The sequence below is a fragment of the Microbacterium sp. CFBP9034 genome, from assembly GCF_034045255.1.
GTDB lineage: Bacteria > Actinomycetota > Actinomycetes > Actinomycetales > Microbacteriaceae > Microbacterium.
The window spans coordinates 715237-772907 of record NZ_JAXCWC010000001.1 but is presented as its reverse complement, the minus strand read 5'-3'; the positions used below and the strand labels follow the sequence as shown (position 1 = coordinate 772907).

Sequence of the window (57671 nt, the reverse complement as noted above, 5' to 3'; positions counted from 1 at the left end):
ATATGTGCCGCCCGCCGCCGGCAGCGACCACGCACCCGAGAACTGCGTCGCGCCGTACGCGCAGCTCCAGGTACCTCCGACGGTGGTGCCCGCCGCGAAGGCGCCGTCGACCCCTGTGTAGGTCTTGACGATCTGCAGTCCGCTGAACACTCGCGAGACGGTGTTCGTCACGGTGACCTCTGCGGGGCCTCCCGCGACGACCGTGGCCGGTCCGCTGATGGTGGGGGTGCCCCACGCCCACGAGGAGTCGACCAGGCCGGCCGATGGCGAAATCGTCGACGTGTCCTCCTGCACCGTGCAAGTCGAGGTGACAGGGAAAGACGTGTCGCCCGTGAGGTCGGCGGCCACGCCGAGCGCGTCGGTCTCCCACGTGCCCGTGTACGTCGTGGCGCCGTACTGGCACGAGTACGTGCCGGTGAAGGTCGGCAGGTCGGCGATCGCGTCGGCCGGTACGCCCTGCAGCTGCTTCACGATGCGCAGGCCGCCGAGGACGCGGTCGATGCGGTTGTCGACGACGATCGGCGTGGCCACACCTGCGGCGATCGGCACGTCGACCCCGAAGGGCACGGCGCCGACCGTGTAGGTCGCAGCGCCCCACGCGTACGAGGCATCGACGAGGTCGAGGCCGGGCACGATCGGCGCCTCGTTGACGGTGCAGGTCCATCCCGCCGGAACGTTGTCGATGAGCACGACGGGGGCTGCTCCGGCGGCCACCGCCACCGTCGACTGCATGACGCCGTCGACACCGGGGAACGAGCACGTCGCGCCGACCTGGAACGGCGGATCGGCGGGTGCGACGAAGCCGCCCGTCTCGCCGCTCAGAGTCTTGGCGATGGTCAGCGAGCCGGTGTCGCGGGCGAGGGTGTTGGTGACTCCGATCGTGTTCACGTCGTCGTGCGACACCGACGCGATGGGGACGATGGTCGGCGGAGCCTGCCAGCGGTAGGACGGGTCGGCGCTCGGCGCCGGAGGTGCGTCCTCGGTTGCGGTGCAGGAGCTCGTTACCAGCACCTGGTCGAACGGGCCCGTGAGCTGCGCCTGCTGCCCCGCCTCTGCCGTCCACTCCCCGCCGACGGCGTCTGTGCCGTACGTGCATGACCAGTCGCCGCTGTACTGCTGGCCGGCCACGAGCACGCTCTGGTTGAAGCCGGCCAGATCGACGGTCTTGATGAGCCCGATCGTCGAGTACAGCCGGACGACGGTGTTGGTGAGGACGATCTCGTAGTCGCCGTCGGCGTCGGATACGACGACGGATGCCGGCAGCGCGACGGGCGCGTCCCATTCGAAGGAGCCGTCCCTCAGCCCGTTATCGGGGGCGGCGGGGAGCTGCTCGGTCGAACGGCACGTCGATCCGAGGTCGACCTGCCACACCGCCGAGGCGCCCGCGGCGACGGACTTCGCGCCGAGGTTCGCCTCATCCGGTCCGCCCGCCGGAGCGCACAGGAGCGTGATCGAGAAGATGTCGCCCGTCCCCACGAAGCCGCTCCCAGGGTCGTCCACGACCTTCGAGACGGTGACGGGCACCACTTTGGGCGAGATCGCATTGGTCGCCACGACCGACATCGCGGAACCGTCGAGCGGCATCGTGAACTGGATGGATCCGTCCGCGCGGGGAGCCACGGGCACCCGCGTCACGACGTAGCTCACGCCGTCCCAGGTGAACGGATCGATGACGGCGGGCAGAGCATCGATGTCCTCCGACACGATGCACGTCGAGCCCACGGGGATCGTCACATCGGGCCCGTCGACTCCGCCCGCCAGCATCGTCAAGGTACCTGCGATCACAGGCCCTGCGAGCGGTGTGCAGCTGTAGTCGAAGGTGAACTCGGCGTTCTCGAACGCCACCCCGGCCTCGCCGCCGGTGACCTGCTTGGCCACCGAGAAGCTCGCCGTCGAGCGGTTGAGGATGTTGCCGACCTGGGCCGTGCCGCCCGTCCCTCCCACGACGACAGGTGCTGGTATCGACGTCGTCCACACGTACGACGGGTCGTCCGGCTGCACGGGCGACGCCGGCATCTCCTCGGTGACGGTGCAGATCGAGCCGACGAACACCTCGACCGACGAGGACCCGCCCGGCTGGAGGGTCGCGGATCCTCCGGATGCACCGACGCTCCAGGCGCCCGTGACCGCGGCATCCGTCCCGTACGTGCACGACCACGTGCCGGTGAAGTCGCTCGTCGGCGTCGCGGTCGTGTTGTTGGTCACGGTCTTGGTGATGGCGAAGGGCGCCGTGACGCGCACGATGTCGTTGGTGACCGTCACGGGGAGCGGGTCGATGCTGTTGGGCACCGTGACCTGCTGCGGTGGCGGCGGGGCCGCCCATGCGTACGAGCCGTCGAGCAGCGATGTCGACCCGGTCGGGGGATCGACCTCGCTCACGGTGCAGCTCGCGAGGACAGGCAGGAAGGCCGTGAGCTGCGAGCCGAAGTTGGGCGAGGTGAACGTGAAGTCCTGCGTGTAGTCGGTCGCGTCGCCCTGAGCGGGAGCATTGCACGAGACGCGGATCGTGAAGGGCGTCTGGGTCTGAACCGCCTCGAGGAGGTTCGCGATCGCCTTGGTGAGGGCGAGTCGTCCGAAGCCGATGCTGTTGGGGTTGGTCACCGTGACGGTCGCCGAGCCTCCGACCGGGACGGCGACGGTTCCGCCCGTCAGCCCCGCATATGTCGCGGGACCCCAGACGTAGCCGGGATCGAGCAATGCGTCGGAGGGCGCGGGGCTCTCGACGACGGTGCACTGCACTCCGGCGGGCACCTGCACCGTCTGGCTCGCCCCGGCGGCCAGCGAGACGGTGCCGGAGATCGACCCGCAGTTGTAGGCGACCGTGAAATCGTCGGCAGTGCCCGTGTATCCCGCACCGACGACCGTCTTGGCGATCGTCAGGCCCACGAGGTTGCGTATGAAGGTGTTCGTCACGCCGAGGGTCGCGGTGGCGTTCGCTGCGATCGTCGCGGTCGCGGGGGCGACGGTGTAGCCCTGCCAGGCGTAAGACGGGTCGGCGAAGTCGCCGGCCTCAGTCGCGAGCGTCTCATCGACGACCCGGCACACGGCCGTCGCGGGGATGCCGGCGACCGAGGCCAGCGTGCCGGTGGACACGTTGACGGTTCCGCTGCGGACGCTCTGCCCGCCGATCGTGCAGTCGTACGACACGGGGAAGGTGCGCGTCGCCCCGCCCGTGTAGCCGGGCAGCGGCGTGTCTTCGTTGGCCGCTGCGATCGCCTTCGTGATCTGCAGCGTGCCGGTCTGCTGCGTCGCGGAGTTGCCGATGTTCACGAGCACCGACCCGTTGGCCGGGATGACGACAGGGACCGGATTGACCGGCGCGTTCCACACCCACGAGCCGTTGGCGAGGTCGGTCGATCCGGACGGAGGGCTCTGCTCGGTCACGGTGCACGTCGCGCCGGCGGGGAGGTTCGGGATCGACACGACGGCGCCGGGCACGCCGTTGGCGGCGTTCGGGTTGACGGTCACGGTTCCGCTCACGTTGCCCGGCATGCACACGTAGCCGGCCGTGAAGGCCTTCGACGCTCCGGCGGTGTAGCCGCCGGCGGGCGAGGTCGTGACGGTCTTGGTGATCTGCAGCGTGCCGGTCTGGAAGCGGTTGGTGACCTGACACGTGACGTTCTGGCCGTTCGTCAGGGCGACCTGCCCGCCGACCACGGGCACACTCGTGGCCGGAGTCGCCGTCAGGAAGCACGACCAGGGGCCGTCCTGGACGTACCCAGCCGTGCGCGCGCCGACGGCGGTCTCGCTCAGAGCGTACGTGCCCGCGATGATGGACTGATTCGTGATCGCGGGATTGGGTATCGTGTTGCTCTGACCCGTCTGGCCCGCTCCGGATACGTTCGACTGACCGGCGATCGACACGGGAGCGGCTGTCAGGGTCCAGTTGAAGGGACTCGCGAGGTCTCCCGGCTGGCCTGTCGTGACGATGGTCTTGCGGAGCGTGAGCGTCGCCCGCGGCGTGTAGGTGTTGACGTAGGTGCACGTGATCGGGATCGCCGCCGCGACATTCGTCGACAGGTCGCCCGACAGGGTGACCGACTGGCCGCTGACCTGTCCGATCGGATTGCCCACGCCGTCGCGGCAGGTGAGGGACTTGAAGGTCCACGGCGCGGTCTGGGAGCCCTCGGTGAGGGTGACGTTCTCGCCGACCGTGTAGGTGCGTCCCGTCAGCGTCGCCTGTCCCGCCGCGCCCGCGCCGGTCGGCTGCAGCGCGAAGTCGTTGCCCCAGACCGATCCCGCCGCGTTGCTGGCGGAGTCGAACGCAAAGCTCGGGAACGAGGTGGGCGCCCCGTACGGCGTCTCGACCTGCTTGATGATCGTGACGGGCCGGACCTGCTGCACGGACGCGTAGAGGCATCCGTAGGTGACGGCATCCTCCACCGTGCTGAACGTGTTCACCGCCGTTCCGGCGCTGGCGACCGTCGCTGGACAGGCGTTTCCGGCGCCGGGAGCCGAGAAGCCGACGACGACGAGCGTGTAGGTGATCCCGCCGCTCACGAAGGTCTGCGTGCTGATCTGATTGGTGAAGTCGAGGATGTCGTTGTCGCGCGCGTCGCCGAAGGTGTTGGACGTCTCATTCATGCGCCACTGGTAGTTGAGCGTCACACCTGCGAACTGCACCTGCATCTGACCGCGGAACCACGAACTGGTGAGCAGCTGGAGCGGGCGGTTGGCGTGCACCATTCGTCCGAGGTTGAAGATCGTGCCGGTCGTCACCTGGGTGACGCCCGACGGCGCGAACCCGAGCGCGCTCTGGTTCGACAGGTCGAGCTGTGCATTGACCTGACCCTGGTTGCGGAAGCCGTGCGCCGTCCAGGCCGTCGATCCCGAGCCGACCAGGCCCGAAGTGCCGTTGGTGTTGAACTGAGGGCTGCCCGAGGTGCCGGCCGAGCCCCCCGGGTTCGCGATGACGCCCGTCGTGCCGCCCGTATTCGAGCCGTACCGGAAGTAGTCGCCGGCCTGGGGATTCGCGGTGCCGTTGGAACTCGTCCATCCCGATTGCGTGAACATCCGAGCCTGCACCGTGACGTCGATCGTCGCCGCGGCCGCGGGCTGGGCTCCGATGGTCAGCTGCGCCACCGAGAAGCTGAGGGTCAGCGCCACCACCAACGCGACGACGAGGCTCAACGAGAGTGGGCGGGCCCCATGAGACGACGCCAGGGACGTGCGCGACATTAGGCCCCCTGCTCGATCGCGCGCGATGCGATCAGGGAGAGAGTAGCGCGCGGCGCCCCGCCTAGAAAGGGCTTCATGACGCCGGTCATGTTCGACGTGTCCCCGCGGGGGCTCTGGATGAGCCGCGGCGATGGATCCCACGGCGGTGAGGGACACCACGGTCCCCGAAGCTCTCTCTGGACTTTCCTGTGTCACAGAGCTGGGACCTGTCTTGTCTGTGATGACAGGGATTCCATAACAGCCGGCCTGAGCGGCCGCTTCGAAGGATCGACATGAAAGTCACAGTGGTCGGGGGAACCGGCTTGGGACAGTTCCACCGGGCCGGCAGCTTCGGTCCACCTCGCTCTCTCGCAGGCACCTCTGGCCGCTGTGACGTGATTTGCGATAGAACGGGTTCATGGGATCCCCGCTGCTGTTGGGGCCGATGCTGCGTTACGTCGATGAGACGTCGGCCAGTATCTGGGTGGAGACGCGAGCCGACGCTCTGGTGAGCGTCCATGCCGATGGACGATCGTGGCAGGCCCGCACCTTCTCCGTACACGGCCATCATTTCGCCCTGGTTGAAGTGGACCGGCTCGAGCCCGGTAGCGTCTCGCCGTACGGGATTGAGGTCGACGGGGTTTCTGTCTGGCCGGACCCTGACTCCGCGTTCCCCGCATCGGTGATCGCCACGCGCACGCCTGGACGACGGCCGCGGATCGCCTACGGGTCGTGCCGCACCAGTGTCCCCCACGACCGGGCGGGCAATCGCACCCATGGCGTCGACTCGTTGCGCGCCTTTGCACTCGCGGTGGCTGACGGTCGCGAGACCCGACCGGACCTGCTGCTCTTCCTCGGCGACCAGGTGTACGCAGACTCGACCACGAAGGAGATGCAGGCATTCATCCGCAGCCGGCGTGACATTCGCAAGGAGCCGGGCGCCGAGCTCAAAGACTTCGAGGAATACGCCCACCTCTACCAGTTGGCATGGTCGGACGCAGCCAATCGGTGGCTGCTCTCGTGCGTGCCGACCGCCATGATCTTCGACGACCACGACATCCGCGACGACTGGAACGCCTCACTCGACTGGAGACGGAAGATGGAAGCCACCTCCTGGTGGCAGGAGCGCATCGTCGCCGGCCTGGCGTCGTACTGGGTGTACCAGCACCTCGGCAACCTGTCTCCCCGCGAACGCGCCGCCGACCCGTTGTGGCAGCGGGTGAGTGGACGCCACAACGCCGCTTCCGTCGACCTCAGTAACGCGCTGGACGAGTTCGCCGACCGCTGCAACAAGGACCCGAACAGCTACCGCTGGAGCTACTGCCGAGACTTCGATGGAACGCGCCTGATAGTCCTGGACTCCCGCGTGGCAAGAGATCTCACTCCGTCGGCTCGCGGATTGCTGAACGCTCAAGAGCTCACGTGGTTCGACGACCATATGCAGGGCGGATTCCGCCACGTCCTCGTCGCCACCTCGCTCCCGTTCCTCCTCCCGTTGGGTCTGCATCACGTCGAGGCCTGGGATGAGGCGATCGCACAGGGCGCTTGGGGGCGACCGGTCGCGTGGGTCGGGGAACGGCTGCGGCAGGCCGTCGACCTGGAACACTGGGCGGCGTTCCAGAACAGCTTCCAGGCCGTTGCCAGGATTGCGACAGAGCTGGCAGACGGCGACCGCGGGCCGTCGCCGCAGACGGTGACCTTCCTGTCCGGCGACGTGCACTTCTCCTACCTGGCCGAGGTCGAGCGTCACAACGGCAGCCGCATCGTGCAGGCAGTGTGCTCACCCATACGCAACCCCTTGCCCCGCTTCATGCGCTGGTTCTCCGTGGTGATGTCGTATGGCGCAGCGACGCCACTGGGTGCCGCAGCCGCGCACTCTGCAAAGGTTCCCGACCCGCCCTTCCGCTGGAGGACAGCGAAGGGTCCCTGGTTCGACAACAACCTCGCGCTGCTGCAGGACGGACCAGATGGGCTCACCCTGACATGGCACACCGGTGTGGTCGACGACGGAGACGAGCTGCACCCTCGACTCGAAGAGGTGGCCCACGTCACGGTGCCCGCGACGAGAGACGCCAACCTCTGAGCGGCGGACGGTATCGCAATGCCACCACACTTCGCGACCTCAGATGGAACGACTCCCGCAGCCTTCGGTGCCCCCGTTGCACCACCGCAAGCCCGTTCGTCCGGTGGGACGCACACTCGCTGAGATCATGGGGCATCTCTCCGGTGGCATTCATGGTGGGATGCACGGCCATGGTGGGATGCACGGCGCTGGAGGTCCCGATCCTGAGCGCGTTGCTGGTCCGGCGCTGGCACAGCGTCATCCCTCTCGTGCGCGCGGAGTGGCTCCGCATGCTGGCATTCGGAGTGCTGTCCCCGTTGTCGTACATCCTGGTGCTCACGGCGATCACGATCGCTCCCGTCGCGCTGGTCGCGCCGATGCGTGAGGTGAGCGTCGTGCTGGTGAGCCTGTTCGGCGCGCTCGTGCTCCGGGAGGGTCGACCGGTGCAACGGATGCTCGCATCGACGGTGGTTGTCGCAGGGATAGCACTGCTCACGGTCTAGCAACCCGCCTACTCAGGCGGCGGCCTCCTCCCGGCGAAGCAGCGCATGCGACACCTCGGTGTACGCGGCCAGCATCCGCTCACGACCCAATCGTGGCCGGGAGTCGAGCGTCCGCCGCCGGTGCCAGCGTCGACGCTCGAGGATCCCCTGCCATGCTGCGGCGATGGCACCTTCGTCTGCCGGCGTGATCACACCGAAGCCATCGACCTGAGCGGCGGCATCTCCGACGTCGGTCGTCACCGGCGTAGCGCCGCAGGCCGCACCCTCGATCAGGCACAGCGGCGATGCCTCGCCGAAAGCGCTCGTCAGCGCGATGATGTCGGCGACCTGGTAGATCGAGGGCATGTCCCGTCGGATCCCCAGCGCATGCACGTCGTCGGCGGGTCGCACGCCGGAGTCTTCGGCGAGTGCGCGAAAGGCCTCGTTCTCCCAGGTCATCCCGGCTCCGCACAGGAGATAGTGAGCACCCGGCTGCCGGCTCCTGTGGCGGGCAAGAGCCCTGAGAAACAGTCCCGGATCCTTCATGGCGTCGAACCGGGCGGCGAACAGGATGGCCGGCGCGTGGACGGGGATCGCCAGACGGTTCCGGGTGGCGTGCCGCTCCACCGGCGTTCCGGGTCGGTAGACGTCGGTGTCGATGCCGTTGGCGATCACGAAGCGCCGCGCGGCCGATACGCCGGCGCGCGCATATGCCTCATCCGTCGTCTTCGCGCACGAGATCGTGGCCGTGACGAGCCCGGTCGCGGTCGCCTCCGCCAGTCGTCCCAGCGCAGGGCCGGAATGCGGCGGGTCCGAGCGGTGCAGGCACGCGGCGACCGGAATGTCGGGCATCAGTCCCCGCGCTCGCAGGGCGAGCAGGATGCCGAGCGGCTGCTCTTTGAGAGACAGGATCAGGTCGGCGTCCCGCACCGCCCGCGCCGCGATCTCGATGTCGGAGGCGGTGAAGGATTCGTCGGGAATAGGGCCGCCCTGAATCTGCCTCCCGAGCGTGGACACGCGCACCCCGGCAGCTACCAGCTGCCGGTAGCGAGGGTCGTCGGCCATGTCCTGCACCGTCGACTCACGATGCACTTGCGACGCGAGCGCAAGCACGCTGTGCGCTTGGCCACCGCGCTGATGGAGCCCCGCGACGACGTCGGTGTGAAGGATGCGGGCGCCGCCCGCGAAGAAGCCCTCGTAAAGCGAGAGCACCCGAGCGGGTCGAACCATCGCAGCTCCTCGAAGTGATGAAGCCGGTGCCGCCGTCGATCGCCTGTCCCGCCAAGTGCCCCGCGACTCATCCGTGATCGATGTGCGGCGCCGACGCCGAATGTCACAATGCTCCGGCGTCGACGGCGCCAAGTCGATGAATCGCGCGTGTGCAGTGGGTGAACGCCCGTCCGCTGTCCTCATCGTTCGGAATCGTGTCGGGCGGATCTAGCGCTGTCCCGGACGCGATGGTCGACTGGAACTCCGGATCGCTACTGAGATACGGTGCGTGGTCCCGCGTGTCCGGCCAGACACTGCCACCCGCCGCCGGAGCGCACCCACGTCTGAGTCATAGGCATCCGGAATGATTCGCGTCCGGCGCTCGTAGTGACGTCGTCGGTGACGGCGCATCGCAGAACGGCGGTGTCACCCACGACGACGATCCTGGGATCCGTCAGCACCTGAGAATGCCACCGTGTCGGTCCGCTGAGGTTGGCGGCGACATAGCTGTCGCGGTCGAAGGTCTCCCCGGTGTGCGACGTCCACCCGAAGTCGGGATGCAGCAGCGTCCGCAGCGCGCGCTCGTCGCCGGCTGCCAGCGCTACGGCACGGCGCTCCGCCGCCGCGAGAACCTCATCCTGGATCGTCACCATCGCATTGTCCCCAATCCGTCGGGCCGCCTGATCAGGAGATCACGCACTCCACACACTTCAGACTCACCGAGAACCGGCTCCTCAGGATGCTCGGGGCCACCTGGCGGTCACCTGTATCGGATGCACGCGCGGCGTGATCTCATTCCGCTTCGATCGAGTCCGCTGCCTCGGTGAGGCCTGCGAGGAACCTCTCGACCGCGCTGCGCTCATCGTCGGACAGCTCAGCGGACAGTCGTGCGAGGCGGCGATCGTACTCTTCGACGGTCGCTGAGAGCCGAGCTTCGGCCTCGGGAGTGGTCGCGATCAGGATGCTGCGCCGATCCGTCGGGTGGCTGAGGCGCTGGAGCGAGCCGCCCCGCTCCAGGCGATCGAGGAGCGCAGTGGTCGAGGCTGACGAGATTCCGAGGTGGCGGGCGATCTCGGTCGGCTTGACGTCTCGACCTTCACGACGGGCGTAGAGCACATACTGGACGACCCGCAGCTCGTTGTCGCCCATTCCTGTGGCCAAGCGCACCCGTTCGTGCCAGGCCTCGTCGGCGCTCCGGAATCGGCGGTACGCAGCGACCACCGAGTCGTTGTCTATGACAATCGCAGTCTCGTTCATGTGGCCTCCGACCTTCTCAGACACCAACATTACACGGATCAATAAATGTAGTTTGACTAGCTATCAGGCACATGTGTAATCTCCCTACTAAGTTTCCCCCCTGAGCGAAAGGCAAGGACATGGGTCGTCTCTACTACGGCAGCGGCACTGACGCGATCGAGATGCCGGACCGCACTCTCACTCACCTTCGCGCACTGGCCACGACGAAGCTTCGACGCTCTGAGAGCTTCTCCGTCAGCTGGCGGCACCCTGACGACGTGCCCGGCGGCCGTTCCACGATCTGGCTGCACTGCTCGATACCGCTGCGATTCGAGTTGGACTCGGCCGAGGCGGAGCAACTCGACCGCGACTACCTGGAGCGGATGGCCAAGTCGGCGGCCTCATCCGGCGGCTTGACTATCGATCTGTCCGAACCTGATCAGCTTCCGCTGCCCATCGGCCACTCGGTACTGGAGCGTGCCGCGTGAGCGCCCCTGCATGGTCGGCGCACCCGCTCACCTCGCCTGCGGTGCGATGGGACGAGGTGGAGCCGGGATTCCGCGTCGGTACCGCCCGTGACGGCGAGTACCTCGGGTACATCGAGTCAACGGCGCACGGCACGTTCGTCGCCGTCGATGGCCGCTCGACGCCTGTCGGCCGATACTTCTCGCTTCGCGAGGCGCAGAGGGCTGTGGTCCAGGTCAAGCGAATGGGCGCGCGCAGTTTGAGCGCATCCGCAGAGCTGACGGCCCGCCGGCTTGCGACATCGTCGGGTGTTCTGGCGGCGTCACTCCTGCTGAGCGCGGGCGCGCTGTTCCTGAAGCCCTGAGCGGATCGAGCGGCCTCGGCTGCCAGATCAGCGTGCCGAAGCTTCCTTCATCTGGACGGCAGCGAGGGTCTTCAGCTGCAGGTGCTCGCCCAGGCGCGAAATGAAGGCCAGGTCAGCAGAAAGCTGGGCGACGCCGGCGAAATCGAGATCGAAGCTCTCACTGCGGGCCTCGAAGGTGACGAGCCAGTGCGGCGCACCATCGCGGATCACGGGGTGGATATACGTGACGGTCGACGCATTGCGCAGCGATACCACCACCAACCCGGAGTCGGGTCCAGCCGTGAAATCCTTATCGAGCACGGACACTTCGGTGTGCGTGTTGGCGTTGAACTCGAGGAACTCGCGCACCCAGCCGTCCACTGTCGCCTGATCGCGGTAGGGCATGTGATCACCGTGGTGCTTCCTGTGCCGGGCGTAGGAGGCACTGCCCTACTTTACGCGACGACGGCAACACCTTGAGCACTCCTGTGAGAAGGGCGCGCGTAACGGCGGGCGGGAATGGCCCTGCCCGATGACGCGCGGCGGCGCTGCGTCGGCCGAAGACGGATCGGCACCGTCTGGCTCATCACCATGGCGATGGTCGCAATGGCACCTCTATGCCGCGAGAGGGGCTCCCGTCGCTGCATCCGACTTCGCGCGGCGTCGTTCGCTGACGATGAGCACGATGAGGAGGATGACTCCGGTCGCGGTGATGAGGTAGGTGCTCAACGCGGGGATGATGCCGAAGAAGTTGGAGGCCGGGTCCTCTCCATGCAGCAGCAGGGTCGGGTCGGTGGTGGCGTGGAGCAGGATCGGCCAGATGAGGTTGCCGGTCACGCGGAGGGCGAGGTACATGCAGAGCCCGAACCAGAAGGTATAGACGACCTGCTGGAGTGTCACCGCGAGACCCTGGTCGCTGGTGAAGACGTTTCCGATGTGCAGCGCCGCGAAGATACCCGACGAGGCCAAGGCGACCGCGATCTCGCCGTGTCCTGCTTTTCGCATGAGGTTGACGACAAAACCGCGGGTCAGCAATTCCTCGGCGAACCCGACGAAAAGCCCTGTGAACAGCCATGCCGCCACCAGTGCGCCGCCGGCCTCTGCGTAGTCGATGCTGAGGAAGGCGGACACGTTGATGAGGAGCACGACTCCAACGGCGACCCACATCCAGCCGCGCCCGGGCACCGGCTGGCGACCGAACAGCTCCTTCAACCAGCCGAGCGAGAGCGCGAATGCCAGCAGCAGCATGCTGGCGAGGACGATTGGCAGCGCCGTCCCAATGAGGACGTCTACCGCGCTGCCCGGTTCGCCGCGAACGCCTCCTGAGGTGCCGAACACCGCCCCCACGAGCAGCCCCATCAGCTGATACAGGCCGTAGTAGACGGCGGCGAGGAGAAGAGCCCGCCACACGCCCCCTCGTTCCCAGAAACGCTTCCACGCGGACTCGGACTTATCCGTCACTGCTGCCTCCAGACGTGGATGAGTGGGCGTAGGGCCTTCTCGAAGACGCTAGCAAGCACCGCCGAAATTTCGCTAGGCAAACTAGCATCTGACCTTTTGCGGCGTCCGGTTCTCAATTAGCGTGAAACGCATGAAGTCGACCATCGCGGGAACGACCATGCCGATTCTCGAGCTGACGCTCGACAGCGGTGAACGGATCGTCGCGGAGGGTGGTGATGTGGCGTGGATGTCGCCGGGTTTCGGGCTCGACACCTCGACGGTGCATGGCACCGGCGGGCAAGGCGGCTTCATGAGCGGGCTGAAACGCGTCCTGGGCGGGGCACAGCTGTTCCTCACCGAGTACACCGCCCCGGATCGAGGCGGCCTGCTCGCCTTCGCCGCGCAACTGCCCGGTACGATCCGTCAGCTGGACATCGATGCCGCGGACACCTTCATGGTTCAACAGGGGTCGTTCACCGCGAGTACCGCTGACGTGGAGGTGTCGCTCGGGCTCCAGAAGCGACTCGGCGCGGGGATCTTCGGCGGGGCCGGCGTGGTCTTCCAGAAGCTTGCCGGGAGCGGCACTGCGTGGGTGCAGCTGGCTGGTGAGATCACCGAATACGACCTGCCGGCGGGCCAGTCGATGCTCATCCACCCCGGACACCTCGCCCTCTTCGAAGGCACGATGGAGTTGGAGTTCACCTCGATCAAGGGCATCAAGAACAAGTTCTTCGGAGACTCATTGTTCCTCGCTGAGATCCACGGTCCCGGCCGCATCTGGCTGCAATCCATGTCGCCCGCCAAGCTCGCCGCGGCTATCGAGCCGTACCTGCCCGACCGGTCCTCCACCTCCAGCAACACCTGACCGTACCCCGCAGGAACTCCCGTCGCCCGTCGCCAGCGACGATAGTCCGCGGACAGGTTGCCGAGGTCGGCACGACGCGGTGCGCGCGCAAGCCGGTCCGCCAGCGCACTGCCGTGAGTGTCATCGCGACGCGCGTCAGAGCATCATCTCGGCGAGCTCGAATGTCCCGGCCGTAGAGCGCCTGATGACGGTTCGTCAAACGAACTCGAGTAGGGAACCGTTCACGTCGATGCCCGCGTCGACAGGGGAGTGCGCGGCAACAGGGCCTGAACGGCCGGGTCCGTGAGGATTGCGTTGCGCCGACGATCCCGATCGCTCCCCGATCGGGTTGTGCATCACGAGCGGGGCGAGGGGTGCGGTTCCGTCCCGCCGGCCGAGGCAAACCGACGGGACGGAATATCGTGGGCGAGGTTTGCCGTGCGCCGAGCAGCCGATTCGTCGAGGAGCACTGTGACATCGTCGTGCTCGTGCAGGACCGATGCCGGGAACGAAGGGTCGGCGCCACCGGACAGGAGTCGCTCGACGGCGTCGGCTTTGGACTCTCCGCGTGCGATGAGCAGTATTCGTCGCGCGGACATGATCGTTGCGATCCCCTGAGTCACGGCGAGCGTGGGGACAGCATCCACCGACGAGAAGAACCTCGCGTTGTCGTGCCGAGTCTGGTCGGCCAGTTCCACCACGCGGGTCCGGGAGTCGACGCTCGACCCGGGTTCGTTGAATCCGATGTGTCCATTCCTGCCAATTCCCAGCACCTGTAGGTCGACTCCCCCGGCGCAACCGATGGCCGTCTCGAACTCCGCGGCTGCGAGCTCTAGGTCCGGTGCATTCCCGTCCGGGACGTGCACGCGTGCAGGATCGAGACGCAGAGGGATGGTCACGGTCGCATCGACGACCGCGCGATAGCCCGCTGGGTGCCCTGCCGGAAGTCCGACGTACTCATCCAGGGCGAACACGGCGCGGGGGGTGAGTCCTCCGGTATCCGCGGCGAGCGAAGCCCAGAGCGGCGCCGGTGAGGACCCGGTCGCCACGCCGAGCACACGCAAGCCCGAGATTCTCCGGACGAGTTCGGCCGAGAGGGCGCCAAGGTCCTGCGCCGTTGTGGTGAGATGAACCCTCATCCCGCTACTTCACGCTCCCTGACTGATGCCGCTGACGAAGCAGGCTTGACTGTGCGAGTGCCGGGCCGCGGCTGTCGCCTGGTACCGATGCGTTTACCGGGGTGTTCTCGGGCATGATGCTTTCTGCGGAGCTGTTCTGAGACGAGGGGAGCGGAAGGCTCTAGCCTGTGGATGCCGGCTATGCGGGTGGGTGGTTGTTGATCGAGGAGATTGGTGCTCTTCTTATGTGACTGAGAAGACCACCACACGACGTTGTCACACGCCGGTGTGGTGGTCTTCTCATGCGGCTCGCGTCGCGCTACTCCTTGATGATGCCGTGGTAACGGCCCATCCAGTAGGGCAACGTGAACGTAAATCCGACGACAAACTCCCCGCTCTTGTAGTCGTAGTTGGGATATACCCCGGTGGCCGAGTGCTCGTCCTCGAATGGATTCCCGTTGTTCTTCATTGCAGGTCGCTCGTCAGGCGGCAGAACGTAGTTCGTCTGCTTGTAATCGTCGCGATCGCCCGGTTCGATATAGAAGACATCCTGGCGGTCCATCTGCATCGGGAATTCGATCTGATATTCGTACTGCCGAGACAAGTATCGAACGGCCGACTGCAGATCGATGTCCTTTCGTTCCGGGTGTGCCAGCTGGTACAGGAACGTATAGTACGGATTCTGCTCGCGCACCTCATTCACGTACCATTGATCGAATGCCGTGACGATCTGCGGGCGCTTGGTCGGATCGTTCTCCTGCAAGATGAGCGGATACAGCGCGAACCAAGCCAACTCCTCGTCGGAGTAGTTGATGTACTGCGTCCAATCATGATGCAAGGTGGCGTTGATGTTGGAACGAGCCTGGATGTCGTCACCGGCTTCGGCATACGCAGCTTCATAATTGTCCCGGGTCACCAATTCATTATTGTTGATCCCGTACGCATTCGTCGCTTGCCTCACGAGACGCCGGTCAATATATTCGTTCGCCATGCCGATATAGCCCTTGCCGTTGATGTACGGCTCTTCTTTGCTGTATCCCGAAGCGTCGAACAGCAGATCATAGGCGTCCTTGTATTCCTGCTTGCCGATGATGTTGCTGGCTGTCTTGAGGATGGACATCACTTCCAGCGCATTCAGCGGCGCATCCTCGAAGCCGTATGAAAGCGAATCTTCGCCGTCCGCGTCGACGCCGACGTTGGAGGCCCATTCCGGACGCTGCTCCATCGCACCGGTCGTGTCGTTGAAATACTTGGCGAACCACTTGGACCACAGCGTGGATTTGCCCGTCGCGTCTTCGATGTAGAAGTGGTCGTCTTTCAATACCAGGTCAGTCATACGTTCGGTCGACTGCTCGATGACGCCCTTGAGCGCGAGCATTTCCGGATCGTGACTATCGCCCACCAGGTACTCGTTCGCTGCGAAGAACAGAGCATAATGCCCGATGACTTCGTCAGACGACGTGTCTGCCTTGTAGACGATCCGGCTCATATCAATGTTGCCGTTCTTGATCGCCGACTCTGGGAACAAGTCGTTGAAGAACGTCGGGATCTGCTCGTAAACGGGCACTGTGAGCTGGAACAGGGGCGGATTCGTGGCGCTCGTCGAAGTGTCAGCACTCGGCTTCAGCTTGGTATTGGTAGCCGAGGTGATGACAGGAAGCACCTGCTGCACCGAATCGTTCACTTCCACATAGATGTCAGTGCCCAGTTGTGCATCGGCAGGTCGTGAAGCGTTCAGCTTCGCTACCGCATCCGCCGTCAGCGTCAGGCCGTTGTAGTTCATCTCGCCGTCTCCGCCTGAAGGGAACAGCTTGCCGCCGATCTTGGTCATCGCATCCTTGGTCACACGGGCGATCGAGTAGCCGATCGGCTCGATGGGGTTGTTGTCCTCATCGAAACGCTCCATGCTCGGAATGACGCCATTCGGATTCGGCGAGCCGTCCATCACAGGATGGAACCAGAATCCGTTCTGGCTCTGGTAGCCGAAGTCCGTGCCGTCAGATGTCTGCGCTCCCGATTCACTCGTCAGCATGTACGAGCGTGCCGGGAAGCCATTGCCACGGCCGGACACGTAGTCGAGCAGCAGCACTGCTTTCGTGGCGCGAAGCGCGGCACTCTTCGCCGCAGCGATTTCCGCTCGCGAACCGTCTTGCTCGAGCAACGTCCTGTAACGGTAGATCTCACCGATGGCGTACATCGCCGTCCACAGTCCGTCGTTGTCGGACGTTTCTGCAAGCGATTCGAACGCGCCGTCGTTGTAGTTGATCCCGCGAGTCGCGTCGGTGGGGGTGAAGGTGAACCGCGCATCCGAGGTCATCCCCCGGCGATCATGAACCGCCTGAATGATATCTTCATAGGCGGCGGCTTTCTCCTGCAACGTCTTGAACGGCATCGCAATATGCGTAATACCTCGCGCATTCTGAACCCACACACCGCCTTGCCCATCGCTGGCCAGCGCAGTCACATGATCGTCACCGTCGAACATGTAGCGTGGTCCGGCAAAATACTGCACGATGTCACGCTCATCCTCTTCCTCGAAGTTGACGCGCTGCAGTCCGTTCTCAGTTCCGATCCAGTAGACGCCCTCCGCGTCCTTCACCACACTCGTGACGTCATCAGTCACTGCGATCGGCAAAAACTTCGGCGCCGTCCCGTCGGTCACCCACCGTATCTGTGGCGTTGTCGTCCCGGGCCCGTAGTAGGTAACCTCTTTCGTGCGAGCGGGTTCGAGCTTGACCGCCGAGAACGAGGATGTCTGCGGCTTGGCCGCCAGCGCCGGCATTGCAGGCAACGAGAGCAGCAAAGCGGCGGCTGTAGCACTGCCGATCAGCGTTTTGAGCTTCTTGTTCATGATTGACATGGAGTCGCTCTCCTTTCTCACTGGGAAATCCGGGCAACGCCGGATTCCGTAATCGCGAACACGCCCTTGCCGCCATCGGAGATGAGCAGCAGCACTTTGTCGTCGACGAGTTGGTTGTCGTCTGCCTGGTACTCCGTCATCTTGTTGCTTTTCAAGTTGATCTTCGTAACGCCGTCATCGGTGCCGATCCACAGGTGCTTGCGGTTGTGGTCGAGAACCGAGGTGTTCACACCGCGAAGCGCTGGGAAAAGCGACGGCTTGACATCAAATTCGTGGTTGACGAAGGTGCTGGCGTTGGAAAGGTGTGTCGGCATGTCGACATCCGGGTTCGCGGTCGCGGGATGATACGTCGCGTCCTGAACAAAGCCGATGTACATCTTCACAGAGGCTTCCGCCTCGGATGAACCGAGCTTGCTCAGCGCCTCATCGTAGGTGTAGAGCACTGTCCCCTTCTGCGCATGGACAGGCGGGGCAGCGAATACTGGCGTCGCTCCTATAAGGCAGGCGATTAGGGCAAAGATGAGAACCGCTGGTTTCCATTTGAGGCGCATGGTCTTCCTTCGTAGTTGTGGTGTTGCAATAAGTAGCTGAATCGATTGATGTTTGCTTCGAGCTCTCGTCAGTCTGCTGAGCCGCGACCCCCTCAAGTTAGGAAACTTTACTATCTTGGACGCTAGCGGCCGCGGATCGCGGTGTCAACGGTCCCGGCTCCGCGCTCATGGGGCCTCTGCTATCGGGTGTTCGCAACCAACGGCAAGCGGGACGGTCGCGTTCGGGTCGGCCAGCTCTGCGGATCTCGACGAGATGGTCGGGACGCCGACGCTCATCGGCTCGGCATCTCGGTTCCGCCCGCAGGGGCTCGCTACCCTTTCCTAGATCGCCTTGTCCGGGCCGGGTCGCTACGGGCACGTGGTGCTGGGGTGAGCGACGGCAACGCCCGCGCGTTGACATCAGATGCGACTCCCGGCTAACGTGAGATAGTAAAGTTTCCTAACCACGCGGAGGCGTCGTGACTATCAGCTCGCAGGGGGACGGCCGAGCACCAGCTCCGGCTCAACCCGGGCTGCTTCGCAGCATGAACAACCGGGTCGTCCTCGACCTTCTCATCGAACGCGGCACCCTGAGCCGCGGGGACGTACGCGACCTCACAGGACTGTCGAAGCCGACGGCGTCACAGCTGCTCACCCGTCTGGAGGAGAGCGGGCTGGTCCTGCCGAGCGGCTACGGCGACACCGGCCCCGGCGGCCGGGCGCCGCAGCTCTACGCGATCAATCCGCGTGCCGGGCACGCCGCCGCCGTGGATGTTCGCCCTGAATCGATCTCGGCGCGCATCTCCGATATCAGCGGCACCGCGGTCGCAGAATTCGAGCTCACGAAGCTCCCCAGCCCGCGCGGACCTGAGAATGTGGCACAGGTCGTCGCCGGCGCCTGCGGCATCGCGGGGATCGCCGTCGATGAGCTCGACGCCATCGTGGTGGCGGTCCCGGGCTCGTACGATGTCGCCGAGGACCTCCTCCGCTACGCGGAGCATCTCCCCGGCTGGCAGGAGCCCGGCATCGGCGAGGACCTGCGTCGCCATCTCGGGGGGGCGGCGATGTCTCTCGAGAACGACGTGAACCTGGTCGCGCTCGCCGAGCACCGCGCCTCCGACGTCGATGGGGAGAGCTTCTTCCTCTTGTGGCTCGATGAAGGCATCGGCGGCGCCCTCATGATGGACGGATCCCTGTTCCGCGGCAGCCGAGGCGCCGCGGGCGAAGCGGCCTTTCTCCTCCCACCCGGATCGCGCCTCGATGGCGAGCATCGGTCCAAGGGCGCGTTCGAGGGTCTCGTCGGCTCCGACGCCTTGCGCAAGTTCGCCGCGGACGCCGGCCACCCTGTCGGCTCGACTGCTGATGCCATCGCCGCCCTGCTCGCGGATGCCGGTGCGGCCGAGACGGTCCAGGAGATCGCCCAGCGCTACGCGTTCGGCCTCGCATCGGTCATCGCGCTCGTCGACCCCTCACGCCTCATCCTTGCGGGCGAAGTGGCTCGTATCGGCGGCAGCCGACTGCGTGACGCCGTGGCGGCGCACCTGGACCGGCTGGTCATCAGCGCCCCTCCGCTGGGCCTGGCCGCCGTCGCAGACGCGCCGATCCTCGAAGGCGCGATGCTGTTGAGTCTCGACCTCGCGAGGGAATCGGTGTTCACCACATGAGCAACGCGACACCGCGCGCCCTGCGGATCGTGGTCGTGGGCGGCGGATCCACGTACACGCCCGAACTCGCGGATGGGATCGCTCGGCTCCGAGAGTCCCTCCCGGTCAAGGAGCTGATCCTCGTGGACCCCGACCTCGCGCGGGCACGCGTGGTCGCCGGCCTGTCTGCGCGGATCCTCGCCGCTGCGGGCAGTGACTGCACCGTCGAAGCCACCACGGGCCTCGAAGATGCCGCGGTGGGCGCCGACGCGGTGCTCCTGCAGCTGCGCGTCGGCGGTCAGGCGGCGCGCGCCCGAGACGAGGCGTGGCCCTTGGAGTGCGGCTGCATCGGCCAGGAGACGACAGGGGCAGGTGGCCTCGCGAAAGCGCTGCGCACCATCCCCGTCGTGCTCGACATCGCCGCGCGGGTTCGCGATGTCAACCCCGACGCCTGGATCGTGAACTTCACCAACCCGGTCGGCATGGTGACCCGTGCACTGCTCGATGCCGGGCACCGCGCGGTCGGACTGTGCAACGTCGCGATCGGCTTCGAGCGACTGTTCGCGGCCGAGCTCGGGGTTGCGCCCGAGGCCGTTGAACTCGACCACGTCGGACTCAACCACCTCAGCTGGGAGTTGGGCGCGCGAGTGCGCCATGGGGACGGCACTGCGACCGAGGTCCTCGATCGTCTCCTCGACGAGCATGGCGAGGCTCTCGTCCGCGAGACCGAACTCCCGCTCGAACTCCTCAGGACCGAGCGCTTCATCCCCTCCTATTACCTGCGGTACTACCTTGCGCACGACGCGCTCGTCGAGCACGCGCGCACCGCGCCGTCGCGCGCCCTGGAGGTGGCCGCGATCGAGAGCGAGCTGCTGGCCCGCTATGCGGATCCCGAACTCGCCGAGAAGCCGGCGCAGCTGGCTCAGCGGGGTGGTGCGTATTACTCCGAAGCCGCGATCGGGCTCCTCTCGAGCCTTCTGGGCACGGGAGCGGTCCGCGACCACATCGTGAATGTGCGCAATCGGGGAACGCTTCCGTTCCTGGACGCCGAGGCGATCATCGAGACGAGGGTGGAGGTGGGGCCCGGCACGCTGCGCGTGCGCGCCGTACCCCCGGTCCCGGCGCTCGCCTCCGGACTGATCGCGCACGTCGCCCGCTACGAGGAGCTCGGCGTCGACGCAGCGATCCACGGCGGCCGTGACCGCGTCGTGCGCGCCCTGCTGGCACACCCGCTCATCGGGCAGTACGAGACCGCTCAGGCGCTCGCGGACACGCTCATCACCGAGAACCTGGAGTGGCTGCCGTGGGCCCGTTGAACGAACCTTGCCTGCTCGCCCTGGACGGCGGCAACAGCAAGACCGACGTCCTCCTCGTCGCCGAGGACGGCACCGTCATCACCCGCGCGCGAGCGGGCGCCTTCGTGCCGCACATCGTCGGAGCCCCGGCCGCCGTCGCCTCGCTGGCCGGTGCCGTGACCGAGGTGCTCGCGTCGGTGCCGGGCGGGCGCGCGTCGGTCGTCGCGGGCTACCTCGCCAACGCGGATCTCCCCGAAGAGGAGGAGGCGATCGCCGAAGCGATCGCTGCGCACGGCTGGGCTGATCACGTCGTCGTCGGCAACGACACCCTCGCCATGCTGCGAGCCGGTACGGATGCCGCAACCGCCGTCGCTGTCGTGTGCGGCGCCGGGATCAACTGCGTCGGCAGAGCGCCGGGCCGCGCCGACGTGCGCTACCCGGCGCTGGGCAGGATCACCGGCGACTGGGGCGGCGGATTCGGCATCGGCAAAGAGGTTCTCTGGCACGCGACGCGCGCCGAGGACGGGCGCGGTCCCGCGACGGAACTGGCTGCTCTGGTCGCCCGCCACTTCGAGCGGGACACCGCGGTCGGCGTTGCGACCGGCATGCATCTCGGAACGGTGGATCGTGACCGTCTGCACGAGGTGGTCCCCCTTCTCTTCCAGGCCGTCGACGCGGGCGATGCGATCGCCGAGGCGATCGCTCGCCAGCAGGCCGACGAGATCAGCCTCCTCGTGACCACCACGCTCACCCGCCTCGATCTGGGCGACGAGCCGGTGGACGTCGTCCTGGGCGGCGGCATGCTGACCAGCCGGCATCCCGCTCTCCTCGGCCCGGTGATCGCGACCATCGCCACCGCGGCTCCCCGCGCCTCCGTCCAGATCGTGGACGCCGAGCCCGTGCTCGGCTCCGCGCTTCTCGGGCTCGACCACCTGGATGCCCTCACCGGACGCGCGGGCGATGTCGCCGAGCGGCGCCGGAACCTGCGCGTCAGCCTCGCCACGCGACAGGAAGCGCGGGTGTGACCGCATCGCTCCGGCTGGGTCTTGTCGGCACCGGGTACTGGGCCGACGTGACGCACGCCACAGCCGCCGCCGCCGCCCCCTCCTGGGACCTGGCGGCGGTGTGGGGTCGCGACGCCGGACGGGCGGCCGCTCTCGCTGAGCGCCACGGCGCCCCGCATGCGGGCACCGACTTCGACGCCTTCCTCGCGCAGGTGGATGCCGTCACCTTCGCCGTTCCGCCGCAGCTGCAGTCCGAGCTGGCCGTGCGCGCCATCCGGGCCGGCAAGCATGTCGCGCTCGAGAAGCCGATCGCGACGAGCCTGGGGGACGCCGATCGCCTGGTGGCGTCGGCGGACGCTCACGGCGTCGCGACGATCGTGATGTTCACGATGCTCTACGACCCGCGAGTGCGGCGGCTCATCGATGAGGTGCGCGTCGGACGGCGATGGACGGGCGGCGCCGGGCTGTGGCTCGGGTCGGCCCTCAATGACGAGAACCCCTTCAACACGCCGTGGCGCCACGACAAGGGCGGCCTCTGGGACCTCGGACCGCACGCCATCTCGGTGCTGTGGAAGACGATCGGTCCCATCAGCGCGGTCCGCGCCGAGGCCGGCGAGGGCGATCTGGTGCACCTGGTCCTCTCCCACGACGACGGGCGCACGTCGACGGTGACGATGACGCTCCGGGCGCCCGACGCCGCCGACGGGTTCTCGACGCTCCTGTGGGGCGCCGACGGCCGGCAGGAGGTCACGGTCGACGATGTGGATGCCGTCACCGCTTTCGTGACCGCGTACGAAGATCTCGCCCGCCTCGTCGAATCCGGCGATCGATCCCATGAATGCGACGTCCGCTTCGGACGCGACGTCGTCCGCGTCCTCGCCGACGCCGAGGCGCAGCTGACAGACGTGTTCTGATGCACGCACGCAGCCTGAGCTTCCCTGCGCCGGGCGAGATCGAGATCCTCGCCGCGGAGGTCGACCCGCCCGGTTTCGGCCAGCTCCGCTGCGCCGCGGAGGTCTCGCTCGTGAGCGTCGGCACGGAGCTGACCTGCTTGCGCGGGCAGTTCGATCCTCGGACCTTCTGGGAGGAATGGGTGCAGTATCCGTTCGCTCCCGGCTACTCGATGGTCTCGCGTGTCGAGTCGGTCGGGCCGGACGTGACGGCCTTCCGCCCCGGAGACCGTGTGTTCTCCTTCACACCGCACGCGGAGGCATTCCTCATTGCCGCGCGTGACGTGGTTCCGATACCCGACGGCGTCCCGGACGACCATGCGGCGTGGGCATCGCTCGCCGTCACGACGCAGTGGGCCCTGCGGCGCGCGGGCTTCGCCTTCGGCGAGACGGCGGCTGTCATCGGCCTCGGCCTGCTCGGGCAGCTGCTCGTGCGCTATCTGCGCATCGCCGGCGCCCGCCGGATCGTCGCGATCGACACCGACGACGACCGGCTAGCTCTCGCGGTCGCCGGGGGCGCCGATGAAGTCCTGTCGATGACCGTAGCCGACGCCGTCGAAACCCTCCGAGGCTCCTTCGACGTCGTGCTCGATGTGACGGGGCACCCCGCTGCCTTGGCCGGCGCATCCGAGCTGGTGCGACCGCTGGGAAGGCTGGTGCTCGTGGGCGACGCACCGCGACCGAGCCTGCAGCACCTCGGCCCACGCATCGTCGCCGACGGCATCTCGATCATCGGCGTGCACGCCGGGACCGCGGCGGAGATCCCGACACCCGCCGATCCCTGGAGCACGGCCGCGATGCTCGCGGTCTTCTTCCAGTACGTCGTGGACGGGCGGATGGATCTGTCCGCGCTCATGACCCACCGCGTGACGCTGGAGGGCGCACCCGAGCTGTATCGGGCGCTGGAGCACGACCGCACCGCCCACCTCGGGGTGCTCATCGATTGGGGAGACCGGAGATGACCGACGTCATTCGATGGGGTGTGCTGGGCGTGGCGGGCATCAACGCAGCCATGGTTCCGGCGATCCGCGCCTGCCCTGGCGCAGAGCTTCTGGGCGTCGCCAGTCGCGACGAGGGGCGGGCTCGAGACGTCGCCGCGACCGAGCGCCTCGACCCGTACGTCGGGTACGACGCTCTGCTGACGGACCCCAAGGTCGACGCCGTCTACCTGCCCACTCCGAACGCGCAGCACGCTCTGTGGACGCTGCGGGCCGTCGCCGCGGGCAAGCACGTCCTGTGCGAGAAGCCCCTCGCCGTCACCGCGAGCGAGGCCAGGGAGATGGCGGATGCCGCGGTCGCGGCCGGTGTGCATCTCGCCGAGGCGTTCATGTACGCGCATCATCCGCGCTACCACCTCGTCCGGCGCTTGATCGCGGACGGCGCCATCGGCGACATCCGCTCGATCCACGTGACGTTCACCTTCGATGCGTCCGGCGAGCTCGGCCACTCCGGATTCCAGGGAGCTCCCGGCAGCGGGGCGATCTACGACGTCGGCTGCTACGCGGTGCACGTGGCCCGCACCCTGATCGGAGCGGAACCCGAGGCCGTGACCGCGCACGCGATGAGCTCGCTCACGCACGGCGACATCGACATGAGCACGTCGCTGCTCGTGGAGTTTCCCGGCGGCGTCGGCGCAACCGCGCAGCTGGGAATGTGGAACGGGGACCGTGACACGGTCACTGTCATCGGGTCCCGGGGCTGGATCGAGATCCCCCGCGCGTTCCTCTGCTCTGCCACGGATGACGCCGGGATCGTCCTGGGCGAAGGGGACGACTCACGGGTGATCGCGGTGCCGCCGGCCGATCACTACGCCCTCCAGGTCGCGTGCTTCGACGCCGCGGTGCGTGGCGACGGCGAGCTGCTCTTCCCCATCGACGATGCGATCCACCAGGCGGTCGTCCTCGAGGCGGCCACCCGCTCGTGGCGAGAGCGCGTGAGGGTGCCGATCAGCGGGAGCTGAACTCGCCGACGATGTCGGAGAGGAACATGTCGACCCGATCGCCGAAGGCGCGAAGACCCGTCGACCGCAGTCCCTGCAGCCGTGCGAAGACGGCGTCCCGCTCGGCGCCGATCACCTCGGGCGGCGCGCCCGAGCCGGAGGCATCGAGACTGTCGACGGCGACGATGAGGGCGTCGATCCCCCGCGTGTACTGCTCGATCCAGGGTGCGATCTCCGCGCCGAGGGCCGCGTTGTCGAGCCGCCTCATCCGGTCCGCCACACCGGCCAGCCGCTGCAGCTCCGCTCGCAGTTCGGAGACGGCGGCTGCCCGGTCGTCGAATTCGTAACGGAACGCGAAGCGGTCGAGCGCGTCGCCCAGCCGTGGTGCGTCGTCCGCGCACAGCGCCGACCCGCGGAAGGCATCCGCGAACTCGCGGAAGTCCGCCGCATCCCGGGCGCCGCTGACTCGACCGAGCGCGGCATCCCAGCTCTTCTCGGGATCGAAGCCCTCCGGGTCTCGGCAGAAGTCGGCGACGCCGGCGAGCGCGATCTTGGACGCCTCGGCGAGCGGCATGGGGTTGGCAATGATTCCGGCCGCAGCCTCGCTGAGGCGAGGATCCCGCCCGAGATAGGGCCCGATGTGGAGTTCGCCGGTCATCGCCACATCGTTCACCGGGAAGTTGTCCCAATAGAGGGGCCGGCGACCGGTCATGCGGGCGAAGACGTCGGCGTCGGCGGCATCCAGCTCCGGCGAGCAGATCGCACGGCCCGTCCAGAACAGGCGCGTGTGCGGGTCCAGGCCGGAACCCAGCGCCGCGATGTACGGCTCGTCCCCGCGGCCGCAGTACAGCGTCGGGCAGACCGTCAGCCTGCTTCCGCCGGCACTGTCGAGCGCGCGCTCGAGCGAGCGGACCAGCGAGAGCTGAGCCGCCACGAGGTCGGGGAAAGCCGCCACGTCGCCGGGGTGCTGGAGGCGCCAGGGGATGTCGTCGAGGAACAGCGCGACATCGGTGATGCCGAGTTCGCGGACGGAGTCGAGCTTCGCGTGGACCGCCGCGGTATCGTCCGGCTCTGCGTACCGCATCGACAGGCCCGGGGACAGCCCGTAGGAGAGGGAGATCTCTGCCGCCCGCGCGCGATCGGTGAGGATCTGCAGTTCGTCGGCCGCCGCGCGGTCATAGGGCTCGCGCCAGCGACGACGTGTGAAGGGATCGTCCTTCGGCGAGTACACATAGGTGTTCATGCCGATCTCGGCGATGAAATCGACCATGTCCAACCGCTGGTCGGTGGTCCACGGACGGCCGTAGAAGCCTTCGACGATGCCCCTGGTCTCGATCCCGCTCACAGCGATCGCACCCGGGAGCGATAGCGTGCGACGGCCTCGACGTTGAGCGCGTCACCGCCGGGGAGGTTGCTCGAGGTGAACACGGCGGGGACGCTGCCCGAGGCCACCGCGATTGCAGACGCTTCGATGGTGATCGCGTGGAGGATCGCGGCCCCCGTGACGGTCGAGGTCGGCCCCATCGGCGCCGGGATGCCGGGCACCGCCGTGGCGGCGTCGCCCGCCATCCCGAGGTTGTCGATGACGATGTCGGCGAGCTCGAGCAGACCCGACGAGTGTGCCGCGGCGGCCGTGGACTCCCCGTGAGCGCGACTGAGGATGCCGATGACGGTCAGCCCCCGAGCCTGCGCGGCGCGCGCCAGTTCGATCGCGACCTGATTGCGGCTCGAGTTGGAGACGAGGATGAACGTGTCATCAGGCCCGGGATCGATGTCGGCGAAGACGGCGTCGCCGATCCCGGCAGTCCGCTCCAGCGCGGTGGACAGGACGGCGTTCCCGTGCAGCATAAGCGATTCGACGAGCACCGGGTCGACAGCGGCCAGGCCGCCGGCACGGTAGAAGGCCTCCAGCGCCAGCATGTGCGAATGCCCCGACCCGAAGATGTGCACGAGCCCGTCACGCATCAGGGTGTGCGCGACCGCACGACCGGCCACAGTCAGAGACTCGTGCTGCTCGTTCGCCAGTCGCGCGAGGAGCGATGCGGCGTGCGCGAGATAGCTCGCAGCCGGCGCCGAGAGCGCCTCGGCGTTCTGATCGATCATGGGGCTCTCCATCCGGTCATGTGGTGATCGTAGGCGTCCCCCAGCGTCTCGGTCACGAGCGCCCACGCCCCGTCGAGGGGATCGCCCGCGGCGGGGGTGATCTCACGCTCACCATCGTGAGCGAACCGCGCGTCCAGCCGCGCGCGCAGCGGCGTGCCCGGCGCCACCAGCCTGCCGCTCATCGCGATTCGCACCGGCCGGGTCGACACCACGGCAGAAGCGGCGCGCGCCGTGCCAGCAAGCTCGTCCGCGGCCTCGTCCACGATGGCCAGGGCAACGGCGTCGCCGCCGCGCGCGGCATCCAGAACGTCGACGGCGAACACTGCAATCGAGGCCACGGGGCGCGGAAGCGAATGCAGGCGCGCAGCCAGTCCGGTCTCGTCGCCGAACCGCGCCCTGCAGGCCTCGGAGAGCGAGGTCGGTCCCGACCTGCCGTCCGCTGCCCGCAGGACCGCCTCCACTCCGCGGCTCCCGATCCAGAAGCCGCTGCCGGCATCCCCGAGGAGGAATCCGTCGCCATCCACGAGGCGGAACCCGTCGACGCCGGGATCAAAGCCGATGCAGGCGATGCCCGTTCCGACGGTGAGAACCACACCGGCGGCGCCGGAGAAGGCGCCCGCGTGCGCCGTCAATGCGTCCCCGGCAACCGACACCCGCTCGGCGCCGAGCGCAAGGCCGACGCGAGCGGCCAGCTCTTCGCGCTCGCTCGAAGAAGCCGGCAGGGTCGTCAGGCCGAGCACCATGTGGCGGATCGCCGGGATACCGCTGGGGAGGTGGGTGAGGCAGCGGCGGATGCGGTCGATCAGGCCCTCTCCGAGGTCGCCCTCGAGTCGCCCCAGGCCCTCTACGACGACGGGGTCCGCAGCTCCGGTGACGCGCACCCGGATCCCCGTCTGACCGCCGTCGACGGCGACATCCACCGCGGCCGTCATGCCGCTCTCGCTACTGTGGAGAGCGCATCGACGAGATGGGATGAGGGCCGATGGGAATCCGCCGGGCGCGCAAGGCCGACACCGACGACCTCTACGACGTGTGCCTGGGCACCGGCGCCGATGGGACTGACGCGAGCGATCTCTACGACGATCCCCGCCTGCTCGGAGAGGTGTTCGTCGGCCCCTACCTGCGCCACTCCCCCGACTTCGCCTGGGCGTATGCCGACGCGCACGACCGCGCACGAGGGTACGTGCTCGGCGTCGTCGACACGACTTCGTTCGAGAGCGTGCTGGCCACCGCGTGGTGGCCGGTGCTGCAGGCGCGGCATCCTCTCGTGCCTGAGACGGCGAATCCGCACGATCGGGAGATGGTCCAGTACCTCCACCACCCGCAGCGACGGCCCGCCTCGCTTCTGGAGACCTACCCCTCGCACCTGCACATCGACATGCTCCCCGACGTGCAGGGGGGCGGCCGAGGCGGCAGGATGCTGGGCATCCTGCTGGACGCCCTCGCCGAGGCCGGGTCGCCCGGCGTCCACCTCGGGGTCTCGCCCGCGAACCTCCGCGCCATCGGCTTCTACGAGCATTTCCGGTTCGAGGCGGAGCCCTCCGCCTCGAGCGCCGATGAGCTCATCATGATCCGCGCGTTGTGAGCCGCACGAGCCACGAGCCACGAGGATCACTGCACCGAGCCCTCGGTGACGCCGGCGATGACCTGCTTGTGGAAGATCGTGTAGACGACGATCACCGGCAGCGTGATCATCGAGAGCGCGGCGAACAGCATCGGATAGTCGGTGGCGTGACGTCCCGTGAAGGCGAGCAGCCCGGCAGGGATGGTGCGCAGGTCATCGTCCTGCACGTAGAGCATCGCGAGGAGGAACTCGTTCCACGCTGAGAGTATCGAGAACACCGCGACCGTCGAGATGCCCGGCGCCATGAGCGGCAGCACGATCTGGACGAGCGTGCGGAAGTCGCCGGCCCCGTCCACGCGCGCCGCCTCGAAGATCTCCTTCGGCATCGAATCGAGGTATGCCTTCAGCAGGAACACCGCGAGCGAGAGCCCGAGGCCCGCGTACGCGACCATCAGCACCCACCGCGTGTTGAGAAGGTACACCGAGTCGAAGATCCGCGACTGCGCGGTGATGTAGGACTGCACGGGGAGCAGCAGACCCAGGATGAACGGAGCGAGCAGAAGCGTCTTGCCGCGGAACTCGAACCGGCTGAATGCGTAGGCCGCGGCGAGCGCGCACAACAGGATGATCGTCACGGCGGAGGCTGTGACGATGACGCTGTTGAGGACGTAGCCGCCGAGGTTGCCGCGCTCCCATGCCTCCGCCCACGTGCTGAAGTCCGGGACAGCCGGCGGTGAGAACGGCGCATCGAAGATCTCGCGCTTGCTCTTGAACGACGACATCACCATCCAGCCGAGCGGCACGATGTAGATCAGCGAGAGCACGATCATCACCGTGTGATAGAGCGTCCTGCTGCCTGCGACGGCGACCATCCGTCGCGCGCGGCGGCGCGGCAAGGGGCGCTGCTGCGCGTGGGGAAGCGCGGGGAGAGCCGCGGGACGTTCAGTACTCAATGTCATTGCTTCCACCTTTCGTGCGCATCCTGACGAGAATGAGCGCGATGCCCACCACGACGACCGTCATGATCGTCGACAGCGCGGCACCGTAGCCGAGGTCGCGATACCGGAACACGACCTCCACGAGATACGTGGTGATGATCTCCGTCGCGTGGTCCGGCCCGCCGTTGGTCATCACGTAGAACAGATCGAAGCTCTGGAACGCGCCGGTGATGCACAGCAGCACGGCGACCTCGATCATCGGCCGGATCAGCGGCACCTTGACGCTCCAGAACACCCGCCACTGACTGGCTCCGTCCAGCGTCGCGGCCTCGAGGAGATGCTTCGGGATGCGCTGCAGCGCGGCGTAGAAGATCGCCATGTAGAAGCCGGCGTAGATCCAGCCCGAGACGACGGAGATGGCGAGCAGGGCGGTGTCGGGATCTCCCAGCCACACCCGGGTCAGTTCGTCGAGCCCGGATGCGCGCAATCCGGAGTTGATGAGCCCGATGTCATCGCTGTAGACGAAGCTCCACAGGATCGCGATGACGATCATCGGCAGGGTGACCGGCACGAAGAACGCGACGCGGTAGAACGTGGTCCGCCGCCCTTGCATCGTCACGAGGCCCGCCAGCAGCAGCCCGACGACGACCTCGAGCGCGAGTGTCAGCAGGATGTAGACGAACGTGTTGCGGTAGGCAATCAGGTAGATCTCGTCACGGAAGGCGCGGAAGTAGTTGTCGAGACCGACGAACTGGATGGCATCCGTGCCGGTCCAGCTGGCGAAGCTCAGAGCCGTGTTCGCGAGGGCGGGGATGAGCACCACGAACCCGAACACGAGTATCGCGGGCGCCACGAACAAGTACGGCGACCAGGCGCGGGTGGGTTTCACAGCAGGGCTCCTCGAAGCGGTACGGGACGGGACGGGACGTCACCCGTCCCGTCCCGCACCCGTGATCAGTTGGCGGAATCGATTCGCGACTGCGCGGTGTCGGCGGCCTCCTGCGGTGTCGCCGTGCCTCCGATCACCGACGCTGCGGCGTCGTAGAACGCGGCGGCGATCTCGATGTCGTGGCCGCTGTCCGCCGGTGCCACGAGTGCGCTCGCGGTGCCCATCATCTCGGCGAGGGCGACTGTGCGCGGGTCGGCGTCGACGCCCTTGAACGGGTCGATCGTCATGGGGGCGAGACCTGCCTCGGCCCACATCTTGGTGCCGTCCTCATCGGCCAGCATCGCCAGGAACTCCAGCGTCTCCTCCTGGTGCGCCGACTTCTCGTTCACCATGAACCCGGTCGAGATGCCCAGCACACTGCCCTGGTCGCCGGCGCCATCGGAGAAGGCAGGGAGGTTGAAGTAGTCGAAGTTGAGGTCTCCGGCATTCTCGGCAGCATCCGCCATCAGCCAGCTGCCGATCTGGTGGGTCACAGCCTTCTGCAGGAAGAACTGCGTCATGGCCTCGTCGTCCGCGAGCGCGTTGATGCTCGGGTTCACGAACGGGGCGAGCTCGGCGAGCTTCTCCAAGGCCCCGACCATCTCGGACGAGTTCATCGGCGCCTCACCGTCCATGACGGCGGAGTACTGCTCCTCGCCTACCATGCGCGAGACGATGTGCGAGGCGACGCTGCCCACCGGCCACTGGTCCTTGTTCCCCTCGACCAAGGGCAGAAGGCCCTCGTCGAGCATGGCCTGGTTGGCGTCGAGGTACTCATCCCACGTCGTCGGCACGCTGAGGCCGAGATCATCGAAGACATCGGCGTCGTACCAGATGACGTTGGTGACGTCACCGGTCCACGGCACCATGTAGATGCCCGATCCGTCGACATCCATGTTGTTGAACGCGTTGGCATCGAAGCGTCCTGCGAACAGGTCGCCCTCGAGCGCTTCGCTGAGGTCGGCACCGTCGCCATCGCTGACGTGCCCGCGCATGCGGGGTCCGGACCACTCGAAGTAGGCGTCCGGAGCCTCCCTGCTCGAGAGCAGAGTCGCGAGGCCGGTGGTCTGGTAGACGTCATCCTCCTGGATGATGATCTCCACCGTTCGTCCGGGGTACTTCGCTTCGTACTCTTCCTTGAGCACCTCGAAGCCCTGGTCGACAGCATCCCCCGAGGAACCCATGGCGACCCTGATCGTCACGGCATCCGGGTCGCTGCTGGCTGAGCAGCCGGCGAGAGTCGTCGCGCCGACGATGGCCACAGCCACGAGCATTGCACCGGACGCGCGATGAGAGTTGAAGCGCATGGTCTCCTCCAAGTTAGTAAAGTTTCCTATCCCGAATTAGATCAACTCCCGGCCCGCCTGTCAATGTTTTCCACTCACTGAGGCCGAAGCGGAATGAACGCGGGGAACGGAAGGACCCACGTTGAGATCTGAACCCGTGCTCGCTCGGCGGCAGCTCCGGCAGTCGGCGACGGCGACGGCGGGCAAGCGCGGACTCCGGACAGTGGACCGCTGCGAATCGCCGTCATCGATGAGCAGATCGATAGGCGCGGTCCACCAGCAGGTCTCAGTTCGCAGACGCATCATGGCGCCCATCATTAGGCGGCTTCTGATCTGGTGAAGATTTGAGAAAGAACCCCACCGCCGCGAACTGACGCGACTGCGCCCGAACCGCCCGGAACTGCGTCTCAAGCGGCTCTGAACGACCGCGAAACTCCCTGAAAACCGCGGAGACGGAGGGATTTGAACTCCGCTGAGCCGTCACCACCTCTAGGTGATGAGGGCCATTCATGCGGTTTCCCGCGCTTCGCGTGGGGATTGAAGTGAGCTCGGAGGCACCAGTGGCCACCGAGGTTTTCTCAACTCTTTCTCACGCTCGCCGGCGCTCATTTGAGCTGCCTTGGCCGTTCTCTGACCCTACTTCCTCGGAGGTCGCGGTGAGCAGTTACGGTGGGATTTGAACCCCTATCCGATCACCTTTCAAGGGTGCTCGAGGGCGCACTTTCCGCGTCATCCCTCAGTTCTGAGCCTTTCATGGCTGCCCAGCGATGCACTGCTTCTTTCGACGACTTTTCCCACGTCCCTTGCGGATGCGCGGTCATGGGAACTGCGGCGCGGACCGCTGCGTCGTCCGCCTCCGTCATCGGTCGTTGTACTCGGCGTCGGTGACGTGGTCTCCCCAGACGGCGCTGGGCTGGCCCGGGAGGGTGTCCCAGATTGCGAGGTGCGTCATGAACCTCTCGGGCGCAGCGCCGTGCCAGTGCTCTTCATTGGGCGGGCAGATCACAGTCTGTCCGGCCGGAACTTCGACGATCGCGCCGCCGCGAGACTGGATCCGCGCGATCCCTTCCAAGACATGGAGCGTCTGCCCTCCGGGATGCGAGTGCCACGCTGTTCGCGCACCGGGAGAGAAACGGACGAGGCCAGCGTTGGCCTGCTGACCCGGTGCGGTGGGCGCGGCGATGGGGTCGAGCCATACGTCGCCGGTGAACCACTCGGGCGGATTCTTGACGGTGTTCGGCCGCTGCACTTCCATCGGGTTTCCCTTCGCTCGTCTTCTGAGGCGTTCTCCAGTGTGCGCCGGACACCACTGATGAGGGAGGCCCTGTCAGTACGTGCTTCCAAGCCGTTCTCGCACGATTCCCGTCCCGTCCAATGCACGCGGCGTGATCGCACGACGACTCCTTCTTGTTGCCCTCTTGTCAAAACACAACCACCTGTTTATATTTGGCGAAACCGAAGCGATCGGTTTTGTTTCGGATGAGTAGCGCCCATCCAGCGATGCCGGTGTTCAGATCAATGAGGAGATGTACATGTCCGCAACCCTTTTCAGAGGCCACGGTCCAGGCAGGCGACTAGTCGCCGTTGCCGTCGTAGCCGGCCTGGCCATCACATCGGCGCCAGCCGTCGCGTCGGCGTCGCCGCCTCCGCCGCGCGCGGACGCCGCGCACCCGCCGGGCGACTCGGCCCTGGGTGACGCCGCGTATCAGCGGGCTCTGGGAGTCATCGGAAGCACCCCGTGCAGCCCTCACGACTGGCAACTCTGTGCAGGTGATACCTCCGCTCCCGACACCGTGCCGTATGCGCTCGGCAATCCCATGGCTCAGCCCGGCCTCGGGATTCCGCTCGGTGGGCTCGGAGCGGGCTCGTTCATGATCAACCAGGCGGGGACGTTCGGTCCGTGGAACATGGGCGGTTCTACAAACTCGAACTACGAGAAGCGGATCCTGCCTCAGGCCGCCATCCACGTCCGTGAACAGCAGCCGGGCAGAACCGCCTCGACCAAGACGCTCGCGGTCAATACTTCCGAGTTCGGGTCCGTGCTCCCTGCGTGGTCGACCCTGGAGGCGGGGAGCGGGACGTACAGCGCGCTCTACCCCTTCGGCCGCATCGACTACGCCGACCCGGTGCCCTCCACAGCAGTGTCCACAACGTTCTGGACACCCATTGTTGCCGGCGACGACGAGTCCTCCTCCCAACCGGTGGCCTATTTCGACGTCGAACTCACGAACGAAACGAGCAAGACGACGAAGGTGTCGACCATGTTCACCTTCCCCAATGCTCCCGCTCACGTGGCCAGTGCAGTGCAGAACACCCCCAGTCCGGTGCGCAGCGTCCGAACCGGCTTCACCAGCCACAAGACCGTGGATCACCGCAATAAGATCACCGGAATCACGCTGGGTGCGTCCAGCCCCGACAACACCGCCGACTCGCAGAACAGCGAGTGGACCACCGCGGTCCAAGGTGAACCGGGACAGCGAGTTTCGTACGCAACCTCTTGGAACGCAGACGGCGACGGCTCAGACATCTACGCCGCCTTCAACGCCACCGGCCGTCTCCCCAACGCTGCCCTAGATGGCAGCAACTCCGCCAGCGCACTCGCCGTCGACATGAACCTGAAAGCTCATCAAACCGAGACCATCCGATTCGTCCTGGCGTGGGACTTCCCACAGATCACGTTCGGTACGGAGGGGGACACCTCCTGGATGCGGCGCTACACCTCCTTCTACGGAGGCCGTCAGGACGAGCAGAACAACTACATCACGGGCAGCTACCCCGGCAACCAGGGCTTCGAAATCGCAGCGCGGAACCTGACACGCGTGGACGAGGCAGCAGAAGCGGTGGACAGCTGGTGGAAGCCGGTGGCCTTCGATGACACGGTGTCACCCGCGATCCGGATGGCGGCGCTGAACGAACTCGGTCAGCTCTCGTTCAACGGCTCCTTCTGGGAGTCGGGCCTGGTCTCCTCCCCCTACAACACGGATGTGCCCCGACCGGGCTCGGCAGTCCCGGGAACTCACCTCTTCCACACCGTCACGGGTGGCGGCTGGGCCGACGCCGGCGAGACTGACGTTCAGGGGCAGATGGCGATCGCCTTGCGTGAACTGTTTCCCTCCACCGAAGCCGCATGGGTCCGAGCGACCTCCGAGATGATCGCTCAAGACCCGAACGGCCGAGTACCCGGCAGCCCTGGTTTCAACCCCCCGGTAGGCAATTACATCTGGTGGCAGCTCACCGCGCCGTGGCTGCTGTGGGAGAAATCCACCGGCCCGGCAGTACCGGAGACCACGTTCTTCGATCGTCCGGTCAAGTACCTGATCCGCGCGTACGGCGCGTATCGCAGTTCGGGCGACGACTCGCTGTTGCGCGATGCGTATCCGGCGATGCTCCGCCTCTGGACGCACGACGTCCTACCTCGGATACCGCAGGGAGACACGCTCCCGACGGAGGCGGCCGTTTTCGCCAGCACCTACGACGTGATGGGCCAGTCGGGTGGAGTCCACGGGGTCTACACCTCCGGCCTCTACATCCTGGCCGCAGACATCATGGCAGCCGCTACTGAGGACGCGAAACGGCTCGGTATCTCCGAAGCGTCGACCGTAGACGTGGACGCGCTCACGCAGACGCGGGACGCCGCACAGTCCGCATACGAGGACGCCTTCTGGACGGGGAGCTACTACAAGTTCACCGACGCTGGCGAGAGGTCTACTGACCTCTTCGTCGACGTGCTGTGGCCTCAGCACGTCGCCGAACAGCTGGGGCTGGCGGACATCAATCCGCCCGAGCGCGTGGCCGCTCACCTGACCCACTCCTTCGACCAGCTCACCCAGGTGAAGGACTCCGAAGGTTACATGCTCGGAGCGCCGAATCTGGTCCCGAACGGGGGCACGCCGTACCCGGTGCTGCCCAACCGGCCCAGGGAAATGGGTTTCCAGGCCGCGGAGGTATGGACAGGGACGAACTTCGAGTTCGCCGGAACGCTCATTCAAGAGGGCCGACGGCTCGGACGACCCGACCTGGTCGACGCTGGCAACGAGCTCGCGGAGGGTGTGGTTCACCAGATCTACAGCCCCACTGCCGCGGCGGGCGGCGCGTTTGCGTTCAACACCCCCGAGGGGTGGAACGGCTACGACACCACCACCTACCGGGCGGCGTACTACGCGCGAGCGCTAGCGGCGTGGGACATGTACGCATCGGCCCGCCAGTGACGGCGCGGAACTGACGCGCGAGCACCAATTGAGGACGCAGGGGCAGACCGTGCCCCTGCGTCCTCTTCACATCCCTGATTCAGGGCTCTGCCGACCCGGATGCAGTCATCCCGCGACCTCAAGCGCCTCGCTCGCGCGCGCGTCAAAGAGTTCTCTAGCGCCACACAGCGGTGCAGCGCTTGACGTAAGTGTCGACTGCCGAGCGCATGTCGGTATCCGGGTCGAGGAGCCATTGCAGGCCGATGCCGTCCATGACGGCGGTCACGAGCCGCACTTCGATTCCGTCGACAACAGCCCGATCAACCACTACCTGGTCTGAGTATCCGCGGCCCACGTCCGAGCCGGGTGCACGACGATCTGTTCCAGATGGGGCTACTCGCCGCCGTCGCCACCACACCGGCATAGCCCTCGCGCGTCATGAGCGTCGGCCGCCGAACGGCCATTCCGTCCCCCGAGCACTTGCCCCTCGCACCGCGCGGCGCTCCCGCTTAGAGCGTCTGGGCGAAGGGGTCGAAGTCCTCGGGCAGCGCCGGTACGGCCGGGACGGAGCTCTCGACGGTCACGAACCGGCCGCTCTCGGCGGACTCTTCCGCTGAGAGCATGACGTCGAGGATGTGTCGTCCCAGCTCGCCGGAGGCGAGGTGGGGTCGGTCTTCCGCGATGGCGCGGACCATCTCCAGCAGCCCGAGGCCGCGGCCGACGGTTGCCCCCTTCTGCTCGATCTGGATCCACGGCTGCTCGAACTCTTCACCGTCTCGGAGTTCTGTGAGCGGCTTTACGTACGCGGTGCGGCCAGTGAATCTGTTCGGGTCCGGGATGACGATCGAGCCTTCGGTGCCGTGGATCTCAACGACACCGTGGCGCTCCAGCGCCGAGTCGAAGCTCAAGAGTGTGTGGGCCTGCTGACCGCCCTCGAACATCGTGAGCACCTGGAGGGTGGTGGGCACTTCGACGGGGAACCGGGTGCCCGCGTCGGGTCCGGTGCGTATCTCGCGGTCGGCTCGCGCCCTCATGCCCGCCGCCGCGACGCGATCCACGGAACCCAGCAGACTGACCAGTGCGGTGAGGTAATAGGGCCCCATGTCGAGCAGCGGACCGGCACCCCGTGAGAACAGGAACTGCGGGCCGGGATGCCACAGGTCGGGGCCTTGCGTTTGGAACGAGGTGTGGGCGAAGAGCGGTGCACCGATCTTGCCCCCGTCGATCGCGCGCTTGGCGGTCTGTATCCCGGGGCCGAGGACGGTGTCGGGCGCGGAACCCACCCGGAGTCCGGCGGCATCCGCTGCCCTCAGCAGCGCGTCGACGCCATCTCGTTCCAGGCCGATCGGCTTCTCGGTCCACACATGCTTTCCTGCCGTGATCGCGGCGGTGGACACCTCCACGTGCGCGGCAGGAGTAGTGAGGTTCACGACGACCTGCACATCGGGGTCGGCCAGAACATCGGCGGCGGTCCCCCACTTTGGAACGCTGTGCTTCTCGGCCTGCGCACGGGCCCGCTCGACGTTCAAGCTGCCGATTATCACGACGTCGATGTCCGGGAACGAACTGAGGTTGTCCAGGTACGTGTCGCTGATGACGCCGCTGCCGATCAGGCCGACGCCGACCGCGCTCATCGGACGAACCCCCCGTCACGGAGGAAGGCCAAGCTCGCAGCCACGTCGTCGAAGACGTTCGTGGGCGGGTTGTCGTACTCGATGACGGCGTAGCGGATCGCGCCGGCACCTGCCCGGAGGGCCTCGCCCAGGGGGACGTCGCCCTCGCCGGCGTGTCGCTGATCGAGCGAGTCGGACGAGAACGCAGGCGCGTCGGGTGCGAACGGGTTGCTCGGAGGCACCACGCCGTCCTTGACGTGCACGGCAACGAGTCGTGATCCCAGCCGCGACACGAGTGCCGGGACGTCTTGTTCCCCGGCGAGCGCCCAGAACAGGTCCAGTTCGATCTCCACGGTGTCATCTGTCAAGGACACGAACCGCTCGAAGGCAGTCTGCCCGTCGAAGGTCGCGACGAACTCCTGGGCGTGGTTGTGGTACCCGACGCGCAGCCCGAAACCGGCCGCCACCTCAGCGGCGCGATTCATACGCTCGGCGATGTCGGCGACGCCGTCCTCGGTCATCCAGCGATCCACTGCGACGAACGGGTCGATGACGGTCGTGATCCCGACTGTCGCTGCGGCGTCGAACACCACTTCTGGGGCGGGAGTCGGGATGGACCCGTCGGGCGTCCACAGCTCGTCCGACAGGAGCGGCGCATGGCCGGTCGGCGATTCGAGGCCGGCAGCGTGCAGGGCGGCACGGATCTCGTTCGGGCGGCGTACGAAGTCGAACGCTTCGACGTGCTGTAGACCGAGTGCGGCCAGCTTGTCGAGCGAGCCGCGTGGATCGGCGGAGAAGTCGGCAGCCAGCGAGTAGAGCTGGACGGAGGCGCGCGGCAAAGCCATGGGTTGTTCTTTCATCTGTCGTCGGGAAAGGGAGCGGTGGGGGCGGGGACTGATGGGCGCGGCGCAGGATTCGCCGGCGGATCGACCCCCTGGGGCACCGTGGGCGGGGCCAGGATCGCGTCGGCGATGATCCGCCGCGGGTTGTACTGGCGCGGATCCAGGGCCTTCCAGGGGATGTCGTCGAACTCTTCGCCGATCTCGTCGCGTGCGCGCTGCTTGGCAGCCTCTGTGAAGGCGCGAAGCTGCCGGACGGTGGCCCCCAGCCACGCCGCAGCTGCGGTCATTCGGGTCGGCCCGAGCAGAAACGCGGCCAGGACCGCCAGGATGAACAACTTCGTGGGGTCCACTCCGAACATCAGGACACCATCCGGGTCAGGGCCGGCGACTGCGGTTCGGCTGCGGCGATGGCTCGTGCACGTCGCTTGTCATTAAGCCACGCGAAGCCTGCGGCGGCGTAGTAGAGGAGCACCATGGGAATGGCCAGGAGGAACATCGACAGCACGTCGGCGGCTGGGGTGGCGAGTGCCGTGAAGACGGTGATCGCGAGGATCACGTAACGCCAGGAGCCGAGGATGGCCGATGCGCTCATCACGCCGACGACGTTGAGCAGGACGAGCAGCAGCGGCAGCACGAACGCGATGCCGACGATGAGCATGAGACGCAGGATGAAGTCCACGTAGCTGCGCGCGTTCAGGATCGAGCTGGAGTTGCTGGGAGCGAAGCCGACAAGCATGGCGATCATGTGCGGCAGCACCAGCCAGCCGGCGGCGCATCCGGCCGCGAAGAGCGGTACCGCAGCGCCGACGAAGCCGAGTGCGTATCCCTTCTCGCGGCGGGTCAGCGCCGGGACGATGAAGGCCCACAGTTGGTAGAGCCACACCGGCGACGAGAGGACGACTCCGACGGTGAACGCTAACTGCAGCCGGAGGTCGAATGCTGCCGTGATCTCACCGAAGTTCAGCAGGGCCATCCGTCCCTGCTCGGTTTCGATGGCGGCGATGAATGTCTGCACCGCGTCGAGCAACCACCCGGACAGGGCAAACCCGGCCACCGTGCCGGCCAGCAGCGCCACGGCGGCGACGGTGAGCCGCTTCCCCAGCTCGTTGATGTGGCCGCCGAGGCTCATGGCGCCCTGGGGGTCTCGACCGGCTCGCGCCTGTCGCGACATGAGGACTCACACCCCGGTGCGGGAAGCGTGCGGCACGACTGGAGCGCCGGCGAGGTCGGCGTGCCCTGGCAGCGATGCGCCCGGGTCGGTCCCCGTTGGGGGGGTCTCGCTCTCGTCCTTGAGGTTCTTCGTCTCCGAGCGGAAGATGCGAACGGATTGACCGACGCTGCGCGAGAGCGCGGGCAGTCGCGTGGCCCCGAACAGCAGAAGGACGACGGCGAGAATGACGAGCAGGTGCCAGCCGGACAGGTTTGCCATGAATAACTCCTTTGTTATGGGTGATGAGGGTGCGTGCTGGTCAACGGCCGGCGAGGGAGCCGCCGATGCCACCGACGCTGAAGTAGCGGTTGAGGACGGCGAACACGACGACCGGAGGGAGCAGCATGATGACGGCGACCGCCATGACTGACCCCCAGTCCGTGATGTTCTGCTGGAAGAAGGACTGCAGACCGACGGGCATGGTGTAGCTGGTCTCGGTCCGCAGGAACACCACGGCGACCAGGTAGTCGTTCCAGGACAGCAGGAAGGTGAAGATCGCGGTGGAGAGGATCCCGGGAAGGCTGTTGCGCAGCACGATTCGCCAAAAACCCCCGAAGACGGATGCCCCGTCGATCCATGCCGCTTCCTCGAGCGAGACAGGGATGCTGTCCATGTAGGCGGCCATCATCCACGTTGCAACGGACATGCTCGCGCCGACGTACACGATGATCAGGCCGGTCAGGGTGTCGACGAGACCGAGGTTCGCGAACAGGATGAACAGTGGGATGACAGCGGTGATGACCGGCAGCGACTGGATGACGAAGAGGAGCAGCGCATATCCGGAGACCGCCCTGCTGCGACCACGGGAGAGCACGTATCCCGCGGGGGCCGCCACGACCACGGACACCAGGACTGTCGCGAGGGCGACCAACAGGCTGTTCTGCAGCCATGTCGGGGTGAGGGTCTCGGTCAGCACGTAGATGATGTTGTCGAGAGTCAGACCTGACTGTCCGCTCGCTGGGCTCGGCGTCAGTGCAAGGAGCAGGACGGCGAACACGGGCACCAACACGACGACGGTCAGAACGGTGATGAGAGAGAATCTCCCCCACTGCCCGCGCTTCTCCTGCTCGGTCACGGGGGGCTTCTTTCGCCGCCCCCCGCGGCGGGTGGTGATCGTGCGGGTCTCTGACTGAGGCTCTTCACCCGCGAGGTGGGTGCGCAGCACACTGCTCATTCGACACTCGACTTTCGGATCTGGCGGTACAGCACAACGGAGACCGCGACAAGAGCAAGAGTCATGATGAAGGCGATCGCCACGCCCGGTCCGAGCTGGAAGTTCTGGAACACGGTCCGATAGGCGAGAACCGTCAGCGATGTGGTGGCGTCGACCGGACCGCCTCCGGTGAGGAGGTAAATGGTCGGGAAGTCGTTCACGCAGAAGATCGTCATGAGGATCCAGCTGATGTAGGTGGACCGGGCGATCAGAGGAAGCGTGATCATCCTGAACTGCTGCCATTTGCTGGCGCCGTCCATCTGCGACGCCTCATACACCGTGGGGTCGACCGCTGCCAGGGCAGCCCCGGTCATCATCATCATGAAGGGAAAGCTGATCCACACCTTGAAGACGCAGACCGTGACCGCCGCGAGCGTCGGATCGGCGAGGAACAAGACGTTCTCGATGCCGAACTGCCGCAGCAGGAGCGGGATCGGACTCTGTGGCGTCGCGACAAGCCAGTTCCAGGCCGTCGCCGAGACCACGACGGGAACCACCCAGGGGAGCAACAACAGCACTTTGAACAGACCGTTGGCCGGAATCCGCGTGCGCAGCAGCAGCGCGAACGCGAGACCCAGCAGCCACGACCCGAAGACGCCGACGATCGTGAAGATGATCGTGAACCGGGTTGCCTTCCAGAACGCCTCCGATGTCAGCACGGTGACGTAGTTGTCGAGGCCGACGAACGCCCCTTCGGAGATCAGCGTCCCATCGTGCACCGACTGGGACGCGGCGACAGCGAATGGATACGCGTTGATCAGGACGAGGAGGACGACGGACGGAACGATCAGCGCGGAGTAGGTGCGTCGAGTCTGCCCGGCGATGGCGTTGCGACTGCGTCCGGGCCGGCCCGCTCCGCCGGCGCCGACGCCGGATCTCGCCCGTCGCAGCCGTGTGGCGGCGTTCTGTGAGGTGGTCATGCTGTTGCTCCCTGGGTGGTGCCGGACTACGACGTAGCGGACTCCAGCTCGACCTGCAGCCCTTCGAGCGCGGTCTTCGAATCGGTCTGGCCGCCGAGGATCGCCTGGGTGAACTGCTGGAGCCCCTGACCGCCGTCGACCGCCGCCAGATCGGCGAAGAGCGTTTCCGCCTGGTACGACAGCGGCTTGACCACCGGCTGCCACTGGTCGATGATCTTGACCCACTCGGCGTCGGACTGGAACGCCTCCGAGTCCACGATCGACTTCAGCACGGGCAGCGAGTCGATCAGCTTGTTGTCCCAGTACATCTTCATGTCGTCGAGGTACGCGGTCAGGAACGCCTCCGAACCCTCCTGGCTGGGGGTGTTGGTGTACATCATCAGGTTGTTCACGTATCCGAGCGTCCCGGTGCCGCCGCTGTATGCGGTCAGCGGTGATGCCACCACGACGTCGTCATCATTGACAAGATGCTGGAGTCCGGCGGTGTGCCAGCCCATGCCGATCCGCTTCGTCTTCCACTGCTCGATGATGTTGTCGGCGGTATAGCTCGGGGCGCCCGGGTCGACGGCCTTCACCGCGATCAGCTCCCGCACAAAGTCCATCGCTTCGATGTTGGCGTCGGTGACGGCGTCGGGTTTCTGGTCGGTGTCGAACAGGCCACCGCCGTTGTTGATCATCAGCGAGATCAGGGCCTGGGAGCCGATGCTGTTGCCCGCTCCGGCGCCGATGCCGAATCCGTAGACGCCGGTCTTCGCGAGAGCCTTGGACGCTTCGATGTAGGACGCCCAGTCGGTCGGTACGTCAACGCCTGCCTGCTCGAGGAGCGACTTGCGGTACCAGAGCACACGGTAGTCCGCCTGCCACGGGATGGCGGCGTAGCCGTCCGGCGTCTTCATCGTCTCGACCGTGCCCGGGAGGAAGTCGTCGAGCTTGCCGCTCTTGCGCATCGACTCAATGAGGTCGTCGGCGTAGGCGATTGCGCCCTGTTCGGCGAACTGGAACGCCTGGAAGCCGGCACCGCTGCTGACCGCCGGTCCCGTCTTCGAGGCGATCGCCGAAGAGAAGGTCTGGTAGAAGTTGTTCCACTGGATCTGCTGGTAGCTGGCCGACGGAAGTCCGCTGGCGGGCGAGTACCCGGTGGTGACGGCCTTGGCGGCGTCAGCGTACGACTGCGGGCCCCAGGGCATGTCCCAGAATTTCAGGGTGCCGCTGCCGCCACCGCCTGTAGCGGCGCCGCCCCCGCCTCCGGGAGCGCAGGCCGCGAGCAGCGGAACTGCGGCCGCTGCGGCTGCGATTCCGAGGAACCCGCGGCGGGAGAACGTGGCTGGTGTTGAGGTGTTCATCGTTGGACTCCTACCCGACCTTGTGGTCGGCTCTCTGTGGTGTGTTGGGGGTGGGCTGTGAAACGGATGGAGTGGGTTGTCGGTAGGGCGTTGGTCGACAGTTCGCTATGAGAGGGGTGCTCCGCTGAAGAGCAGCTGGCTCGCGTCGTCGAACTCGCGGAGGTCGTCGGGACGTTCGCGCTGCTCGAAGGCGGTGATCACGCGTCGCCACGAGGCGCGGTGAGCCGACTCCCAGCGCGTGGGCAGCGTGGTCGACCCGTCGGCGTGCACGATGGTGACGACGCCAGGTGCCGCCGTTCCGGGATCGGGCACGGAGAGGTGCACTCCGCCGGTTCCGGCGACGACTCGGACGTGGAAGGGGCGCTCGATCGCAGGGCCGACCGCGATGGTGATCGTCAAGGGCGCCCCACCTCCGACGGTCCCGCTCATCAGCACCGACCGCGACTGGCGGTGAAGGATCCGGAGATTCTCCACCGCACCGATGACGTGGTGCGCGATCTGGACGGACTCGTGCACAGCCTGCTCGACGTCGTCGACCGTCGGCACGTTCACCGCGATCCCCGCAAAGGAGATGAGCGCGTCGAGGTTGCCGACCGCGTCACGGCCGTTGACCACGGCCGGATTCGATCGCCAGTGCTGGTCGAGGATCACGAAGGCGTCGAGTTCGGCAGCGGCTTTGCGGAGACTGTCGACCGCCTCCGCCACGGGCGCGACGACAACGACCCCGGCCGCGCCCTCCCGGAGCGCCTGGATTGCTCGTTCGACCCAGCCAGCAGCGCCACTGACTGCGCGCACGTCGGCATTGTCCGCGACCAGGTCCATTGTCGCGGGCAGGGAGGCCGCCACCCAGGCGAGTGCGCCAGCAGCGCGCGTCTCAACATCGGCGGCGATTCTGATGACGTTCATGCGGCCGACTTCCAGTTGCTGCGGATGTGGCTGGATGACTGGTCGGCGAGCGCGATCGCGAACCGCAGGTCGTCGATGAGCTCCACCGTCGGCGGCGGCGTGTCCTGACCTCGCGCGATGCGGGCAAGTGCCATCCACTCCGCGTCGTACCCGCTGACGGCGAACGGGCCGAACGTTCGGCTTCCCGTGCTCGAGTGAAGCGTGGCGACCGCCGATCCCCCTTGCACATACGAGGGGGTGAAGGTCACGTGCAGCGACAGATCGTCGCCGATGATCTCCAGCGTCCATTCCGGTGCCCAGGACTCCGTGGTGGTCGCCTGCAGGTGGACGACCTTGCCGGAGGCGGTTCCCGAGATGACGTATCCCCACGGTGGCGCGAGTTCAGCGCGCAGCACATCCAGGTCCGCGAATGTGGGGAGGAACTGACGGATCAGGGGCAGGTCGTGGATTGCGAGCCCCATGATGCCGCCTGTGACGGCGCGTACCGCCGCATCCGGACCGGTCTCCTCGACCGGCGCAGACGACGCACGCCCGACAATGTCGGTGGAGAGATCCTCGAACTGGGCATTGGGCGGAATCACCACCGAGGAACGGATCGTGTGCGACGTTTCGACCAGTGCGCCCCATTCCGCCTGGGCGGCCAGCCAAGCGGGGTCGAACGTGTGCATCGCTCCCACAATGATCGGCACGCCGGTCTCCTCAGACACCGCGGCGATCTCGTTCGCCTCGGCCGCCGTCATCGCGAACGGCTTCTCGCAGAGGATCGCCTTGACCCCGGCCCGGCACGCTGCGATGACCTGTGCGGCGTGGAAGTGCGATGGGCTGCAGATGACGATGACATCAACGCTCGGGTCGCCGAAGACATCTTCCGCCCGCGTCGTGTAAGTGGCGCCGGCTCTCCGCGCGACGGTCTCCGCGGTGGGGGCATGAACGTCCATGACCACGCGCACCTCGAAGTCGTCGCTGAGCCGTGCCAGCGTCGGAAGGTGAATGGCCTGAGTCACCGGACCCGCCCCGAGAATCCCCACCCGTAGCCGGGCGGCCCTATCGCGGTCAGCGGGCATCGACATCCGTCTCTCCTTCGAGTTCAAATACGACCGATTGATCATGTTTCGTTCGACTATAAGCGATCGGTCAGGTTTGACGCAAGCTGCGCGTAGGGTGTCCTTGTGGACGGTTCGATGGGATCGAAGTCAGAGGCCGGGCGCGGGGTGCGTGGTCCGTATCGCAATGGCGTCAAGCGCCGGCGTCAGATCGTGAAGGCTGCTGCGGTGGCGTTCGGGCAATACGGCTATCACGGCGCCTCTTTGCGGCAGATCGCCGACCAAGTGGGCACGACGAACGCCACATTGATCGCGTATTTCGGCAGCAAGGAAGGGCTCCTCGTCGCTGTCCTGGAGTACTGGCGCGAAGAGACTGCCCCCGAGACGGACGTCTTCCGGGGGCTGGACTACTTCCGATCATTCGCGTTTCTGATGCGATACCACGCAAAGCGGCGTGGACTCATCGAACTCTTCCTCACCATGTCGATCGAGGCCGCGCAGGAGGATCACCCCGCCCGCCCACTGATCCTTGAACGGCAGCTCGCCACCATCACCGGAATGGCGGAGAACCTTCGCTTCGCTGTGGAGCAGCGGCAGATCCATTTCATGAGCCCAGAGACAATGGAGGCAGAAGCTCGTTTGATGATCGCGACCCTCGACGGCCTCGAGATTCAGTGGATCCAAACGGACGATCTGGATCTGGAGGCCATGGTCCGGCGGCACGTCGACTCCGCCATCACACGCTGGACTGGACGCTCGATCGAAGAGATCAGCCGAGAGACCGACGAATGGCTTGCAACGCACCAGAAGGACGAGTATCTCGAGCTGTCAGACCTCCGCTGAGGTTCCTACCGGACACGACAGATCGCCTCGCGTGCTCAGCCGCGGAAGTGACGGTGGGACAGATACCCACGGTAGGCAGCGCGAGGCTGATCTCGGCTGGTCGCGTCAGGCCCATCCGCCGTGGTTGAGACGGAGGGTAAGTACCCCTCCGTCTTTTCTTTCTCAGATCTTTCTCAAACCACCGCACTGCTGCGAATCGCCGTCGTCGATGAGCAGATCGCTAAGCGCGGTCTCCCATGAGCTCTCACTTCGCTGACGCATTCGAGCGCCGGTCGGTAAGCGGCCTCTGATCTGGGAAAGATTTGAGAAAGAACCCAACCGCCGCGAACGGACGTGAGTGGCCCTGATGAGCCCGGAAATGCGTCTCAAGCGACTCTGAACGACCGCGAAACACCTTGAAAACCGCGGAGACGGAGGGATTTGAACCCTCGGTCCCCGTGAGGGGACTCCACCTTAGCAGGGTGGTGCACTAGGCCGAACTATGCGACGTCTCCAGGCATCCGCCCGCAGAAACACGCGGATGCACCTAGCCATCATACCTGCTGTGATCGCCCGGAACGGACGAGGTCACCCGTCCGATGCGGGGTGGAGTTCTTCCGTCGGCGTCATGCCAGCGACAGCACGAACGACAGGACGAACCCGGCTGCGGTGCTCAACGCGACCGCCGGACCGCCGTGTTCGAACGCCTCGGGCATGATGGTGTCAGCGAGCGCAGCGATCACGGCCCCTGCCGCGAAGGCGAGTGGGAGCGAGACCACCGCAGGGTCGCTGCCGGTGAGGAATGCGGCGCCGACGACCACCGCGATCGTGACGAGCGCGGCACACGCTGTCCACAGACCCAGCACCTGTCGGGCCGAACGACCCTGTTCCCGCATCGATGCCGCGCCGACGAGAGCCTCCGGCAGGTTCGAGACGAAGATCGCGGCCAGCAGCGCGAGTCCGCCCGTTCCTTCCGTCAGCGAGATGCCGAGGGCGAGATTCTCCGGGACACCGTCGAGGGTCGCCGCCGCCAGCAGCGCCAGACCCGCGGTCCCGCGAACGGACGCCGCCGTCGCGGGGCGGTCGACGGCCGCGGCATCCGTGTCCAGCTTGACGCTCCCCTGGTACTCGTCCGCCGGCTTCGTCCGGGCGCCGGGCTGCGCCCACCTGTCGAGGAGCGCGCTCAGGACGGTGAAGACGACCGCGCCCACGAGCAAGCCGATCGCCGCCAGCCAGATGCCGCCCCGCTCGTAGGAGTCCTCGAACAGCTCGAAGCTCAATGCGGTGATCAGCGCTCCCGCCGCAAAGGCGAGGAGCATCGCGAGCAGCCGCTTCGGAAGCCGGAACCAGATGCCGATGGCCGCCCCGATGATGAGCGCACTGGAGGCGATGGCGCCGAAGAGCAGAGCCGTCCACATCGTGTCAGCTCCCGGCTCCGGGCCGTTCCCGGCTATTCATCGCCCTGCCCGTGGCCTTCCACTCCCTGCGCGGCATTCACGTCTGGACGATAGGCCTGACCCGAGCGAGGGGCGATGCCATGGCACGAACCGCCGTGACGTGCTAGCGCCCGCCCGGCATACCCGGACCGGACCGCGATGAGGTACGCCGCGATCCGGTCCGGTTCCCGCTCAGCCCGATGCCGGGCGCGATGTCATCCGCACGACGCGGCGCCGTAGGCGGCCACGATCGTTTCGCTGAGCTCAGGCGCCGCCGGCGCGGTCGCGACGATGCTGATCTCGCCCGCCGGCACTCCGACGGTGCGGGTGGTGAACACCGCCGACGCCTTCTTGCCCGCGGCGACCGGTCCGATCGTCGCTTTTCCGTAGCTGCTGCTGGCGACGAAGCGCACCGGCTGGTCGTCGGCGTTGGCGACGCTGAGCGCGACGACCACCTTGCCCGCCACGCAGCGCGTGGTCGCAGTCGCCGAGACATCGAGGGCCGGAGCGGTCTCCCGCACGAAGTCCAGCGTGTAGACGCGCTCGGTCCCGTCCGGCGCGGTGACGGTGACGGATGCCTCGCCCTCCGGGCCGGTGGGCTGGGCGATCTCGATCACCGCGTCGTCGTCCACCGGTACGGCGGCGACGGTGGCCGCGGCATCCGACGTCCACGGAACCGTGTAGGCGGTCTTGCCGCTCTCGAAGCCGTCGAGGTCGGCGCCGTCGAGCGTCACACGCGCCAGATCGGCCACGCTCGATCGCGTCGCCGCCGAGGCGTAGATCTCGATCTCCGACACGATCATGTGAGTGGCCGCCCTCGCGTCGAGAACCACCCGCACATCGTCGGCCTCCACGCCGCCGAGCGGGATGTCCACGACCGGCGCAGTGCCGTCAGCGGGCACGGGCACGGCGACCGATCCCGAAGCGGTCCACGCTCCGGTGCCGGTGCGGTGCTCGACGCGCATCGACTGCGGCCAGCTGTTGCTGGAGCCGTCCTTGAAGAAGTACGCCGTCACATGCTGCACGCGCTCGCGCTTCGCGAGGTCGTACGTGAGGGTGTCCTGGACGTTCTTGGTGCCCGAGCGCCAGTTCGACCACCCCTTGTCGGTGCGCAGCCCGTTCTTGGTGCGGTCGACACCGTACGAGGCGCTCTCGGTGAACGTCGCCGTCGCGGTGCTCTGCGGTGCCACATTGCCCTCCCCCGCAGCCGTCACGATGATCGACAGCGTGGCGGGAATCCCGGCTCCGCCCGATCCGTCCGACGCCGTGCCCGGCACGGTGACCACTCCGGGGGCGGCGAACGACGTATCGGTGAGCCCCTCCCAATCCCAGGTCACGCCGAGCGGGAACCGCTGGGGTGCGGCGCCCACCTGACCCGGAACGGATGCCGGAGCCGACGCCTGCACGCGGGCGAGGCCGGCACCGGCGAAGGTCGTGATCGACACCGGATCGGTCGCGGCGAATGCGCCGATGACGACGCGCGCCTCCGCCTCGAACGACGCACCGAAGGCGTCGGTGCCCGAACCCGCGACCGTGACCGTGCCTGCGGTGCTCCAGTCGGCGCCGGCGGTGTCCCACACGACCGATGCCGAGCGCTCGACACCGCCGTCGTAGACCACGGTGACCTGCGAGGGAAGCGCGGGAGCGACGCCGACGCGCGTCGCCGCCTCGACGGTCTTCACCTCGCGGATGCCCGTCCCCGCAATCGTCCAGCGCTGGTTGCCGCCGTTGTTCGAGGTCCACGTCCCGACCCCCGCGCCGTCGACGGAGCTCTGGCCGTTGACGTCGAGCACCCGCTCGGCAGCCACGCTCAGCAGCGAGAAGGTCTTGCCGTCGGTCGTCGAGGGAATCCATTGAAGAGCGGGATCGGATGCCGCGGCCGACGGGTCGGCGTCGACCAGGGCGGTGCTCGTTCCCGAGACCGCCAGCAGGCGTCCGTCGCCGTTCTCGAGCGCGACGCGCTGGCGGTCGGTACCCGCGCCCGACAGGGAGTGGACGGTCCAGGCCTGCGGCGTCGCCGTGGCGGACGTCGTTCCACCGGTGCGGATCGCGAGGCCCGCGGGGTCGGCCGTGAGCGCCTTGCCGCTCTGCACGCCGAACAGCTGGTAGGTCTCGCCGTCCTCGAGCGCGGGGGCCTGAGCCGACGCGCCCGAGACGCCCTCGACCAGCAGGGTGGTCACGGACTTGCCGGGCACGCTCACCACAGCGGTGCGAGAGGCGCCGTCGACCGGCACGGCCGCGCCCTCGACCAGCGCATTCGCGGTCACGTCGTCGGTCGGCGACTGCGTGGTGACGATCGGCGTCACCGTCGCACCGGGTGCGATCTGCGCGAACCCGGAGAGGTCGATCGTGATGTCACGGGCGACGGCCTCGGTGTTGACGTGCACGAGGGTCACCCCGTCACCCTCGGCCGTCACGGCCGCCGTCGTCTGGGCGTTGTCGGTGGGAATCAGCGAGTCGCCCGGCCGGATGTAGTGCGTGAAGTTGCGCACCGTGTTGTACTTCGCGTTCGTCTGAACCTGGCAGGACGGGTCGGCCTCGCCGTCGGCGATGCGCCGGAGCGAGTTGCCGTTCGCGTCGCAGTCGAAGTCGATGAAGACGCTCCCCCAGTTGAGGTCCTCGACCTTCTCCATGTTGTAGAGGTCCTCGACCGGCTGCCAGAACACCCACGCCGACGGTTCCAGCTCGCGCAGGTCGTCGACGATGCGGCCGGCCATGCCGAGCCCGTTCTCGATGTTGGTGAGGTTGAAGCCGGTGCCGTCCCAGTCGCCCTCGACCTCGCTCATCCACAGCGGCTTGTCGGCCGCTTTCGCGATGTCCCGGACGACGAGGCGGTCCCCTGTGCCGTAGGTGTGGACGTTCAGCTGGTCGACGATGCCCTTGGACTCCGGCGTCCAGGCGTTCCAGTTCTGGGAGAAGATGCTCGGGTTGGTCTCGTCCATCGCGGAGATGGCGACATCGGTCGCCGTGCCGGGCTCGGTGAGCCGCGACTCGAGGGCCTTGACCATGAGGTCCTGGCGCTGCGGGCCGATGTGGGCGCCCTCCTGCCGGCTCGCCGACGTGGGCCAGCCGTTCGTCCCGATCCTCGTCGACCAGTACGACGTGTTGGGCTCGTTGAACGGATCGAGGGTGTCGAACTCGATCCCGTGCTCGGCCTCCAGCCGGTCGACGACGGTCACCAGATAGTCGGCGAAGTCGGCCATGTCCTCGGCGGCCAGCTGCTCGGTGCTGCCGTTGTCGATCCCGCCCGAGACGTAGCCGCTCTGCGTGAGGAAGTAGGGCGGCGAATTGCTGAAGGCCTCCCACTTGGTGACCTTGTCCTTGAGGGCGTCGATCCACCAGCGCTGCGTGGCGTCGGCATCGAAGTCGTAGTGCGCCGGGTCGTCGCCGTTCCAGGCCGCCGCATAGCGCTCACGGTCGGCGTACTCGGAGGTGATCGCGCCTTCGGCGTCCGACACCCCGAGCTCCGGGTTCCACCAGCCCTCGACCGCGCCGCCGGGCCGGAGGTACGACGGCACGTCCGTCGCGTTGCCGCCGCCGATGTTGTACCGGGCGATGTTGAGGTTCAGTCCGTCGTCGCCGAACACCTTGTCGAAGAGGTCCTGCCGGACGCCCTCGGGGTACCCGCCCGTGGCATTCGCGAACCACACCAGGCTCGTCCCCCAGCCCTCGAACGGTGCTGAGGCGTACGCCGGATTGGGCGTGATGCGCACCGGCACACCGGCGGCCTGGGCCGCTGTCGGAACGGCCGCGAGCGACGACCCGACGAGGGCGAACGCGGCGGCGGCAGTGAGTGCTCGGGAGATGGACTTCATCGTCAGTTCCGTTTCTTGGCAGGCGCGTCGTTGCGGAGAGCGGCATGTTTACGCAAACAGTTACCGCGAACACGATCGTAGCGGGCTCCGGCCCGGCCTGACAAGCCCCGCACATGACGACCGCCGCCGCACCGCTCCGAAAGGAGCAGGTGCAGCGGCGGGCGGTTGTTGCTTCAGCTCACCTCAGCAGGTGGCGGCCTCGTACTCGACCGTGTACTCCTCCGTCTCGGTCTCCCCGTCGACGACGGCCGTGACGACGGCGGTCACCTCGCCCGCCGGCACGGCGCCGAGGCGCGTGGTGAACGCGTGCGACGTGCGCTTGTCGGCGGCCAAGCCGGTGACGGTCTTCGAGCCGTAGGCGGAGGTCAGCGCGACCGTCACCGGGTCGTCCCCGTGGTTGGTCGCCGAGACCGCCAGGACCACCTTCGACGCCGCGCAGCGATCGGCGACGACGACCTCGACATCGATCGGCGACGGCTCCTCCACCGCTTCGGCGGCCCAGGCTTCGAACTCCAGGATCCCGCTCGAGCCGCCCCCGCTCGAGGTGCCCCACGCCTGCATGACCGCGCGCAGCTTGGTGGTGGTGACGGCGTCGAACGTGACCTCGTTGATCGCGGTCGACGAGCGGCCGTACGCGGCGTCGGCTGCGACATCCAACCACTCCCCGCTGGCGAGGTCGACGTACTGCAGCTTCCAGGCGCTCGGCGGGATCATGCCCGCGTTCGAGGTGTCGGTCGAGTCGCGGAAGAACAGAACTCCTGCCCGATCGACCGTGACGACGCGATCCCACTCGAGCTGCACCCACTGCTCGCCGACGTTCGGCCAGGTGCCCCATGAGGCGCCGGTCAGCGACCCGTCGTTGACGGCGGTGACCGAGTTCCACCCCGACGTGTACGAGGCGGTCGGCGTCGCGATCGGCGCGATGTTTCCCACGAGGGGTGCGGTGTTCGACAGCGGTACGGTCACCGTGGACAGCGTCGAGACGTTGCCCGCGGCATCCTTCGATCGCAGGTAGACGACGTGGCGCTGCTCGTCGAGCGGCACCGGCGACCCGTAGGCCTGCCAGCCCGTGGGCGAGTCGATCGCGTACTCGATGCCCGCGGCGCCCGAGCCCGCGTCCGCCGCGGTCGCGCTGACCGTGCGGGCGGCGATGTCGAGTGTGCCCGTGACGGTGGGCTTCGTCGAGTCGATGCGGACGGTGACCGACTCGTCCTCCGAGACGTTCGACGCGGAGTCGGTGGCGCGAGCCTTGACGGTGTGCTGGCCGTCGCCGGTCACCGTGGTCTCGACGAACCGCACGTTGTCGGTCGCCTGCCACGCCCCGGCGTCCACCGCGACTTCGATGCGCGTGCGCACATCGCGGTCATCGGTCGCCGTGGCCCGGACGGTCACGGGCGAGAGGTACCACCCGTTCGCGCCTTCCACGCCGCTGGCGGTCAGCGCCACCTCGGGCGCGTTGCCGTCGAGCGTCTCGCCGAAGACCTCCAGCTCGCTGAGCGCCACCCCGTCGTCAGTAGACGCGGGAGTGAGAACCGCGCGGATGCCGGTGGTCACGACGGCGTCGAAGGTCACCGCGTTCGGAGCCAGGCGCTCGGTCGGGTACGCGCTCGCACCCGACACGTCCTGCCAGTCGCCCTCGACCAGCACCTGAACCCTCCAGGACTCCGGCACCACGGTGCCCTCCCCTGCCCCGGCGTCCGCCTGGTCGCTCCAGAAGTGGGCGGTCACCGCGTCGACCCGCACCGGGTCGGCCCAGGTGTAGCCGGCCCAGCGGGTGGCCGCGCCGTCGGACTCGGGCATCCAGACCGGGTGCTCGTCGCCCGCATAGGCGATCTCGGTGTCGTTCAGGGCGTCGACCGACGACCCCGTGGCCGTGGACTCCGCCTCGGCGTCACCCTCGGGAGCGAGGTTCGCGCGCCAGGGGCTCTCGCCGAGCACAGTGACCGTCGCCGTGGCGCGGCCTCCGGCGTAGCCCTCGACGAAGCCCTCCACGGTGAACTCCCCCGCGGCTGCCAGGTCGGCCGGATCGATCGCGTCCCAGCGCACCGGCGCGGCGACGGTGTCGGCGCCGTACGTGAGCCCGACGGTCTCGGGCAGCTCGGGCGCGGTGCCCACGACGGTCTGCACCGTCACGGGCGCGAGGGCGTCGGGCTGCGCCGCGTGCACCTCCCACTCCTCGACCGCGAGAGCCGAGTACTGCGGGGGGTTCGCCGCGTTCGGCGAGGCGTTGAGCACGGCGCGCAGGCGCGAGGTCGTCACGGCGCCGAAGGTCACCGTGTGCACCGCCGTCGTAGAGGTGGGGTAGCCGCTCGGGTTCGGGACGTCCTTCCAGGCTCCGGCATCCCAGTACTGCAGCACCCACGACGACGGGTCGGACACGCCGTTGCCCGTACCGGGAGCGGCGTCGCGCCAGAACTTGATGCGTGCGCGGTCGACGCGGACCGGGGCATCCCAGTCGTACTGGATCCACTGCTGCGCGGGACGCGTGCCCGTCCAGCTGCCCCACATGTCCGGCGGCAGCGGGTTCGGGCGGATGATCTCGTCGTTGAGCGACTTGATCCAGTACTGCGTCGGTATCGGCTCGTTGGACGCGGACGAGGTCGCCCACGGTGCGACGTTCGACCGGGGGGTGAGGTTCACGCCCCGCTCCGGCGTCGTGACGACCGGGAGGATCCGCGCGGGGGTCTGGGTGTCATCCCACTCCACCTTGTCGATCGCCACCGAGCGGCGGAAGTGGTTTCCGCCGACCGCATCGGCCGTGTGGTACGCCATGTACCACTCGCCTTCGAACTCGGCGATGGCCGGATGGCTCGTCGTGGACGAGACCGGCGCGAGGATGCGCCCGCGGGCGGTCCACGGCCCGAGCGGGCTCGAGGCCGTCGAGTACGCGATGCAGGCGTGGTAGTTCGCGGGAGTGCACGTGCTCGTCGGGCCGGCGTTGTTGGCGGCGTACGCGAGGTAGTAGGTGTCGTTGCGCTCGAAGAGCCACGCGGCCTCGAAGAATCCGGTGACGCCGGTGGTGACGTTGGTCGGCGTGCCGATGCGGGTCTTCATGTCGGCCTGGAGCTCGGTCGCCATGAGCCGGCCGAAGCTGCCCCAGTACATCCAGACGCGGCCGTTGTCGACGAGGACGGTGGGATCGATGTTGTGGGCGTCGTTGCCCAGCACCCGCTGCGACACGATCGGTCCGCCGGCGTGGTCCGTCCACGGCCCCAGCGGGGTGTCGGACACCGCGACGCCGATGCCGAACTTGTCCGGGGCCGTGCTCGCCGCCTCGTTCACCGGGACGTACCAGTAGAAGCGCCCGTCGACGCCCTTCACCACCTGACCGGCGTACGCGCGTCCGGGGGTCGCCCAGTCGAACACGGTCTCGGGTCGCATGAGCGACGGGTGGTGCTGCCAGGCGCCGCTCTCGGCGTCGGTCGTCGAGAACGCCTGCCACTCGTTCATGATGAAGTCGTTGGTCGTCGCCCCGGCCTGGTCACGGCCGGCATGGATGTACAGGGTGTCGCCGTCTGCCAGCAGACTCGGGTCGGCCGAGTACACCGAGCCGTCGCCGATGATCGGGTTCTGCGTCGCGGCGAGGCCGGCTGACGCCGGCGCCAACGCGACGATCAGCGCGCCGACCACGCCGATGACCAGCGCGCTCCCCGCCTTCTTGGATCTCAAGACCACGTCGTCCTCATTCCTCAGGGCATGCGGACCGTGCCGCACGTGAGGTGACGTTATCGATAACAGGAATCGGACCGCAAGCCTTTTCGAGGTTTTCGGAAGCGAGAAGGTCAGCAGTCCGATAGAGGGTCGATCAGCGCGGCGCAGCGTTGCGCACCCACGCGAAGTCCGCCTACTGCGGGACGGTGCAGGTGGTGTCGGCAGCCGTCTGCCCGGCGATCTGCGAGGGCAGGTCGACCCGGGTCTCGGGCGCGGCGGGATCGACAGGCGTCTCACCGGCAGCGGGCGTCTCCCCGGCGGCAGCCGTCTCGCCGGCAGCGGGCGTCTCGCTCGCCGTCTCACTCGCCGCCGGCGTCGGCTTGACGGCCTCGCCGGTGATCTCGACCCCGTACCCCTGGCTCGCGTCGCCGGTGAGCGTGAGCGGCTGATTCGCCTGGAGCGCGGCGAACAGCACCGCCGCGGCATCCGTCACGGGCAGCACCCGGCTCGCGCCGTCGCCCGAGGCGTACTCGGTCGGGTACTGCACGAAGACGATGTCCTCGTAGGGGACGTCCTTCACGGCCATGGCGATCTGCACCATGAGCGTCGGGTTGGTCAGGGACTGGCTCAGGACCAGCTGCTTCTGCTGCACCTGGTTGACGGCGGTGGTCGCGAGGTTGAAGAGCAGGCTCGGATCGGCGAGCACGGAGTCGGACTGGAGCTTGCGCACCATCGATGACATGAACTGCTGCTGGTTCGAGATGCGGCCGAGGTCGGAGCCGTCGCCGATGCCGTGCCGGATGCGCAGGAACTGCAGGGCCTGAGCGCCCTGCAGCGTGTGCGTCCCCGCGGTGAGCGAGAGACCCGTGTGCGGGTCGCTGATGTCGCCGGACACGCAGACGTCGACGCCGCCGATCGCGTCGGACATGTTGATGACTCCGGTCCAGCGGATGGCGGCGGCGAAGTCGATCTTGTCGCCGATCAACGCCTCGACGGTCTTCGCGGTGCACGCGAGCCCGCCGTACATGTACGACGAGTTGATCATCTGGGCGCTCATGGCCGAGAACTCGCCGCCGTCGGGACTCGGGCAGGCCGGGATCGGCACGATCATGTCGCGGGGGAACGAGACCACGGTCACTCGCCGCGGCTCGTCCGAGATGTGCACGAGCATCGTGACGTCGTTGCGCTCGCCGTCGGTATCGCCGTTCTGGCAGGCCGACGACAGGGCGGCGTTCTGCCCGTCGCACGAGTCGGTCCCGACCATGAGGATGTTCACGCCGCCCTCGATCGCGCCGAGCGACGGGGGGATCACCTCGTCCTCGTCCAGCACGACGGCGTTCGCGTTCAGCGCCTGCGCGGTGTCCCACACGCTGAACGCGACGAGGCCCGTCGCGCTCACGCCGACGACGGCGACGGCGACGGCGAACATCGCCACGAACGCCAGGATCGGATGCCGGTCGTGTCGCACGGCGTGGCGCGCGAGTGGTGCGCGGCCCTTGTCTGCGGGCCTCTTGTCCGACGCCATCAGCCGTTCCCGCCGAGGTTTCCGGCGGTGCACGTCTGATCCACGCCCGAGGTGCCGGGGATGTCGTCCGGAAGGTCGATCGCGGTCTCGGTCGGCGCGGGCGTGGCGGTGGCGGCCGGATCCGGCGTGGCTGTCGCCTCGGGCTCGCCCGCGGGCGGGTCGGCCGTGATCACCCCGCCGCCGTCGTTGGGGTCGTTGGTGACGTTGAGGGGCTGGTTGGCCGCGAGCGCGGCCCAGAGCGCGTCCGCCGCGTCCCAGTCGGGAACGACTCTGTTGCTGTCGTAGGGGTCGGTGAGCACCGGGTACTGCAGGAAGACGATCTCCTCCAGCGGCACGCTCTTCACCGCGAGCGCGATCTGCACGAGGGTCGTCGGATTCGCGAGCGACTCGCTCGGCGTGATGTTGTCCACGGCGGTGGTCGCCAGCTTGTACAGCGTCGCCGGGTTGGTGAGCACCTCTTCGCTGACGAGCTTGCGGGCCAGGCTCGACATGTACTGCTGCTGGTTGCTGATGCGGGAGAGGTCGCTGGCGTTCTGCAGCCCGTAGCGGGTGCGCAGGAACTGCAGCGCTTCGATGCCGGCGACCTGACGCGGACCGGCCGGCCAGTCGATCCCGGTGTAGCGGTCGCGCATGCCGCCGTTGCCGATGCAGACGTCGACCCCGCCGATCGCGTCGGTGATGTTGATCACGTTGCCGAAGCTCACCTTGGCGGCGAAGGGGATGTTCATGCCGCTCAGCTCGGAGATCGTCTTGTTGACGCACGAGAGCTCGCCCCGGCCCCAGGCCTCGTTGATCTGCGTCTTCGTCGTCGCCTCGCTCACCGAGCCGTCCTCGCGCGTGCAGGACGGGATCGGGATCATGAGATCGCGCGGGAAGGAGACGACGGTGACCCGGCGCGGGTTGTCCGAGATGTGGAGCAGCATGTTGACGTCGTTCAGCTGACCGCCCGCATCGGCGCCCGTGCAGCGATCTCCGAAGATGTGCGCGTACTCCGGCTCGCACTCGTCGGTGCCCGTGAGCAGCAGGTTGACGCCGCCCTCGATCGCACCGATGTCGGGCGGAACGGCCGCCTGGCCCTCGAGCTTGACGGCGTTGTCGGCGATGCCCGCCGTCAGATCGGTCAGCGCGTACGCGGCGACGCCGGCTCCGGAGACGAGCACGACCGCGACGATGACGCCGACGATCTTCATGATGAGGGAGAACGGACCGGGTGACGACAGCTCACCGTGCCGCGCGACCGTGCGACGGCCGCGCTTCGCGGGCTTGGTCGTCTCGGTCACTCGGTTCCTCTCGGGGGATCTCTCTCACGGGTCGCCCCCCGACGATCCAGCGCTGCGGAGGGTGTGGGATTCGAACCCACGGGACATTGCTGCCCACTGGTTTTCAAGACCAGGTCCATCGGCCGCTCGGACAACCCTCCCGACCGATCCCCCGGGAAGGGGCATCCGTCGAACAGGCGTCGAGTCTAGCCGACAGCTCTGTCGACCGATTCTCGCAGGGGTGCCTGGACAAGCTCTGAAAGGCACGCGCTTTCCGCGGCTCAGAGCGCTCGGAGCACCTCGGCCACGCCGCCGGCCTCGACCGATGCCGTGGTCTCGCCCGCGGCATCCCGCACCTCCTGCGGACCCTGCTCCATGGCGACCGCGCGGCCGCCGTTCTCGAGCGCCCAGCGGAACATGCCGACGTCGTTGCGGCCGTCGCCGATCACGAGCACGTGCGCGGGATCGAAACCGAGCGCGGTGCGGACCC

General features: G+C 67.2%; 46 protein-coding genes and 2 tRNA genes (2 of these 48 only partly in view). 14 read left to right on the top strand and 34 right to left on the bottom strand.

The genetic code is table 11. The annotated features are described in order from the left end of the window. On the bottom strand, nt 1-5109 hold the 5' portion of the coding sequence (locus SOM19_RS03390) for a DUF5979 domain-containing protein (protein ID WP_320485141.1). Its footprint begins 2154 nt before the window's first position; only the first 5109 of its 7263 coding nucleotides appear in the window; its start codon is at nt 5107-5109; its stop codon lies off the left edge, out of view. A 466-nt stretch (nt 5110-5575) separates the two neighbouring features. Here SOM19_RS03390 and SOM19_RS03385 point away from each other — a divergent pair, with 466 nt between their 5' ends. Together SOM19_RS03385 and SOM19_RS03380 are read left to right on the top strand one after the other, a co-directional pair. Next, nucleotides 5576-7240, top strand: coding sequence for an alkaline phosphatase D family protein (locus SOM19_RS03385; protein WP_320485140.1), 1665 nt, complete (start codon nt 5576-5578; stop codon nt 7238-7240). A 152-nt stretch (nt 7241-7392) separates the two neighbouring features. Further along, nucleotides 7393-7722: an EamA family transporter gene (locus SOM19_RS03380; RefSeq protein WP_320486654.1), complete on the top strand. Its 330-nt coding sequence runs from the start codon at nt 7393-7395 to the stop codon at nt 7720-7722. 12 nt (nt 7723-7734) lie between these two features. On the opposite strand, the gene SOM19_RS03375 is transcribed toward SOM19_RS03380, so the two are convergent. The 3 genes from SOM19_RS03375 to SOM19_RS03365 form a co-directional block, all read right to left on the bottom strand. After that, nucleotides 7735-8814 carry a glycosyltransferase gene (locus SOM19_RS03375; protein ID WP_320485139.1) on the bottom strand — a complete coding sequence of 360 codons (1080 nt, stop codon included), beginning with the start codon at nt 8812-8814 and terminating at the stop codon, nt 7735-7737. A gap of 368 nt (nt 8815-9182) precedes the next feature. Further along, entirely contained in the window at nt 9183-9560 is a 378-nt protein-coding gene (locus SOM19_RS03370) for a nuclear transport factor 2 family protein (protein ID WP_320485138.1), read from the bottom strand. Nucleotides 9561-9702: 142 nt separating this feature from the next. Beyond that, nucleotides 9703-10167, bottom strand: coding sequence for a MarR family transcriptional regulator (locus tag SOM19_RS03365; RefSeq protein ID WP_320485137.1), 465 nt, complete (start codon nt 10165-10167; stop codon nt 9703-9705). 119 nt (nt 10168-10286) lie between these two features. On the opposite strand from SOM19_RS03365, the gene SOM19_RS03360 reads away from it, so the two are divergent. Together SOM19_RS03360 and SOM19_RS03355 are read left to right on the top strand one after the other, a co-directional pair. After that, nucleotides 10287-10634: a DUF7882 family protein gene (locus SOM19_RS03360; RefSeq protein ID WP_320485136.1), complete on the top strand. Its 348-nt coding sequence runs from the start codon at nt 10287-10289 to the stop codon at nt 10632-10634. Then, nucleotides 10631-10975: a peptide ABC transporter permease gene (locus SOM19_RS03355; protein WP_320485135.1), complete on the top strand. Its 345-nt coding sequence runs from the start codon at nt 10631-10633 to the stop codon at nt 10973-10975. The genes SOM19_RS03360 and SOM19_RS03355 overlap by 4 nt, the downstream gene beginning before the upstream one ends. 27 nt (nt 10976-11002) lie before the next feature. Here the strand turns inward: SOM19_RS03355 and SOM19_RS03350 are convergent, their stop codons facing one another. Both SOM19_RS03350 and SOM19_RS03345 read right to left on the bottom strand, forming a co-directional pair. Beyond that, a complete protein-coding gene (locus SOM19_RS03350) occupies nt 11003-11359 on the bottom strand; it encodes a protein-L-isoaspartate carboxylmethyltransferase (RefSeq protein WP_320485134.1) in 357 nt (118 codons plus the stop codon). A 210-nt stretch (nt 11360-11569) separates the two neighbouring features. Further along, a complete protein-coding gene (locus SOM19_RS03345; RefSeq protein ID WP_320485133.1) occupies nt 11570-12364 on the bottom strand; it encodes a CPBP family intramembrane glutamic endopeptidase in 795 nt (264 codons plus the stop codon). 181 nt (nt 12365-12545) lie between these two features. Between SOM19_RS03345 and SOM19_RS03340 the strand changes: the two genes are divergently transcribed. Next, nucleotides 12546-13259 carry a TIGR00266 family protein gene (locus SOM19_RS03340; RefSeq protein ID WP_320485132.1) on the top strand — a complete coding sequence of 238 codons (714 nt, stop codon included), beginning with the start codon at nt 12546-12548 and terminating at the stop codon, nt 13257-13259. A 335-nt stretch (nt 13260-13594) separates the two neighbouring features. Here SOM19_RS03340 and SOM19_RS03335 read toward each other — a convergent pair whose 3' ends face one another. The 3 genes from SOM19_RS03335 to SOM19_RS03325 all read right to left on the bottom strand — a co-directional run bounded on the left by SOM19_RS03335 (nt 13595) and on the right by SOM19_RS03325 (nt 17659). Then, nucleotides 13595-14377, bottom strand: a complete 783-nt coding sequence (locus SOM19_RS03335; protein ID WP_320485131.1) for a glucosamine-6-phosphate deaminase — start codon at nt 14375-14377, stop codon at nt 13595-13597. Nucleotides 14378-14675: 298 nt separating this feature from the next. Further along, complete coding sequence (locus tag SOM19_RS03330) at nt 14676-17207, bottom strand: hypothetical protein (protein WP_320485130.1); 2532 nt, start codon at nt 17205-17207, stop codon at nt 14676-14678. 26 nt (nt 17208-17233) lie between these two features. After that, entirely contained in the window at nt 17234-17659 is a 426-nt protein-coding gene (locus SOM19_RS03325) for a hypothetical protein (protein ID WP_320485129.1), read from the bottom strand. A 632-nt stretch (nt 17660-18291) separates the two neighbouring features. On the opposite strand from SOM19_RS03325, the gene SOM19_RS03320 reads away from it, so the two are divergent. Genes SOM19_RS03320 through SOM19_RS03295 form a run of 6 tightly spaced genes read left to right on the top strand, consistent with a single transcriptional unit; the run spans nt 18292 to nt 24598 of the window. Beyond that, nucleotides 18292-19410 (top strand): ROK family transcriptional regulator, encoded by a 1119-nt coding sequence (locus SOM19_RS03320; protein WP_320485128.1) that lies wholly within the window; start codon nt 18292-18294, stop codon nt 19408-19410. Beyond that, on the top strand, nt 19407-20705 hold the full coding sequence (locus SOM19_RS03315; RefSeq protein ID WP_320485127.1) for a family 4 glycosyl hydrolase: 1299 nt from the start codon (nt 19407-19409) through the stop codon (nt 20703-20705). Before SOM19_RS03320 ends, SOM19_RS03315 begins: the two co-directional genes overlap by 4 nt. Then, nucleotides 20702-21709: an N-acetylglucosamine kinase gene (locus tag SOM19_RS03310; protein WP_320485126.1), complete on the top strand. Its 1008-nt coding sequence runs from the start codon at nt 20702-20704 to the stop codon at nt 21707-21709. The genes SOM19_RS03315 and SOM19_RS03310 overlap by 4 nt, the downstream gene beginning before the upstream one ends. Further along, on the top strand, nt 21706-22602 hold the full coding sequence (locus SOM19_RS03305; protein WP_320485125.1) for a Gfo/Idh/MocA family protein: 897 nt from the start codon (nt 21706-21708) through the stop codon (nt 22600-22602). The genes SOM19_RS03310 and SOM19_RS03305 overlap by 4 nt, the downstream gene beginning before the upstream one ends. Continuing rightward, nucleotides 22602-23600, top strand: a complete 999-nt coding sequence (locus tag SOM19_RS03300) for a zinc-dependent alcohol dehydrogenase (protein WP_320485124.1) — start codon at nt 22602-22604, stop codon at nt 23598-23600. The genes SOM19_RS03305 and SOM19_RS03300 overlap by 1 nt, the downstream gene beginning before the upstream one ends. After that, the gene (locus SOM19_RS03295; RefSeq protein WP_320485123.1) at nt 23597-24598 is read left to right on the top strand and encodes a Gfo/Idh/MocA family protein; all 1002 of its coding nucleotides are present in this window, start codon (nt 23597-23599) and stop codon (nt 24596-24598) included. Before SOM19_RS03300 ends, SOM19_RS03295 begins: the two co-directional genes overlap by 4 nt. On the opposite strand, the gene SOM19_RS03290 is transcribed toward SOM19_RS03295, so the two are convergent. Genes SOM19_RS03290 through SOM19_RS03280 form a run of 3 tightly spaced genes read right to left on the bottom strand, consistent with a single transcriptional unit; the run spans nt 24585 to nt 27612 of the window. After that, on the bottom strand, nt 24585-25922 hold the full coding sequence (locus tag SOM19_RS03290; RefSeq protein WP_320485122.1) for a protein O-GlcNAcase: 1338 nt from the start codon (nt 25920-25922) through the stop codon (nt 24585-24587). The two genes, SOM19_RS03295 and SOM19_RS03290, sit on opposite strands and share 14 nt — an antisense overlap. Next, nucleotides 25919-26680 (bottom strand): SIS domain-containing protein, encoded by a 762-nt coding sequence (locus SOM19_RS03285; protein ID WP_320485121.1) that lies wholly within the window; start codon nt 26678-26680, stop codon nt 25919-25921. The genes SOM19_RS03290 and SOM19_RS03285 overlap by 4 nt, the downstream gene beginning before the upstream one ends. Then, nucleotides 26677-27612, bottom strand: coding sequence for an N-acetylglucosamine kinase (locus SOM19_RS03280; RefSeq protein WP_320485120.1), 936 nt, complete (start codon nt 27610-27612; stop codon nt 26677-26679). The genes SOM19_RS03285 and SOM19_RS03280 overlap by 4 nt, the downstream gene beginning before the upstream one ends. Before the next feature lie 50 nt (nt 27613-27662). On the opposite strand from SOM19_RS03280, the gene SOM19_RS03275 reads away from it, so the two are divergent. Further along, entirely contained in the window at nt 27663-28265 is a 603-nt protein-coding gene (locus tag SOM19_RS03275) for a GNAT family N-acetyltransferase (protein WP_320485119.1), read from the top strand. 26 nt (nt 28266-28291) lie between these two features. Here the strand turns inward: SOM19_RS03275 and SOM19_RS03270 are convergent, their stop codons facing one another. From SOM19_RS03270 to SOM19_RS03255, 4 genes are all read right to left on the bottom strand, one after another. Next, a complete protein-coding gene (locus tag SOM19_RS03270) occupies nt 28292-29203 on the bottom strand; it encodes a carbohydrate ABC transporter permease (protein ID WP_320485118.1) in 912 nt (303 codons plus the stop codon). Next, a complete protein-coding gene (locus SOM19_RS03265) occupies nt 29187-30071 on the bottom strand; it encodes a carbohydrate ABC transporter permease (RefSeq protein WP_320485117.1) in 885 nt (294 codons plus the stop codon). The genes SOM19_RS03270 and SOM19_RS03265 overlap by 17 nt, the downstream gene beginning before the upstream one ends. Nucleotides 30072-30136: 65 nt before the next feature. Then, nucleotides 30137-31417: an ABC transporter substrate-binding protein gene (locus tag SOM19_RS03260; RefSeq protein ID WP_320485116.1), complete on the bottom strand. Its 1281-nt coding sequence runs from the start codon at nt 31415-31417 to the stop codon at nt 30137-30139. An 838-nt stretch (nt 31418-32255) separates the two neighbouring features. After that, the gene (locus SOM19_RS03255) at nt 32256-32651 is read right to left on the bottom strand and encodes a (R)-mandelonitrile lyase (RefSeq protein WP_320485115.1); all 396 of its coding nucleotides are present in this window, start codon (nt 32649-32651) and stop codon (nt 32256-32258) included. Between the two features lie 277 nt (nt 32652-32928). On the opposite strand from SOM19_RS03255, the gene SOM19_RS03250 reads away from it, so the two are divergent. After that, nucleotides 32929-35604, top strand: a complete 2676-nt coding sequence (locus SOM19_RS03250; RefSeq protein ID WP_320485114.1) for a GH116 family glycosyl-hydrolase — start codon at nt 32929-32931, stop codon at nt 35602-35604. Between the two features lie 488 nt (nt 35605-36092). Here the strand turns inward: SOM19_RS03250 and SOM19_RS03245 are convergent, their stop codons facing one another. The 10 genes from SOM19_RS03245 to SOM19_RS03200 all read right to left on the bottom strand — a co-directional run bounded on the left by SOM19_RS03245 (nt 36093) and on the right by SOM19_RS03200 (nt 44700). Then, nucleotides 36093-37217, bottom strand: coding sequence for a Gfo/Idh/MocA family protein (locus SOM19_RS03245; RefSeq protein WP_320485113.1), 1125 nt, complete (start codon nt 37215-37217; stop codon nt 36093-36095). Continuing rightward, nucleotides 37214-38041 (bottom strand): sugar phosphate isomerase/epimerase family protein, encoded by an 828-nt coding sequence (locus SOM19_RS03240; RefSeq protein WP_320485112.1) that lies wholly within the window; start codon nt 38039-38041, stop codon nt 37214-37216. The genes SOM19_RS03245 and SOM19_RS03240 overlap by 4 nt, the downstream gene beginning before the upstream one ends. Before the next feature lie 11 nt (nt 38042-38052). Continuing rightward, on the bottom strand, nt 38053-38397 hold the full coding sequence (locus SOM19_RS03235; RefSeq protein ID WP_320485111.1) for a twin-arginine translocase TatA/TatE family subunit: 345 nt from the start codon (nt 38395-38397) through the stop codon (nt 38053-38055). Then, entirely contained in the window at nt 38397-39167 is a 771-nt protein-coding gene (tatC, locus tag SOM19_RS03230; protein ID WP_320486653.1) for a twin-arginine translocase subunit TatC, read from the bottom strand. The genes SOM19_RS03235 and tatC overlap by 1 nt, the downstream gene beginning before the upstream one ends. 48 nt (nt 39168-39215) lie before the next feature. After that, the gene (tatA, locus tag SOM19_RS03225; RefSeq protein WP_320485110.1) at nt 39216-39467 is read right to left on the bottom strand and encodes a twin-arginine translocase TatA/TatE family subunit; all 252 of its coding nucleotides are present in this window, start codon (nt 39465-39467) and stop codon (nt 39216-39218) included. A gap of 40 nt (nt 39468-39507) precedes the next feature. Next, nucleotides 39508-40323, bottom strand: coding sequence for a carbohydrate ABC transporter permease (locus SOM19_RS03220; RefSeq protein ID WP_320485109.1), 816 nt, complete (start codon nt 40321-40323; stop codon nt 39508-39510). 95 nt (nt 40324-40418) lie between these two features. Then, nucleotides 40419-41381, bottom strand: coding sequence for a carbohydrate ABC transporter permease (locus SOM19_RS03215; RefSeq protein ID WP_320485108.1), 963 nt, complete (start codon nt 41379-41381; stop codon nt 40419-40421). Between the two features lie 26 nt (nt 41382-41407). Continuing rightward, on the bottom strand, nt 41408-42724 hold the full coding sequence (locus SOM19_RS03210; protein ID WP_320485107.1) for an ABC transporter substrate-binding protein: 1317 nt from the start codon (nt 42722-42724) through the stop codon (nt 41408-41410). Between the two features lie 105 nt (nt 42725-42829). Then, nucleotides 42830-43519, bottom strand: a complete 690-nt coding sequence (locus SOM19_RS03205) for a hypothetical protein (protein WP_320485106.1) — start codon at nt 43517-43519, stop codon at nt 42830-42832. A gap of 107 nt (nt 43520-43626) precedes the next feature. After that, complete coding sequence (locus tag SOM19_RS03200) at nt 43627-44700, bottom strand: Gfo/Idh/MocA family protein (protein WP_320485105.1); 1074 nt, start codon at nt 44698-44700, stop codon at nt 43627-43629. Nucleotides 44701-44799: 99 nt separating this feature from the next. On the opposite strand from SOM19_RS03200, the gene SOM19_RS03195 reads away from it, so the two are divergent. Further along, nucleotides 44800-45516, top strand: a complete 717-nt coding sequence (locus SOM19_RS03195; RefSeq protein ID WP_320485104.1) for a TetR/AcrR family transcriptional regulator — start codon at nt 44800-44802, stop codon at nt 45514-45516. 405 nt (nt 45517-45921) lie between these two features. On the opposite strand, the gene SOM19_RS03190 is transcribed toward SOM19_RS03195, so the two are convergent. The 8 genes from SOM19_RS03190 to SOM19_RS03155 all read right to left on the bottom strand — a co-directional run. Continuing rightward, nucleotides 45922-46010: transfer RNA gene (locus tag SOM19_RS03190), tRNA-Ser, on the bottom strand. Between the two features lie 111 nt (nt 46011-46121). Further along, entirely contained in the window at nt 46122-46913 is a 792-nt protein-coding gene (locus tag SOM19_RS03185) for a ZIP family metal transporter (RefSeq protein ID WP_320485103.1), read from the bottom strand. 233 nt (nt 46914-47146) lie between these two features. After that, nucleotides 47147-50746 carry a glycoside hydrolase gene (locus tag SOM19_RS03180; protein ID WP_320485102.1) on the bottom strand — a complete coding sequence of 1200 codons (3600 nt, stop codon included), beginning with the start codon at nt 50744-50746 and terminating at the stop codon, nt 47147-47149. A 183-nt stretch (nt 50747-50929) separates the two neighbouring features. After that, a complete protein-coding gene (locus tag SOM19_RS03175) occupies nt 50930-54421 on the bottom strand; it encodes a family 43 glycosylhydrolase (RefSeq protein WP_320485101.1) in 3492 nt (1163 codons plus the stop codon). A 169-nt stretch (nt 54422-54590) separates the two neighbouring features. Then, nucleotides 54591-55922, bottom strand: a complete 1332-nt coding sequence (locus SOM19_RS03170; protein ID WP_320485100.1) for an LCP family protein — start codon at nt 55920-55922, stop codon at nt 54591-54593. Further along, nucleotides 55922-57202, bottom strand: coding sequence for an LCP family protein (locus SOM19_RS03165; protein ID WP_320485099.1), 1281 nt, complete (start codon nt 57200-57202; stop codon nt 55922-55924). Before SOM19_RS03165 ends, SOM19_RS03170 begins: the two co-directional genes overlap by 1 nt. 55 nt (nt 57203-57257) lie before the next feature. Beyond that, a tRNA-Ser gene (locus SOM19_RS03160) sits at nt 57258-57342 on the bottom strand. Nucleotides 57343-57462: 120 nt separating this feature from the next. Then, nucleotides 57463-57671 carry the 3' portion of an HAD family hydrolase gene (locus SOM19_RS03155; RefSeq protein ID WP_320485098.1) on the bottom strand. 700 nt of this gene lie beyond the right edge of the window, so only the last 209 of its 909 coding nucleotides appear in the window; the start codon falls outside the window, past its right edge; it ends in the stop codon at nt 57463-57465.

Excerpts from the sequence above, each read along its gene's own strand:
- SOM19_RS03275 (WP_320485119.1), top strand. The coding sequence starts at position 27,663 with ATGGGAATCCGCCGGGCGCGCAAGGCCGACACCGACGACCTCTACGAC.
- SOM19_RS03270 (WP_320485118.1), bottom strand. The coding sequence starts at position 29,203 with ATGACATTGAGTACTGAACGTCCCGCGGCTCTCCCCGCGCTTCCCCAC.
- SOM19_RS03260 (WP_320485116.1), bottom strand. The coding sequence starts at position 31,417 with ATGCGCTTCAACTCTCATCGCGCGTCCGGTGCAATGCTCGTGGCTGTG.
- SOM19_RS03320 (WP_320485128.1), top strand. The coding sequence starts at position 18,292 with ATGAACAACCGGGTCGTCCTCGACCTTCTCATCGAACGCGGCACCCTG.
- SOM19_RS03315 (WP_320485127.1), top strand. The coding sequence starts at position 19,407 with ATGAGCAACGCGACACCGCGCGCCCTGCGGATCGTGGTCGTGGGCGGC.
- SOM19_RS03280 (WP_320485120.1), bottom strand. The coding sequence starts at position 27,612 with ATGACGGCCGCGGTGGATGTCGCCGTCGACGGCGGTCAGACGGGGATC.
- SOM19_RS03210 (WP_320485107.1), bottom strand. The coding sequence starts at position 42,724 with ATGAACACCTCAACACCAGCCACGTTCTCCCGCCGCGGGTTCCTCGGA.
- SOM19_RS03235 (WP_320485111.1), bottom strand. The coding sequence starts at position 38,397 with ATGTTCGGAGTGGACCCCACGAAGTTGTTCATCCTGGCGGTCCTGGCC.
- SOM19_RS03300 (WP_320485124.1), top strand. The coding sequence starts at position 22,602 with ATGCACGCACGCAGCCTGAGCTTCCCTGCGCCGGGCGAGATCGAGATC.
- SOM19_RS03295 (WP_320485123.1), top strand. The coding sequence starts at position 23,597 with ATGACCGACGTCATTCGATGGGGTGTGCTGGGCGTGGCGGGCATCAAC.
- SOM19_RS03360 (WP_320485136.1), top strand. The coding sequence starts at position 10,287 with ATGGGTCGTCTCTACTACGGCAGCGGCACTGACGCGATCGAGATGCCG.
- SOM19_RS03250 (WP_320485114.1), top strand. The coding sequence starts at position 32,929 with ATGTCCGCAACCCTTTTCAGAGGCCACGGTCCAGGCAGGCGACTAGTC.
- tatC (WP_320486653.1), bottom strand. The coding sequence starts at position 39,167 with ATGAGCCTCGGCGGCCACATCAACGAGCTGGGGAAGCGGCTCACCGTC.
- tatA (WP_320485110.1), bottom strand. The coding sequence starts at position 39,467 with ATGGCAAACCTGTCCGGCTGGCACCTGCTCGTCATTCTCGCCGTCGTC.
- SOM19_RS03245 (WP_320485113.1), bottom strand. The coding sequence starts at position 37,217 with ATGAGCGCGGTCGGCGTCGGCCTGATCGGCAGCGGCGTCATCAGCGAC.
- SOM19_RS03240 (WP_320485112.1), bottom strand. The coding sequence starts at position 38,041 with ATGGCTTTGCCGCGCGCCTCCGTCCAGCTCTACTCGCTGGCTGCCGAC.
- SOM19_RS03170 (WP_320485100.1), bottom strand. The coding sequence starts at position 55,922 with ATGGCGTCGGACAAGAGGCCCGCAGACAAGGGCCGCGCACCACTCGCG.
- SOM19_RS03385 (WP_320485140.1), top strand. The coding sequence starts at position 5,576 with ATGGGATCCCCGCTGCTGTTGGGGCCGATGCTGCGTTACGTCGATGAG.
- SOM19_RS03215 (WP_320485108.1), bottom strand. The coding sequence starts at position 41,381 with ATGACCACCTCACAGAACGCCGCCACACGGCTGCGACGGGCGAGATCC.
- SOM19_RS03285 (WP_320485121.1), bottom strand. The coding sequence starts at position 26,680 with ATGATCGATCAGAACGCCGAGGCGCTCTCGGCGCCGGCTGCGAGCTAT.
- SOM19_RS03185 (WP_320485103.1), bottom strand. The coding sequence starts at position 46,913 with ATGTGGACGGCTCTGCTCTTCGGCGCCATCGCCTCCAGTGCGCTCATC.
- SOM19_RS03255 (WP_320485115.1), bottom strand. The coding sequence starts at position 32,651 with ATGGAAGTGCAGCGGCCGAACACCGTCAAGAATCCGCCCGAGTGGTTC.
- SOM19_RS03380 (WP_320486654.1), top strand. The coding sequence starts at position 7,393 with ATGGTGGGATGCACGGCCATGGTGGGATGCACGGCGCTGGAGGTCCCG.
- SOM19_RS03350 (WP_320485134.1), bottom strand. The coding sequence starts at position 11,359 with ATGCCCTACCGCGATCAGGCGACAGTGGACGGCTGGGTGCGCGAGTTC.
- SOM19_RS03340 (WP_320485132.1), top strand. The coding sequence starts at position 12,546 with ATGAAGTCGACCATCGCGGGAACGACCATGCCGATTCTCGAGCTGACG.
- SOM19_RS03365 (WP_320485137.1), bottom strand. The coding sequence starts at position 10,167 with ATGAACGAGACTGCGATTGTCATAGACAACGACTCGGTGGTCGCTGCG.
- SOM19_RS03200 (WP_320485105.1), bottom strand. The coding sequence starts at position 44,700 with ATGTCGATGCCCGCTGACCGCGATAGGGCCGCCCGGCTACGGGTGGGG.
- SOM19_RS03330 (WP_320485130.1), bottom strand. The coding sequence starts at position 17,207 with ATGAACAAGAAGCTCAAAACGCTGATCGGCAGTGCTACAGCCGCCGCT.
- SOM19_RS03335 (WP_320485131.1), bottom strand. The coding sequence starts at position 14,377 with ATGAGGGTTCATCTCACCACAACGGCGCAGGACCTTGGCGCCCTCTCG.
- SOM19_RS03180 (WP_320485102.1), bottom strand. The coding sequence starts at position 50,746 with ATGAAGTCCATCTCCCGAGCACTCACTGCCGCCGCCGCGTTCGCCCTC.